Source organism: Defluviimonas salinarum, assembly GCF_026013545.1.
Taxonomy (GTDB): domain Bacteria; phylum Pseudomonadota; class Alphaproteobacteria; order Rhodobacterales; family Rhodobacteraceae; genus Albidovulum; species Albidovulum salinarum.
Window position 1 is genome coordinate 1 of sequence record NZ_JAPDOG010000017.1, and the last position, 57,341, is coordinate 57,341.

Sequence of the window (57,341 nt, forward strand, 5' to 3'; positions counted from 1 at the left end):
GGCGCTGGCTCGGCTTCAGGCGGCCGTCGGCCGCACGCCGGGCCAGCCGCCGCGCGCCGCGCAGCCGAGCCCGGCCGCCCCGCGCGCCGTTCCGGCCCAGCAGCCGCAGCGGCAGGCAGAAAAGCCCCGCTTCGGGATCAACACGCTCCTGAACCGCATGGCGGGTCATAACGCCGAGCAGGCCGAGCGGACGACGCCGCCCCTGCGCACACGGCCTCAGGTTTCGGCCGCCTATGACGAGGAGCCGGAGGTCGATCCGGACCAGGAGCGGATCGAGATCCCTGCGTTCCTTCGGCGGCAGGCGAACTGAACGACTCACAAATTCCTGAGAGGGGGTCGGCAACCGCCGGCCCTTTTCTTTTGTTTTTCAGCTCATTGAGGGCGGAATTTGAAGTGATTGGCGGGGCTTCGCCGATGATTCGAGCCAATGTTACATTCAGTTGCAAAGAGTGAGTTGAGCTTATACTCGCGCCGCATTACCTCAACGTTACCAAAAACGCCGGTCTTGATGCCGGGACGAGGTTGAACGTGCAGACGACGATCCGATCCACCGCCACCTTCACGGGCCACGGCCTGCATTCGGGCCTGCGCGCTCGCATGTCGGTCCATCCGGCTTCGGCCGAGTATGGAATCTGGTTCCGCCGTACCGATGTGATCGGCCGCGACGCGATGGTGCAGGCGCACTGGTCGGCGGTGTCGAACGCCAAGCTCTGCACCGTGATTTCCAATGCCGCCGGGACGAGCGTCTCGACCATTGAGCACATCATGGCCGCGCTCGCCGGATGTGGCATCCAGAACGCGCTGATCGAGATCGACGGGCCGGAAGTGCCGATTCTCGACGGGTCGTCGGCGCCGTTCGTCGCCGGGATCATGGCGCGCGGCGTGCGGGTGCTCGACGCGCCGCTGCGGCTCTTCGAGGTGCTGAAGCCGGTCGAGGTCCGCGAGGGCGTGGCGATGGCCCGGCTCGAGCCGGCCCCGACGCTTGAGATCGACTTCGCGATCGACTTCGCCGACGCTGCGATCGGCCGCCAGCAGAAGCGGCTGTCGATGACCAACGGCGCCTTTCTGCGCGAACTCAGCGACAGCCGGACGTTCTGCCGTCAGGCGGATGTCGAGGCGATGCGTGCCAACGGCCTCGCGCTTGGCGGCAGCTACGAGAATGCGGTGGTGGTCGAGGGCGAGCGGGTCCTGTCGCCGGGTGGCCTGCGCCATGCCGACGAGGCGGTGCGCCACAAGATGCTCGACGCGCTCGGCGACCTTGCGCTTGCGGGGGCTCCGATCCTTGGCCGCTACACCGGCAACCGCGCCGGTCACGCGATGACCAACCGTCTGCTCCGGGCGCTCTTCGCCGATCCAAGTGCCTACAGGGTCGTCGAATCCACCGCCGAGCAGCGCCGCCTCCTGCCCGGAGCGGGTATTGATCGCGCCGATATTTCGGCCGTCGCCTGAGCTGGTGCACGGGTGCGAAAGGCGTTTTGCGCCCCGGATTTTTCTGTGCTAGACGAGGCCGGTGCAGGGCCGGCAAACCGGTGGACCAGCCGGAATCGAGAAGCAGAAACGGGATAGGCAAAACATGGGGCGGGCGAGAATTACGGCAAATCTTGTCGGCAGCCTCGCGCTGGCCGCTTTTCTGTCGGCCTGTGGCGGCGGTACGCCGACGTCGGCCGAATTCGAGAAGCTCGATGCCGAGACGATCTACAAGCTGGGCGAGTACGAACTCGCCAACAGCCGCAAGGGCGCCGATGCAGTCACCTATTTCTCCGAGGTGGAGCGGCTCTATCCCTATTCCGAGTGGGCCAAGCGGGCGCTGATCATGCAGGCCTTCGCCTATCACAAGGACCGCGACTACGAGAACAGCCGCGCTTCCGCGCAGCGCTATATCGACACCTACCCGGCCGAGGAGGACGCGGCCTACGCGAAATACCTGCTCGCGCTGTCCTACTACGACCAGATCGACGAGGTCGGCCGCGACCAGGGCCTGACCTTCCAGGCGCTGCAAGCCCTGCGTGCGGTGATCGAGGAATATCCCGACAGTGACTATGCGCGCTCGGCGATCCTCAAGTTCGACCTCGCCTTCGACCATCTCGCGGCGAAGGAGATGGAGATCGGCCGCTACTACCTCAAGCGCAACCACTACACCGCCGCGATCAACCGGTTCCGCGTCGTGGTCGAGGACTACCAGACGACGTCGCACACGCCCGAGGCGCTGCACCGGCTGGTGGAGAGCTACCTCTCGCTCGGCCTGACCGACGAGGCGCAGACCGCGGGTGCTATCCTCGGCCACAACTTCCGCTCGACCGTCTGGTACGAGGACAGCTTCCGGCTGCTGACCGGAAAGGGCCTGCAGCCCGAGGTGAAGGGCGACGGCTGGCTCGCACAGATCTACCGGCAGATGATCCGGGGCGAATGGATGTGACCGTGCGCTGAGGCGCACGCTCCGGGGGCGGGCATGCTCAGATCACTGGAAATCCGTGACATGCTGATCATCGAGCGGCTGGAGCTCGGCTTCCGGCCGGGTCTCAACGTGCTCACCGGCGAGACGGGCGCGGGCAAGTCGATCCTGCTGGACTGCCTCGGTTTCGTGCTCGGCTGGCGCGGCAGGGCCGAACTGGTGCGCACGGGCGCTGCGCAAGGCGAAGTGACGGCCGTTTTCGATCTGCCTGAGGGCCACGCGGCCCGCACGATCCTGGCCGAGGCGGGGCTCGATGCCGGCGATGAGCTGATCCTGCGCCGGGTGAACGCCGCCGACGGGCGCAAGACCGCCTATGTCAACGACCGCCGGACCTCGGGCGAGGTGCTGCGGGCGCTGTCGGACACGCTGATCGAGCTTCACGGCCAGCATGACGACCGCGGGCTTTTGAACCCGCGCGGGCACCGGCAGCTTCTCGATGCATTCGCGGGTGCGGATCTCGCGCCGGCACGGCGCGCCTGGGCGGCGCGCGCGGCCGCGCGCCGGGCACTCGAGGCCGCCGAGGCCGATCTCGCCGAAATGCGCGCCGAGGAGGATTACCTGCGCCATGCTGTGGCGGAGCTGGACGCGCTCGACCCGATGCCGGGCGAGGAGGCGGAACTCGACGCAAGGCGAAGGACGATGCAAGCCGCGGCGCGGATCCGCGAGGATATCTCGCGCGCGGTCCAGGCGCTCGGGTCGGACGGCGCCGAGGGGCTGATGGCCGATGCGAGGCGCTGGCTCGATGGCGCGGCGGAGAAGGCCGAGGGTAGGCTCGACGGTGCGATCGCGGCGTTGGAGCGGGCCCTGACCGAACTCGGCGAGGCGGCGCAGGGGGCTGAGACCTGCCTTGAGGCGCTGAGCTTCGACCCGCGCGAGATCGAGGCGGTCGAGGAGCGGCTGTTCGCGATCCGCGGGCTCGCTCGCAAGCACGGGGTGCTCGCCGACGACCTTGGCGGGTTCGCCGGGGAGCTGCGCGGCCGGCTCGCGGCCGTCGATGGCGGGGCGGAGAATATCCGCAGCCTCACCGAAGCGGTGGCGGCGGCGGATGCCACCTATGATGTTGCTGCGGCGGCGCTGAGTGATACCCGGCGAGAAGCGGCTGTGCGGCTGGATGCGGGCGTGGCGGCGGAGCTTGCGCCCTTGAAGATGGAGCGCGCCCATTTCGCCACGGAGATCACTCCGGGCGAGGCCGGGCCGGAGGGCTGCGACCAGGTCGCCTTCACGGTCGCGACCAATCCCGGGGCGCCGGCGGGAGCGCTGAACCGGATCGCCTCAGGGGGCGAGCTCTCGCGGTTCCTTCTTGCCCTCAAGGTCGTCCTGGCGCGCGGCGGCGAGGCTCTGACGATGATCTTCGACGAGATCGACCGCGGCGTCGGCGGCGCGACCGCCGACGCGGTGGGTCGCCGGCTCGCGCGGCTCGCCGAGACGGCGCAGATCCTCGTCGTGACCCACAGCCCGCAGGTCGCGGCGCGCGGCGCCCATCACTGGCGGGTGGAAAAGCGCGTTGCGGCGGGGATGACGACATCGACGGTCGTGCCGCTTGCTCCGGCGGAACGGATCGGCGAACTGGCGCGGATGCTCTCGGGCGAGAATGTCACCGACGCGGCCCGCGACGCCGCGCGTGCGCTTCTGACCGGCTGAGGCTCACCGAAAGGCGGCGCCCGTTCCGGGCGCCACGAGATCTCTCGCCCCCTGCTTCGGCAGGGGGCTCGGATTTGCCTCCGGCGGGGATACTTGGGGCAAGATGAAGGCGCGGTCGCGGTTTCGCCTTGCCGGAAATATCCCCGCCGGAGGCACCTGAGCCGACGCACGGAACGCGCGGCAGGCGAGGTGGGAACATTGGCCCGGAACGGGCCTCCGCCGGATACCGGCGTGGCCGCCCGCTTGCCTGATGCCGGTCTTTGGCATAAGCGGGGACGAACGACTTCCAAGGATCGAGACCCAGATGCGTCTTTCCCGCTATTTCCTGCCCGTCCTCAAGGAAAACCCCGCCGACGCGCAGATCGTCAGCCACCGCTACATGCTGCGCGCGGGCATGATCAAGCAGCAGGCCGCCGGGATCTATTCCTGGCTGCCGATGGGCTTCCGGGTCCTCAAGCGCATCGAGGAGATCGTGCACCAGGAACAGATCCGCGCCGGCCATATCCCGATGCTGATGCCGACGCTCCAGCCCGCCGATCTCTGGCGCGAGTCCGGGCGCTACGACGATTACGGCGAGGAGATGCTGCGCATCACTGACCGCCACAAGCGCGACATGCTCTACGGGCCGACGAACGAGGAGATGATCACCGACATCTTCCGCGCCCATGTCGGCTCCTACAAGGACCTGCCGCTGACGCTCTACCACGTCCAGTGGAAGTTCCGCGACGAGATCCGCCCGCGCTTCGGCGTCATGCGCGGCCGCGAGTTCTACATGAAGGACGGCTACAATTTCGACCTGACGAAGGAAGACGCGCTGCACGCCTACAACCGCCATCTGGTCAGCTATCTGCGCACCTATGAGCGGATGGGTCTGCAGGCGATCCCGATGCGCGCCGACAGCGGGCCGATCGGCGGCGACGACACCCATGAATTCCTCGTCCTCGCCGCGACTGGCGAAAGCGAGGTCTTCTACGACAGCGCCATCACCGACCTGAAGTTCGGTGACCGCGAGATCGACTACGACGATCACGCCGCCTGCCGCGGGGTGCTGGAGGAGTTCACCTCGCGCTATGCCCGCACCGACGAGACCCATGACGAGGCGGTGTTCAGCCAGATCCCCGAGGAGCGCCGCCGGGTGGCGCGCGGCATCGAGGTCGGCCAGATCTTCTACTTCGGCACCAAGTATTCCGAGCCGATGGGCGCCATGGTCGTCAACGACAAGGGTGAGCGGGTGCCGGTCCACATGGGCTCGCACGGGATCGGCGTGTCGCGGCTTGTCGGCGCCATCATCGAGGCATCCCACGACGAGAAGGGCATCATCTGGCCCGAGGGTGTCACGCCCTTCCACTGCGGCATCGTCAACCTCAAGCAGGGCGACGCGGCGACCGACGCGGCCTGCGCCGAGATCTACGGCGCGCTCACCGCGAAGGGGCTCGAGCCGCTCTATGACGACCGCGACGAGCGGGCGGGCGCGAAGTTCGCGACGATGGACCTGATCGGCCTGCCGTGGCGGATCACCGTCGGCCCGCGCGGCCTCGCCGCCGGCAAGGTCGAGGTCACCTCGCGCCGCACCGGAGAGAGCGAGGAGATGAGCGTGCTCGCCGCGGTCGACCGGATCGCCGCGCTCTACAAGGGCGTCTGACCCGTGGCCGAGATCATGGCCTTCGGCGACAGCCTGACCTGGGGCTCGCGTCCCGATGGCCTTGGCCGTCACGCGGCGGAGGATCGCTGGCCGAACGTGCTCGCCGCCGGGCTCGAGGGTGTCAGGGTCGCCGCCGAGGGGCTGCGTGGTCGCTCCACGGCCTACGACCGTCAGTCCGCGTCCTGCGACATGAACGGCGCGCGGATCCTGCCGGTGCTCCTGCACAGCCACGCGCCGCTCGACGCGGTCGTGGTCATGCTCGGTAGCAACGATATCTGGGAAGACCATCCGGTGTGGCGGGTGCGGGACGGGTTGATGCGGGTCGTCGAGGTGATCCAGCACCATGCCTACCGGTTGCCCGCGCCGCACCGTCCGGACGTGCTGCTCGTCGCGCCGCCGGCGATGGTCGCCTGTGCCGACCCCGACGTCACGCCCTCCAAGATCGCGGCTTCCGAGGCCTATGCCGAGGTCGTACAGCGGGTGGCCGAGGCCCATGCGCTGCCCTGGTTCGACGCGGGGACCGTGGCGCGGGCCTCGGTGCTCGATGGCGTCCATCTCGACGCCGAGGCGACGCGGGCCGTGGGGCGCGCCCTCCGTGCTCCGGTCGCGACGCTTCTCTCGGCGCGCGAAACGCGCTAGAGAGGAACCGGGGGCAGGAGGCGGATCGGTGCTCAAGGTCTTGAGTTTCGCGGGCGCGCTCGCCGGCGCGGCGGCCCTGTCGCAGTTCCCCGAATTCTCGCAACAGTACCTCCAGAGGCTCGGCGGGCAGGTCGACGCCCTCGGCCAGATCACGGCGGAATTCGACGCCTCCGCCGAAAAGGCGGGGCTGAGCCGCGACGCGGCGCTGGCGTCCATGTCGGGAACCGAGTTCCTGGGTTACCGCCAGGAGGACATGCGCCGCGCCTTCGCGCGCCACGAGCGCCTGTCGTCGGACCTCGCGCTCCTGCGCGTCGCCGGGCCGTTCGAGCGGGTGCTCCTGCCGCACCGCTTCGCCGACCGCGCCCTGCTGGAGGCGACCTGGGCGGATTTCAAGCCGGCGATGCCGGTGACGACCGCCGGTCTGGCGACGGCCGGGGCGGGCTTTGCCGGAGGCTGGGCGGCGGTGGCGGGGCTCCTGTCGCTGCTCCTCTCGCCTTTCCGCCGCCGGCGCCTCGACTAGCGGTCAGTTCGCAAGCCCCGCCTCGGTGAGGTAGGTGGCCATCCCCTCGACATTCATCGGCCGCCAGTCGGCATACTGGCCCCAGCCGGAATAGGCGTCCATCGTCACCTCGGCCTGAAGTTCGGCGACCGACTTGCCGGCCTTGAGCCCGTCGAGCACCGCTGCGCGCAGTTCCTCGATATAGACGCGGGTCGGCGCGAGATCGGCATGGGTGCCGATCCGGCCGTGACCGGGCGCGAAGGTCTCGAAATCGAGGCTCTCGGCCTTGGCGATCTGTTGGGTCCAGTCGTCGATATTGGCGCCACCGAAGGTCTGGTAGGGCAGCCGTTCCGGCGAGGAGACATCGACAATGAAGCCCACGTTCTCGGGCCGCACCACGACCGCGATCATGTCCTCGCCGTGGCCCGGGCCGAGATAGGTGAGCTCGAAGGTCTTGCCGCCAAGCTCGAAAGAATGCGTATCGGCGAAGCGTTCGGTCGGGGTGACGCCGTCGATCTCGGCGGGCGCGTTCTCATGCGCTATGACATGGGCGCCCTCGTAGACCGCCCCGCCCGAGGCGTGGTCGGCGTGGGAATGCGAATAGATCAGGTGGGTGACCGGCTGGTCGGTGACCTGGGCCAGGTTCTCCTTCAGCCAGGTCGCGGCCTCGGCGTCGATCGGGTCGACGACGACTGTGCCCTCGCCGGTCGCCACGACCAGCGAGTAATGGAAGTTGTTCTGGAACCGGTAGACGTCGCCCGCGACGTTCTCGATCGCGCGGGTCGCTTCCTGGGCAAACGCGGATGTCGAGAGCGCGAGCGCCGCCGCGAGCGAAAGGGTGATCCGTGTCATGTCGTCCTCCCGTTGTTCGTGCGCGCGAATGATGCGGGGCATGGGGGCAGGGGGGCAACGCGCGCGCCCATCACGTTCCGGTGAGCGGGTGCCGGGCCGGCGGGCTCCCGCGCCTTGACCCGGCGCGCCATTCGGCGCATGTGTCCGCCCGACCAGAGAGGGAGCAGACCTTGGCGACCGCGCCGTTTTCCGCCTTCGAATTCATGATCGCCTGGCGCTACCTGCGCGCGCGCCGCGCCGAGGGGGGGGTCAGTGTAATGACCTGGATCAGCCTCATCGGCATCGCGCTCGGCGTGATGGCGCTGATCGTGACGTTGGCGGTCCGGGCCGGATTCCGGACCGAGTTCGTCGATACCATCCTCGGCTCGAACGCCCATGTCGCGGTGAGTCGCGCGACCTGGGTCGACGAGAATGGCGTATCCAGCCGGGCGATCCCCGAGGCCGGGCGGCTGGCAGAGACGGTCCGCGCCATTCCCGGCGTCACCCGCGCCGCGCCCATCATCCGCGGCCAGGCGATGGCAACGCTGAACGACCGTTCCAACGTCGCCGAGGTCTATGGCATTTCGCTCGACGACCTGAAGACGATCCCGCGGGTCGCGGGCTCGGACGAGGCGCTCGGCGATATCGAACGGTTCGGCGAGGGCATGGCGATCGGCGTCGGGATCGCCCGCGATCTCGGCGTCGGCATCGGCGACCGGGTGAAGCTCATTCAGCCGAGCGGGGCGAAGACCGCCTTCGGCACGAGCCCACGCGTCAATGCCTACGAGGTCGTCTATATCTTCTCGGCCGGGCGCTGGGATATCGACCGCACAAGGATCTACCTGCCCTACGAGGAGGCGCAGAGCTTCTTCAACCGCGAGGCCGGGGCCGACGAGATCGAGGTCTATGTCGCCGATCCCGAGGCGATCGACAGCTACGGCCCGGCGCTCTACGAGGCCGGCGGCGACGGCACCATCCTCTGGACCTGGCGCGATTCCTCGGGCGCATTCCTCAACGCGCTCGACATCGAGGATGACGTGATGTTCCTGATCCTCGCGCTCGTTGTGATGATCGCGGCGCTGAACATCACCTCGGGCCTCGTGATGCTGGTGAAGAACAAGGGCCGCGACATCGGCATCCTCAGGACCATGGGCCTGACCGAGGGCTCGGTGTTGCGGGTCTTCTTCCTCTGCGGCGCGTTCACCGGCGTGATCGGAACGCTGGCGGGCGTGGTCCTTGGCTGCGTCATCGCGCTCAACATCGACGCGATCATGTCGGCGATCAATTGGATGACCGGCGGCGGTGCCTGGGACCCCTCGATCCGCGGGATCTACCGGCTTCCGGCCGAGCTTCGCGCCTGGGACCTGGGGCGTGCGGTCGGGCTGTCGCTGCTGCTGTCGTTCCTTGTCACGATCTTCCCGGCGCGGCGGGCCGCGCGGATGAACCCGGTGGAGGCGCTGCGCTATGAGTGAGGCGGTGCTGGCCCTCCAGGGCATCGAGAAGACCTACCTCAAGGGCACGCCGGGCGAGGTGCGCGTTCTCAACCGGCTCGACCTGACGGTCGGGCGCGGCGAGGTCGTGGCGCTGGTGGCGCCGTCGGGGGCGGGCAAGTCGACGCTCCTGCACATCGCGGGGCTTCTCGACACCGCCGATGGCGGGACGGTGTCGATCGGCGGCAAGGTGATGACGGGGCTCTCCGACCGGGCCCGCACCGCGGCGCGGCGGCAGGACGTGGGCTTCGTCTACCAGTTCCATCACCTCCTGCCGGAATTCACCGCCGAGGAGAACATCGTCCTGCCGCAGCTCGCCAACGGCACCGCCAAGGTCGGCGCCGAGGCGCGGGCGCGCGATCTTCTGGGCCGGGTGGGGATCGCGGCGCGGGCGAAGCACCGGCCGGCCGAGCTGTCGGGCGGCGAGCAGCAGCGGGTGGCCTTCTGCCGGGCGCTCGCCAACCAGCCGAAGCTTCTTCTGGCCGACGAGCCCACCGGCAACCTCGACCCGGCGACCGCCGATCAGGTCTTCGACACGCTGATGGAGCTCGTCCGCGAAACCGGGCTTTCGGCGGTGATCGCCACGCACAATCTGGAACTCGCCGCGCGCATGGACCGCGTGCTGCGGCTCGAGGCGGGCCACCTCGCCTGAGCGGGGCCGCCGGACAAGGGAGAACGAAAGATGCCGACCATTACCATCGCCGAGATCGAGGCGCGCACGACGGATGCGCTGGTCCGCCACGGCGCCGCCGACTGGGTCGCCGCCGAGGTTGCCCGTGCGGTCGGCCGCGCCGAGGCCACCGGCAACGTGATCTGCGGGCTCTACTATCTCGAGAGCTATTGTCAGCAGCTCGCAAGCGGGCGCGTGAAGGGCGACGTGGAGCCGGTCGTGACGCGGCCCCGCCCCGGCGCAGTCCGGGTCGACGCGCGGTTCGGCTTTGCCCAGACCGCCTTCGCGCGGGCCTTGCCCGAGGCGCTGGAGGCGGCGCGGGACTGCGGCACCGCCTCGCTCGCGGTGGGGCATGCCCATACCTGCACCTCGCTTGGCTATTTCACCGAGCAGCTGGCGCAGTCCGGGCTGATCGCGATCGGCTTCACCAACGCCTCGCCGATCGTCGCCCCGCCGGGCGGCAAGGCTCGGGTCATCGGCACCAACCCGATCGCCTGCTCGGTTCCCGACGGGAAGGGCGGGATCGCGATGCAGTTCGACTTCTCGACCTCGGCCGTGGCGCTTGGCAAGATCACCATGGCCAAGGCGGCGGGCGAGAAGATCCCGCTCGGCTGGGCCGTCGATGCCGAGGGCAATCCCACGACGGATCCCGCCGCGGCACTTGGCGGCGCGCTGGTTTCGGCCGGCGGTCACAAGGGCTGGGGTTTCGGGCTGATGGCGGAGATTCTGGCCGCCGGCATGACCGGCGGCGTCAACTCGGTCGATGTGAAGCCGCTGAAGGCGCCCGAGGGGCCGCCGCATGACCTCGGCCAGTTCTACCTGATGATCGACCCGGCGCTGTCGCCGGATTTCGCGGCCCGCTTCTCTCGCCTCGCCGAGGCCGTCGCCGCCGACGAGGGCGCGAGGCTGCCCGGCGCGCGGGTCAGGGGCAAGGACAGCGCCGAGGTGCCGGAACCGCTCTGGAACCTCGTGCTCGGGCTTTGCGGTCAAAACTGATCCGGATCAAGGCGCGGGGCGCGCGTCCGCCGTCAGGATGGGCCTGAACCAGACGGAGATTGCCGATGCGCGCCCTTTCTCTCTTGATCCTTCTCGCCGCCGGTCCGGCCATGGCCGCGGACGACACCGCCCTCGGGCGCGACACCTTCCACGGCTCCTGCGCCTCGTGCCACGGTGCCGAGGCGAAAGGCGGCGGGCCGATGTCCGAGATCCTCACGGTCGAGGTGCCGGACCTCACGACGATCGCGGCGCGCAATGGCGGTGCGTTCCCCTGGCTGAAGGTGATCCATATCGTCGATGGCCGCACCGGGCTCCGGGGGCATGGCGACCCGATGCCCGTCTTCGGCGCGGTCTTCACCGGCGACACCTCTGTTGCCGATGCGCGAGACGGCACGCCGGTCATCACCTCGGCGCGGGTGCTCGCGGTGGTCGACTACCTCGCCGCGATCCAGGCAACACCCTGACCCGGTTGCGGCCCGCGCGCGGGCAGGGCAGAGTGGCGGGAGACGGGCAGGAGGGCAGAATGATCCGGACGGCAGTGGTATTTCTCGCGGCAGGGGCCGCGCTTTCGGCTTGCGCGCCCGAGCAGCAGGTCTCGGGCCGGGCGCTGTACGGGGATTACTGCGCCGCGTGCCACGGGGCGGACGGCAAGGGCGATGGCCCGGCGGGGGAGGGGCTCGGCAAGGCCCCTGCCGACCTGACGACGATCGCAGCCCGTAACGGCGGCACCTTCCCGAAGGTGAAGGTGATGTCGGTGATCGACGGCTATACGCGGCGCGGCGACCGCTCCTCGGTGATGCCGGAGCTTGGAGTGGCCTTGCAGGAAGGCCCGCTGGTCATGGTCGAGACCGGCGAGGGGGTGCTGACCCCGACGCCGGTGAACCTCGTCGCGCTGGCGGATTACCTCGAAAGGCTGCAAGAATAGCCTCGTAGGTCGGAGGCGGCGGGAGGACAGGATGCGGGCGGAACTGGCCTATTTCCCGGGATCGCCCTTCGCGCGCATGGGCCGCGTCCTGATCGCCGAATGGGCGCTCGCGGTGACTCCGGTTGAATGGCGCTTCCCTCCGCCCGTGGAGCTCTTCGCGCTCAATCCGCTCGGCCAGGTGCCGGCGTTGCTCATGGACGATGAGGCGGTGTTTCCGACCTTCCTGATCCTCGAGCGGCTCTGGGAATTGGCCGGCTGGCCCGATGAGGGCTACCGGCCGGGTGCCGAACGGCAGATGCTCCTGACGACGTTGCAGGCGGGCGACGCGCTTGCTGCCGCGTTCTATCAGGACTGGAGCGGCTTGCGTCCGGTGGCCAGGAACCATATCGGCTTCGATCCTGCGGCGCGCAACCTCGAACGCTTCGGCCGTACGCTCGACTGGCTCGATGCGCGCGCTTCCCAAGGCTTGCTGCGGCCCGGCGTCACGCTGCCCGGCGTGGCGGCGGCCTGTCTGCTGCTCTGGTCGAAGGCGCGTGGCGGGCCGTACTGGGCCGGCCGGCCATATCTCTGGTCGATCGTCCGGGCGCTCGCGGGCCGCGACAGTTTCCTCACGACCGTGCCGCAGCCCTGGACGCCGGGCTGAGGATCAGACCAGCGCCGCGACCGATCGGCCGAGCCGGAACGGCGCGGCGAAGGCGACGAGGCAGAGCGCGATCACCTGCAGGGTCAGGATCTGCGAGTTTTCCTGCAGGAACTCCCATTCCGCCTTGAGTCGCCTCAGCTGGTCGATGAGCTCCTCATAAGCGCTTGCGATCACCCGGTATTCCGCGCCGATCGTGATCAGGTCGGGATTGCCGTCGAGCGCCTTGAGCGCCGCCTGGGTGGTTTCGTCCTGGGCGGCGAAGGCGAGGAAGGTCGCGGGATCGAACTGCTCGGCCTCGGCCCGCATCGCATCCTGGCTCATGCCGACGGGGCTCTCCGCGTCGCCGGGATCGCCGAACAGGAAGCGCAGCGCCGAGAGCGGGACGGTGGTCTGGGTGACCTCGAGAAACAGCGGCAGGCCACGGTTCTCGGCGGTCGAGGCGGAGAGGAACTCGACCTTGTTGCAGAGCGCCCGGACATGGGGCTGGAACGGGCCGGGATGGCGGTCGCCCTCGCAATGCACCAGTCGGAACCGCGCCGCGTCGCGGTCGAAAGCGCGGGTCGTCGCATAGGCGATGTCGATCTGGCGGTCCAGTTTCGAACTGTCGGCGGTGTAGACCTCGGCCAGAACGGCGGCGAGCGCCCCGACGCCGCCGAGCAGGACCCAGATCAGGTCGGCGATCTTCCACGCCCGGGCCTCGGCGCCGTACCGGAAGAGCGGCAGCACCGCGGCGAGCCCGGCGCCGAAGCAGGCGAGGAGCAGGAGGAGCTGGTTGTCGATGATGAAGGACATGGTTCCCGACGTCGGTGCTGGCGATATGCGGATCGGACCGGGTCGGATCGGACGAGACCGGGCGCTTCCTTCCCCTCGTGGGGGAGGGAGAGGGTGAGGGGACGCCTGGTGGTTATCCCCCACCCCCATCCCCTCCCCACAAGGGGGAGGGGAGGCTCCCGAACCCGGCGTTTCGCAGTGGTTCGACCATCTTCCAAGGAAGCCTGACCGAGCCGGGGCTTGATGGCAAGCGGTGCGCCGTCAGCGCTTGCGCATCGCGTCGAGGAGCGCGGCGCCGAGCGCGCCGGTCGAGGCGCCTCCCGAGGGCGCGCCTTTCGGACCGGACGCCATCGGGCCTTTCGGGCCCCGCGCCGCCTGACCGCCCGGCCGCGCGTCGCGCGCGGCGCGGTCGTCGCGCGCCGAGCTGCCGCCGTCCTTGCGCATGGTCAGCCCGATGCGCTTGCGCGCCACGTCGACCTCGGTCACCCGCACCTTCACCACGTCGCCCGCCTTCACGACCTCGTGCGGGTCCTTCACGAAGCGGTCGGCGAGCTGGCTGACATGGACGAGCCCGTCCTGATGCACGCCGATATCGACGAAGGCGCCGAAGGCGGCGACGTTCGTGACCGTGCCCTCCAGCACCATGCCGGGCTTCAGGTCCTTGATGTCCTCGACCCCCTCGGCGAAGCTCGCGGTGACGAAGCTCGGGCGCGGATCGCGGCCGGGCTTTTCCAGTTCGGCGAGGATGTCGCGCACCGTCGGCAGGCCGAACTTCCCGTCGACGAACTCCTCGGCCCGGAGCCGGCGCAGCGCCGCGGTGTCGCCCATCAGCGCCCGCAGGTCGCGGCCGCAGGCTTTCACGATGCGGCGGGCGACGTCGTAGGCCTCGGGGTGGACGGCGGAAGCGTCCAGCGGCTCGGCGCCGTCGCGGATCCTGAGAAAGCCCGCGCATTGCTCGAAGGCGCGGGGGCCGAGGCGGGTGACGTCGAGAAGGTCCTTGCGCGAGCGGAAGGCGCCCTTTGCGTCGCGATGGGCGACGATCGCCTCGGCAAGGCCGGGGCCGAGGCCGGAGACATGCGCGAGAAGCGGCGCCGAGGCGGTGTTGAGATCGACGCCGACCGCGTTCACCGCGTCCTCGACCACGGCTTCGAGCGCGCGCGAGAGCCGGTGCTGGTCGACATCGTGCTGGTACTGGCCGACGCCGATCGACTTCGGCTCGATCTTCACCAGTTCCGCGAGCGGGTCCTGCAGCCGCCGCGCGATCGAGACTGCGCCGCGCAAGGAGACGTCGAGATCGGGGAACTCCCGCGCCGCCAGTTCGGAGGCCGAATAGACCGAGGCGCCGGCCTCGGAGACGACGACCTTGGTGGGCGTCTTCACGCCTTTCGGCAGGAGCTTCAGCGTCTCGGTCACCAGCCGCTCGGTCTCGCGGCTGGCGGTGCCGTTGCCGATGGCGATGAGCTCGACGCCGTGCTTCGCGACGAGCTGGAGGATTGCCGCTTGCGCGCCGCGCAGGTCGTTCTTTGGCTGGAACGGATAGAGCGTCTCGGTCGCGACGAGTTTGCCGGTGGCATCAACGACGGCGGCCTTGACCCCGGTGCGGATGCCGGGATCGAGGCCGAGCGTCGCGCGCGGCCCGGCCGGGGCGGCCAGGAGCAGGTCCTTGAGATTGCGGGCGAAGACCTGGATCGCCTCCTCATGGGCGCGGCCGCGCAAGGTGCCGAGAAGGTCGAGCATCATCGTCATCGAGAGCTTCACCCGCCAGGTCCAGCCCGCGACGCCGCGCAGCCATTCATCGCCCTTGCCGCTGCCGCGCGGGTCGAGTGCGGCCGCCACGATCGCCTCGGCGCGGGCCGCGCCGACCTCGGGTTCGGGGCCGATGTCGAGCGTGACGACGCCCTCGTTCGAGGCGCGCAGAAGCGCCAGCGCCCGGTGCGAGGGGATGCTAGCCCACAGCTCGCGGTGGTCGAAATAGTCGGAGAACTTGGCGCCCTTCTCCTCCTGCCCGGCGATCACCCTGGCGCTGACCACGGCCTCCTTCTGCATGAAGTCCCGGAGCCCGCCGAGAAGGCCCGCGTTTTCCGCGAGCCCCTCGGCGATGATGTCGCGGGCGCCCGCGAGCGCGTCCTTCACCGTCGGCACCGCCTCGGTCACGAAGCCGGCGGCCAGCGCCTCGGGGTCGGCCATGCGGTCGGCGAGGATCGCCTCGACCAGCGGCTCCAGCCCGTTTTCCCGCGCGATCATCGCCTTGGTGCGGCGCTTGGGCTTGTAGGGCAGGTAGATGTCCTCGAGCTCGGCCTTCGTTACCGCCTTGGCGATCGACAGCGCGAGGTCGTCGGTCAGCTTGTCCTGCGACCTGATCGAGTCGACGATCGCCGCGCGCCGCGCTTCCAGCTCGCGCAGGTAGGTGAGCCGGTCGGCCAGCGTCCGGAGCTGGCTGTCGTCGAGCCCGTCCGTCACCTCCTTGCGGTAGCGCGCGACGAAGGGCACGGTCGCGCCCTCGTCGAGAAGCGTCACGGCAGCGGTGACCTGTTCGGGACGGGCGCCGATCTCGGTCGCGATGGTCCCGGCGATGCGTCTTGCAGTATCCAAGGGGCTCCTCCGGTCGGTTGGAAGAACCTTCTTAGCCACGCCGCGCGGCCGCGCCAAGGGGCGGCCCGGCCTTTGCCGCCGTAGCGCCGGAACCATGCCGGTTTCCGCCGTCCGATCCCGGTGGCGCGCACCGTCCGAAATGATTGCTTGACAGAATGCCGCAACGGCTGTTTCCTCTTAGACAAAAAAGTTGCCACAGAGAAAAGATATCTGCGCGGCGACCTGACGCGCAGTCGTCACCGATAACCAACAGGAGAATGGAATGTCTGACCTCAGTCGGAGAATTGCTGCCATGCACAGGCGCGACGTCCTCGTGGCCTGGGCCTTCGTGATCGGACTGTGGCTTGCCATCGTCTTCGTCGCCCTCGCGACGTGGTCTCTGGCGCCGAGCGGCAGCGCCCGCACGGTTCTGCTGATCGGCGGCGCGACCGTGCTCGTGTTCAACACCGCCGCGATCCTGGCGATGCTCCGGCATTACCGCGAGGACCGCGATTTCATGTATGGGCTCGACATCAAGTTCCTCGATGCCGCCCGCGCGCTGAGGAGGTGAGCACCATGGCCCGCTACATCCCCCCGGTTCAAAGCAAGGTCGGTCAGATCGTCGACGTGATCGTGCTGCTCGTTCTCGCGGTCGGCGCGCTCTATATCCCGCTCTGGATGGGGCTCGCCGGCAGCAGCAAGGTGCCCGTGCCGGTCGACAACCCAACCTGGGAAAGCCTCGGCCAGAATCCGGCGATGGTCGAGAAATGGAACCAGCTCGGCTATGCCGACGCGGCCTCGGCGGCCGAGGTGATCTCGGCGCGGTTCGACTACAGCTTCAGCCTCGGCAGCCTCGTGCTGATGATCGTGGTGATCGTCGGCTACTACGCGATCATGCTCCGCTTCTCCGAAAAGGAGTTCCGCGACGTGATCTCCGAGAAATTCGGCGAACGCTGAGAGGGGGCCATCATGGATATCTGGAACTTCATGGAATACGCGGCCTGGGCGCTTTCGGCGCTCTTCGGCCTCTTCATCATCATCGACTGGCTCCGGACCGACAGCACCTATTCCGAGGAGGTCCTGACCTCTTCGCGGGAAGGCGAGCTCGAGGCCCTGACCGAAGAGCATCACATTTAGGGGGACGTCATGGTTGAGACTGCAACGCAAATCCCCGCAAGCATCGACGCGAGCACACCCGAGAAGGTCGGCCTTCTGAGGGTGCTCGGCCCCGCCCATGTCTGGGCGCTTGGCGTCGGCATCGTGCTCGTCGGCGAATATATGGGCTGGAACTTCGCGGTCGGGAAGGGCGGCGCCTATGCCGCGCTGATCGCCTGCTGGTTCGCGGGCGTGCTCTACACCTGCGTCGCCATGATCGACAGCGAGGTCACCTCGACTGTCGCCGCGGCGGGCGGGCAATATACGCAAGCCAAGCATATCGTCGGGCCGCTCATGGCCTTCAACGTCGGGCTCTACCTCGTCTTCGCCTACACGATGCTCGAGGCGGCGAACGCGATCACGGTGGGCTTCCTCATCGACACCGTGGCGGTGATGACGGGACATGACGGGCTCGACCAGCGCCCCTTCATCATCCTCGCGATCATGTTCCTTGCCTGGCTCAACTACCGCGGCGTGCTGGCGACCTTGAGCTTCAGCCTAGTGATCACCGCCATCGCCTTCTCGGCGATCATCATCCTCTTCCTCGCCACCGCGCCCTTCATGGGCGACAGCCCGCTCCGCCATGCCGAGCTGATGACCGATCTGCCCTATGGCTGGCTCGGCGTGCTCGCCTCGATGCATTTCGGACTCTGGTACTACCTCGGCATCGAGGGCACGACCCAGGCGGCCGAGGAGGTGCGCTCGCCCGCCCGCGCGCTGCCGTTCGGCACGCTCGCGGGGATCATCACGCTCCTCATCGCGGCGACGCTGACCTGGTATGTCTGCGTCGGCCTGATGCCGTGGGAATATCTCGGCCAGGCGGGCGTTCCGCTCTTCGACGCGGCGCGGCTGTCGGGCTCGACCTTCCTGATGGTGCTCCTGGGCATCGGTACGCTCTTCGCGACGCTCGCCTCGGCCAACGGCTGCATCTGCGACGCCTCGCGCGCCTGGTTCGCGATGGGCCGCGACCACTACCTGCCGTCGTGGTTCGGCGCGGTGCATCCGACCTACCGGACGCCCTACCGCTCGATCATCTTCCTCGTCCCGATCGCGCTGATCTTCGCGCTCGGCGCGCCGCTCGACCAGGTGATCACCTTCTCGATCCTCTCGGGGCTCCTGGAATACACGTTCATGCCGCTGAACGTGATCCTGTTCCGGCGGAAATGGCCGCTCGAGACGATCAAGCGCGGCTACGAACATCCGTTCCACCCGATCCCGGCCATCGTGCTCCTCTGCCTCTGCGGCGTGGCCTTCTTCGCGGTGTTCCTCGGCTATGGCACCCAGCTCGTGGCGATGGTGAGCTTCTACGTCATCGTCTCGCTTTGGTTCCACTTCTGGCGCTACCGCTTCGTGAGCCGGGCGGCGCAGTTCTCCATGCCGTGGCCGCGCCCGGCGGGATACTGACGACAAGGACCGGCCCGTCTCTGACGGCGGGCCGGTTGCAACGGGAGGGATGCCGATGGAACAACTGCTGTTCGGGCTGCTCGCCGCCGCTCTCGGCGCCGCGCTCGCGGTCCAGTTGTGGCGGGGCCGTGGCGCCGGACGCCGCCGTGCCGCGACCCGCGCGCGGTTCTTCGACGCCTGCGCCGGACATCTCGGTGGCAGCCGGATCACCATCGCGCCGACCGGTTTCCCGCGTCTCGGCGGACGCTACCGGGGCCTGCCCGTCGATCTCCAGGCGGTGCCCGACACGCTCACCTTCCGCAAGCTGCCGGCGCTCTGGGTTCTGGTGACGCTGCCCGGGCCGCTGCCGGTGCGGTCGACCTTCGACCTGATGATCCGCCCGACCGGGGTCGAGCCCTTCTCGAACTTTAACCGCCTGCCCGACCAGATCGACGCGCCCGAGGGCTTCCCGCCCGACTGCGCGGTTCGCACCGACGCGCCCTTGGCCCTGCCGGACGAGGCGTTGCTGCGCCGCCACCTCGGGCTCTTCGCCGCCGCGCGCGTCAAGGAGCTGGTGATCTCGCCCAAGGGCCTGCGCCTCGTCTGGCTCGCCGAGGAGGCGCATCGCGGCCGCTACCTCCTCTATCGCGACGCCGAGATGGGCCAGACTCCCTTCCCGCCCGAACAGGTGATGCCGCTGCTGGATGCGCTCATCGCGCTCAGGGCGGATATCCTGAACGCCGAACTCTCCGAAGAGCGACTGAGCGCATGACCATGGCACCGCGCAGGCCCGTCAACCCCTACCTGGTGCTCGTCGCGGCGATTCTCCTGCCCGGAACCGGGCAGGTCCTGAACCGCCAGCCGGTTCGCGGGCTGATCTTCCTGTTCTTCATGCTCCTGCTCGGCGGTTTCACGCTGAAGACCGCCGCGGCGGACGTCTCGCTCGTCGGCAAGTTCGCCGGCGGGATCTTCGTCTACGCGATGGCGGTCTTCGACGCCTACAGGCACGCGCGAATCCGCGCCGAACTCTGGCACTTTGCCACGAAAACCGGTTCCCAGAGCGCCTGACCAGCATCGCAAACCGGCATCATCCCGCGCCGAGCCGCCCGGATTTCTGTCGAACAAACTTTCCTCTCCATAATATTTGTTTCTTCGTAGTTGATGTGTGTATGGAATGGTGCTAGCGTTTTGGGGAGACGATCCAAGGGAGTCGAAGATGTGCGGGATTGTGGGACTGTTTTTGAAGGACCGGTCGCTGGAGCCTCGGCTCGGGGCGCTTCTGACCGAGATGCTGGTGACGATGACGGACCGGGGTCCGGACAGCGCCGGGATCGCGATCTTCGGGTCGGATGCCGATGACGAGGGCAAGTTGACGGTGCAGTCGGCCGATCCGGCGCGCGATTTCGCCGGGCTTGCCGAGGCGCTCGGCGAGGCGGTCGGGGCGGCGGTGACGCTGGAACAGAAGGACAGCCACGCGGTCCTGCGGATGCCGCTCGGCGCGCTCGGCGCGGCGCGGGCGGCGCTTGGCGAGCTGCGCCCCGGGGTGCGGGTGATGAGTGCCGGCGACATCATCGAGATCTACAAGGAGGTCGGGCTGCCGAAGGACGTGGCGGCGCGCTTCGAGGTGTCGAAGATGAGCGGCCGCCACGGCATCGGCCACACCCGCATGGCCACCGAATCCGCGGTCACGACGATGGGGGCGCATCCCTTCTCCACGGGGCCCGACCAGTGCCTGGTGCACAATGGGTCCCTCTCGAACCACAACGGGCTCCGGCGCGAGCTGAAGCGCGAGGGGATGCGCTTCGAGACCGAGAACGACACCGAGGTCGCGGCCGCCTATCTCAGCCACAAGCTCGACCAGGGGCTGAGCCTCGGTGCGGCGCTCGAGGCCGGGCTCGAGGATCTCGACGGGTTCTACACCTTCGTCGTCGGCACCAAGGACGGCTTCGGCGTGGTGCGCGACCCGATCGCCTGCAAGCCCGCGGTGATGGCCGAGACCGACCAGTACGTCGCCTTCGGCTCGGAATACCGGGCGCTCGTCAACCTGCCCGGCATCGAGACCGCCCGCGTCTGGGAGCCCGAGCCCGCAACCGTCTATTTCTGGAACCACTGACCATGCAGACATTCGACCTCTCCAAGAGCAGCCTGCGCGAGCTCAACGCCACGCTTCACGCCCAGAAGGCCTCGACCAACCAGACCGCCTGGGAGATCGCCAACCCGCGCGGCCACCACGCGATCGCGGTCGGGCTCGACGCGCCGATCGAGGTCACGGTGAAGGGCTCCACGGGCTATTACTGCGCCGGCATGAACAAGCAGGCCACCGTGGTGGTGAAGGGCTCGGCCGGGCCCGGCGTGGCCGAGAACATGATGTCGGGCACCGTCATCGTCGAGGGCGACGCGAGCCAGTATGCCGGGGCGACCGGCAATGGCGGGCTTCTCGTGATCAAGGGCAACGCCTCGTCGCGCTGCGGCATCTCGATGAAGGGCATCGACATCGTCGTCTACGGCAATATCGGCCACATGTCGGCCTTCATGGCGCAGTCGGGCAACCTCGTCGTCCTCGGCGATGCCGGCGACGCGCTCGGGGATTCGCTCTACGAGGCGCGGCTCTTCGTGCGCGGCTCGGTCAAGAGCCTCGGCGCGGACTGCATCGAGAAGGAGATGCGGCCCGAGCATCTCGAGATCCTGCGCGAGCTCATCGAGCGCTCCGGCGCGCCGGCCAGGCCGGAAGAGTTCAAGCGCTACGGCTCGGCCCGCAGGCTCTACAACTTCCACATCGACAACGCCTCGGCGTATTGAGGAGATGGCCATGAAAGACGAAAAGAAGGCGGCGCAGATCCCGCAGACCACGCCGCGCCAGTCCTGGACCTTCTCCAACGAGATGAACTCCGAGATCCGCCGCGCGGCGGCGACCGGGATCTACGACATCCGCGGCGGCGGCTCGAAGCGCAAGGTGCCGCATTTTGACGACCTTCTGTTCCTCGGCGCCTCGATCAGCCGCTACCCGCTCGAGGGCTACCGCGAGCGCTGCGACACCAAGGTCGTGCTCGGCACCCGCTTCGCCAAGAAGCCGATCGAGCTCGACATCCCGATCACCATCGCCGGCATGTCCTTCGGCTCGCTCTCGGGCCCGGCCAAGGAGGCGCTCGGCCGCGGCGCGACGCTCGCCGGCACCTCGACCACGACCGGCGACGGCGGCATGACCGAGGAGGAGCGCGGCCATTCCAACAAGCTCGTCTACCAGTACCTGCCCTCGCGCTACGGCATGAACCCCGACGACCTGCGCCGCGCCGACGCGATCGAGGTCGTGGTCGGCCAGGGCGCCAAGCCCGGCGGCGGCGGCATGCTGCTTGGCCAGAAGATCTCCGACCGGGTCGCCAAGATGCGCAACCTGCCGAAGGGGATCGACCAGCGCTCGGCCTGCCGGCACCCGGACTGGACCGGGCCCGACGATCTCGAGATCAAGATCCTGGAGCTGCGCGAGATCACCAACTGGGAGAAGCCGATCTACGTCAAGATCGGCGGCGCGCGGCCCTATTACGACACCACGCTCGCGGTCAAGGCCGGCGCCGATGTCGTCGTCCTCGACGGCATGCAGGGCGGCACCGCGGCGACCCAGGACGTGTTCATCGAGCATGTCGGCCAGCCGACGCTGGCCTGCCTGCCGCAGGCGGTGAAGGCGCTGCAGGACCTCGGCATGCACCGCAAGGTGCAGCTGATCATCTCCGGCGGCATCCGCTCGGGCGCCGATGTCGCCAAGGCGCTGGCGCTCGGCGCCGACGTCGCCTCGGTCGGCACCGCGGCGCTGATCGCGCTCGGCGACAACGATCCCCATCTCGAGGACGAATACCGCGCCCTCGGCACCACCGCCGGCGCCTATGACGACTGGCACGAGGGCAAGTGCCCGGCCGGCATCACCACCCAGGATCCCGAGCTGATGGCCCGGCTCGACCCGATGGCGGCGGGCCGCCGGCTGGCGAATTACCTCAAGGTGATGACGCTCGAGGCGCAGACGATCGCCCGGGCCTGCGGCAAGAATCACGTCCACAACCTCGAGCCCGAGGATCTCTGCGCGCTGACGATCGAGGCCGCGGCGATGGCCGGCGTGCCCTTGACCGGCACCTCCTGGATCCCCGGCCGCGGCGGGTTCTGACCCGCCCCGGCCCCGGGGACCGGGACCGGGCTCACGGACCGGGACCAGGACGATGAACGAGACAAGAACCGATACACCGACAACAGGGAGAAGTGGCACCATGGCACGGGATATGGCCACAGCGACAGGGACCGGGACGCGCGACCTCGCCGAATGGGCGGCCGAGCGCGGCGTGAAGTACTTCATGGTCTCCTACACCGACCTCTTCGGCGGCCAGCGCGCCAAGCTCGCGCCTGCCGCCGCGATCAACGACATGGCCGCCGACGGCGCCGGCTTCGCCGGCTTCGCGACCTGGCTCGACCTCACCCCGGCCCATCCCGACATGCTCGCGGTGCCCGACCCGGCCTCGGCGATCCAGCTGCCCTGGAAGCCCGAGGTCGCCTGGCTCGCCTCGAACTGCGTGATGGACGGCGCCGACCTCGCCCAGGCGCCGCGCAACGTGCTGCGCCGCCAGATCGAGAAGGCGGCCGAGCTCGGGCTCCACGTCAAGACCGGGGTCGAGCCGGAGTTCTTCCTGCTCAGCCCCGACGGCGCCGAGCTCTCCGACGCCTATGATACCGCCGCCAAGCCCTGCTACGACCAGCAGGCGGTGATGCGGCGCTGCGACGTGATCGCCGAGATCAGCGACTGCATGCTCGGCCTCGGCTGGGAGCCCTACCAGAGCGACCACGAGGACGCCAACGGCCAGTTCGAGATGAACTGGAAGTACGACAACGTGCTCGCCACCGCCGACAAGCACTCGTTCTTCAAGTTCATGACCCGCTCGATTGCCGAGAAGCACGGCATGCGCGCGACCTTCATGCCCAAGCCCATTGCCGGCAAGACCGGCAACGGCTGCCACGCCCATATCTCGGTCTGGGACGGATCGGGCCGCGTCAACGCCTTCGCCGACAACTCCAAGGAACTGGGGCTTTCCGACCAGGGCCGCGCCTTCCTCGGCGGGATCATGAAGCACGCGAGCGCGCTCGCCGCGATCTGCAACCCCACCGTCAACAGCTACAAGCGCATCAACGCCCCGCGCACCATCTCGGGCGCGACCTGGGCGCCCAACTCGGTGACCTGGACCGGCAACAACCGCACCCACATGGTGCGCGTCCCCGGCCCCGGCCGCTTCGAGCTGCGCCTGCCCGACGGCGCGGTCAACCCCTACCTGCTGCAGGCCGTGATCATCGCCGCCGGGCTCTCGGGCATCCGCACCAACGCCGACCCCGGCCCGCGCCACGACATCGACATGTACAAGGACGGCCACACCGTCACCGGCGCGCCGAAACTGCCGCTGAACCTGCTCGACGCGATCCGCGCCTACGACGCGGACGAGGAACTGAAAGAGGCCATGGGACCCGAGTTCTCCGCCGCCTTCATCAAGCTCAAGACCCAGGAATGGAACGCCTACGCCTCCCACTTCACCCAGTGGGAACGCGACAACACCCTCGACATCTGAACCACCCCCTTCCCTCCCCCCAAACTGCCGCCGCAATCAAATGCGGCGGCCCTTTCTTGCGGGGGAAGGAAACCGCGGCGCTGCGCTGCGTCAATGTGGCCGCCCGCGGCGGGCCATAGGCTGCTATGATGACGAGACGCGCCGCGGCCTGCGGCCAGGTGCAGCGGCGGCGCGGGGAAGGGGAGCCATGTCCACCCGGGCCGCGAGTTTCCGGATCGATTGCAGCGCGTGTCTCGACGCGACAGGCAAGCCGATCGGCAAGCTGCCGGATTTCGCCGAGGATGCAAACACGCTCGCCGCGCTCTACGGCGCGATGGTGCGGACCCGCGCCTTCGACGCCAAGGCCATCGCGCTGCAGCGGACCGGGCGGCTCGGCACCTACGGGTCGAGCCTCGGCCAGGAGGCGATCGGCGTCGGCGTGGCGAGCGCGATGCGCGTTGAGGACGTGCTCCTGCCGTCCTTCCGCGAGCATGGCGCGCAGCTCTGGCGCGGCGTGACGCTGGAGGAGCTGTTCCTCTACTGGGGCGGCGACGAGCGCGGCAACGACTTCGCGGGCCCGCGCCGCGATTTCCCGGTCTGCATTCCGGTCGGGACGCAGTTTCCCCATGCCGCCGGGGTCGCACTGGCGATGGTCCAGCGCAAGGAGTCGGGCGTCGTGGTGGCGATGGGCGGCGACGGTGCCACCTCGAAGGGCGACTTCTACGAGGCGCTGAACCTTGTCGGCGCCTGGGACCTGCCGGTCGTCTTCGTGATCAGCAACAACCAGTGGGCGATCTCGGTGCGCCGAAGGGAGCAGACCGGGGCGCAGACGCTGGCGCAGAAGGCGATCGCGGGCGGTCTGCCCGGCGCGCAGGTCGACGGCAACGACGTGATCGCGGTCCGTGCTGCGACCGAGCGCGCGCTCGCGCACGCCCGCGCCGGCGAGGGCGGAAGCCTGATCGAGTGCCTGACCTACCGGCTCGGCGACCACACCACCGCCGACGATGCCAGCCGTTACCGCGAGGATGAGGAGGTCAGCGCGCACTGGAAGGAGGAGCCGCTGGTGCGGCTCCGCAATCTTCTCGTCGCGCGCCACGGCTGGGACAAGGCGAAGGAGGAGGCGCTTCTGCGCGAGGTGCGGGCCGAGGTCGAGGCGGCGGCCGATCGCTATCTCGCCATCGAACCGGCGCCGCGCCGGGCGATGTTCGACCATCTCCACGCAACCCTGCCGCCCGACCTCGCCGCGCTGGCCGAGGAGGCGGCGGGCGATGGCTGAGTTGACCATGATCGAGGCGATCCGGGCGGCGCTCTCCCATGCGCTTGAGACCGATCCCGACGTGATCCTCTTCGGCGAGGATATCGGCATCGATGGCGGCGTCTTCCGCGCCACCGACGGGCTCATGCAGCGGTTCGGCTCGGCGCGGGTGCGCGACACGCCGCTGTCGGAGACGGTGATAGCCGGCATGGCGGTGGGCGCGGCCGCGATGGGGCTGAGGCCGGTGGCCGAGATCCAGTTCTCGGGCTTCCTCTATCCGGCGCTCGACCAGCTCGTGAACCATGCGTCGCGGCTCAGGAACCGCACCCGCGGGCGGCTCACCTGCCCGATGGTGCTGCGCGCGCCCTATGGCGGCGGCATCCGCGCGCCCGAGCACCATTCGGAGAGCCCCGAGGCGATGCTCGCCCATATCCCCGGCTTGCGCGTCGTGATCCCGGGCTCGCCGGCACGGGCCTACGGGCTTCTCCTCGCGGCGATCCGCGATCCCGATCCGGTCGTGTTCCTCGAACCGAAGCGGATCTACCGCGCGGTGAGCGAGGCGGTGGAGACCGATGGCGCGGCGCTGCCGCTCGACCGGGCGTTCCTCGTTGCCGAGGGCGAGGACCTCACGCTCGTCGCCTGGGGGGCGATGCTGGCCGTGGCGGACGAGGCGGTGGCGCGACTCGCCGAGGAGGGCATCTCGGCCGAGCTCATCGACCTCGCCACGATCAAGCCCTACGACCGGGTGGCGGTGCGGGCCTCGGTCGCCAAGACCGGGCGCTGCGTGATCGTGCACGAGGCGGCGCTGACGACGGGGTTCGGCGCCGAGATCGCGGCTGACCTGGCCGAGCATTGCCTGACGCATCTGATCGCGCCAATTCGCCGGGTCGCGGGCTACGACACGGTCATGCCCTATCTCAGGCTCGAGGCGCAGTACCTGCCGGATACCGGACGCATCCTTCGAGCCGCCCGCGAGGTGATGGAGTTCACATGACGACATTCAGGCTTCCCGACCTCGGAGAAGGGCTGATGGAGGCGGAGATCGTCGCCTGGCAGGTCTCGGTCGGCGATCATGTCACGACCGACCAGCCACTCCTGACGGTGGAGACCGACAAGGCGGTGGTCGAGATCCCGGCCCCCTATGCGGGCACCGTCAGGGCGCTTCTGGCCGACCCGGGCGAGGTGGTGGCCACAGGCGCGCCGCTTGTGGAGATCGACACCGGCAAGGGCGCGGACACCGGTGCCATCGTCGGCGACTTCGCGGCGCCCGAGCCGGCACGGCCTACCGCGCCGGTTCGGGTCGCGCACAAGGCGCCAGCCAGGGTTGCCGCCGCGCCGGCGGTGCGGCGGCTCGCCGAGGAGCAGGGCGTCGACCTTGCGGCGCTCAAGGGAAGCGGGCCGGGCGGGGCGATCACCTCGGCCGATGTCCGGGCGGCGACCTCGGGCCTCTCGGGCGGCGCGGAGCTTCGTGGCGTGCGCCGGGCGATGGCGCGCGCGATGGCAGCGGCGCACCGCTGCGTCGTGCCGGCGACGGTGACCGACCGCGCCGATATCCACGGCTGGCCGCCGGGCGAGCCGCCGACGCCGCGGCTCGTCCATGCCATCGTCGCCGCCTGCCGGGCCGAGCCCGCGCTCAATGCCTGGTTCGACGGGACGCGGCGGCAGCTTCACGACCATGTCGACCTCGCGGTCGCGGTGGACACGCCCGACGGGCTTTTCGCGCCGGTGCTGCGCGGCGCCGAGGCAGCGGAGAACGTCGCCGCGGAGGTCGCATCCCTTCGCCGGGCGGTGGAGGCCCGCACGCTCGCGCCCGAGGATCTCAGGGGCGGCACGATCACGCTGTCGAATTTCGGGATGATCGCGGGCGAGCATGCGGCGCTCGTGGTGACCCCGCCGCAGGTGGCGATCGTCGGCGCGGGGCGGATCGCCGAGGCGGTCGTCGCAGTCGGCGGTGCCCCGGCGGTGCGACGGCTTCTGCCGCTGTCGCTGACCTTCGATCATCGCGCCGTCACCGGCGGCGAGGCCGCGCGGTTCCTCGCCGCGCTCCGCGCCGATCTGGAGCGGCCGGCGATCAGCGGAAAGGAGGCGGGCGATGGATGAGGTGTTCGGCTTATGTGACGAGTTCGGTCCGCAGAAGGTCGTGCATGTCGACAACCCCTCGACCGGTCTCCGGGCGATCGTGGTTATCGACAGCATCGCCTGCGGCCCGGCGATCGGCGGCACGAGGATGGCGCCGGACGCGACACTCGAGGAATGCGCGCGGCTCGCCCGCGCGATGACGCTGAAGAACGCCGCAGCCGGCCTGCCGCACGGCGGCGCGAAATCGGTGATCCTCGCCGACCCCGCGATGCCCATTGCGCGCAAGCAGGCGCTGATGCGCAGCTTCGCGGTGGCCATTGCCCAGCTCTCCGACTACACGCCCGGACCCGACATGGGCACCGACGAGACCTGCATGGCCTGGGTCAAGGACGAAATCGGCCGCGCCGTCGGCCTGCCGCGGGTGCTGGGCGGCATTCCCCTCGACGAGATCGGCGCGACCGGCTTCGGGGTCGCGGTGGCCGCCGGAGTCGCGGAAGGCTTCTCAGACATCCGGCTCGACGGCGCGGCGGTGGCGATCCAGGGCTTCGGCGCGGTCGGCCGCCATGCGGCGCAGTTTCTCGCCGGGAAAGGCGCGCGCCTGGTCGCGGTGGCGGATTCGAAGGGCGCAGTCTTCGATCCCAAGGGGCTCGACCTCGCGCCGTTGAACCAACTGAAGGCAGAGGGCCGGAGTGTCGCCGAGCTGGACTCGAAACGCGCCGGCCCGGCCGAGGCGGTGATCGGCGCCGACTGTGATATCCTGATCCCGGCGGCGCGGCCCGACGTGATCACCGAGGCCAATGCGGCGTCGGTCCGGGCTGCGGTGGTGATCGAGGGCGCCAACATACCGGCGACGGACGCGGCAGAGGCGATCCTGCACCGGCGCGGCATCCTCGTCCTGCCGGATTTCATCGCCAATGCCGGCGGGGTGATCTCGGCCGCTGTGGAACTTGCCGGCGGCTCCGAGGCACAGGCGATGGACAGCATCGCCGAGAAGATCGCGCGCAACACCCACGAGGTTCTGGAGCGCGCAGAGGCCGGCGGCCTGACCCCGCGCGCCGCCGCCCTCGCGCTGGCCGAGGCGCGCGTGATCGAGGCGATGGCGCTCCGCCGCGTCTTCTAGGCGGGCTTGACCGGGATCATGGCGGGGGTGGGGGCGGACCGGCAGGCTTCGCTGGAGAGCGCAAATGGGGGGCTTGAGCGATGGCATTCAACCCAGCGGAAATACCGGGTCTCCCCGCCGAGGAGCTGGCCCGGCGCTGCGATCCGGCAGAGCTGCCGTTCGGCGCCACCGACGAGATCGAGGGGCTTGACCAGCTCATCGGTCAGGACCGGGCGATGGACGCGATCCGGCTTGCTGCCGAGATGCGGCATCGCGGCTTCAACCTGTTCGTGCTGGGACCGACCGGAACCGGGCGCCGTTCCGCGGTCGACCGGCTTCTTGCCGAGCAGGCGCAGAAGCTGCCGGTGCCGGACGACTGGGCTTATGTGAACAACTTCGACGCCCCGGACAAGCCGCGCGCCCTTCGGTTGCCGCCAGGCACTGCGCAACGGCTCAGGGGCGCGATGCAGGGGCTCGTCGACGACCTCGCGATCGACATCCCGGCGCTCTTCGAGTCCGACGAATACCAGACCCAGCGCCGTGCGCTCGACGAGGAATACGGCGAGCGCCAGGAAACCGCGATGGCCGATTTCGTCGAGAAGGCGAAGGCCGAGAATGTGGCACTCCTGCGCACGCCGATGGGGTTCATGCTGGCAGCGATCCGCGACGGAAAGGTCGTCAAGACCGAGGATTACGACAAGCTGGACGAGGCCGAGCAGCAGGCGATCGACGAGAAGATCGCCCGGCTTCAGGAGGAACTTGCCAAGGTCCTGCGCGAGGCGCCGAAGCTCGACAAGGAGTTGCGCGGCAAGATCGAGATCCTGCACGCGAGCATGGCCGAACGCGCGGTCTCGGCCCGTGTCGGCGAGCTCAAGGCGGAGTTCTGCGATATCGCCGCGGCCTGCGCCTATCTCGACGACGTCCACAAGGACATGATCGCCAATGCCGAACTGTTCCTCGCCGCGCAGGCCAATGCCAAGTCCGGCCCGTTCCCCGAGGCGATCCGCAAGTACCACCGCGAGCCGCCCTTCGAACGCTATGTCGTCAACGTGATGGTGTCGCGCGACGGGCCGGAGGCAGGCGGCGCGCCGGTCGTGGCCGAGGATCTGCCGACGCTCGATCACCTCACCGGGCGGATCGAGCATGTTTCGCAGATGGGCGCGCTGATCACCAATTTCACCCTGATCAAGCCCGGCGCGCTGCACCGCGCCAATGGCGGCTACCTTGTGCTCGACGCGCGCCGCGTGCTCACCGAGCCCTTCGCCTGGGAAGCGCTGAAACAGTGCCTCAAGAACCGCTCGATCGCGATCACCTCGATGGCCGAGCGGCTGAGCATGGTCTCCACGACCTCGCTGCAACCCGATCCGATCCCCCTCAGGGTGCGGGTCGTGCTGATCGGCGACCGGGTGCTGCATGCGCTCCTGGTGATGCTCGATCCCGATTTCGCGGACCTCTTCAAGCTGCAGGCCGATTTCGAGGAGTCGATCGACCGGACGGGCGACACGGTCGTGCCCTTCGCCCGGCTGATCGCGGCCCATGCCGTGCGGGACGGGCTGAAGCCCTTCGCGGCGGCGGGCGTGGCGCGGATCATCGACGAGGCGACCCGGATCGCCGACGACAGCAAGAAGCTGACCCTGCATCTCGGCGCGCTCTCCGATCTGATGCGCGAGGCCGACCACTATGCCGGCGAGGCCGGGCGCGCCCGGGTCGAGGCCGAGGACGTCGCCCGCGCCGTCCGCGAGAAGGACCGGCGCGCCTCGCGCGTGAAGGACCGGATGCAGGAGGCGGTCACGCGGGGCACGATCCTGATCGACACCGACGGCGCGAAGGCCGGGCAGGTCAACGGGCTGTCGGTCATCGGGCTCGGCGATTTCCGCTTCGGGCGGCCGTCGCGGATCACCGCGCGGTGCCGGATGGGGGCGGGCAAGCTCATCGACATCGAGCGCGAGGTGGAACTTGGCGGGCCGCTCCACTCAAAGGGCGTGCTGATCCTCGCGGGCTACCTCGCCGCCACCTACGCGCTCGACGCGCCTTTCTCGCTCCACGCGAGCCTCGTCTTCGAGCAGAGCTATGGCGGGGTGGATGGCGACAGCGCCTCCTCGGCCGAACTCTATGCGCTCCTGTCGGCACTCTCGGAGCTTCCGGTGGCACAGGGTTTCGCGGTGACGGGATCGGTGAACCAGACCGGGGACGTGCAGGCGATCGGCGGCGTCAACGAGAAGATCGAGGGCTTCTTCGAAACCTGCCTGACGCGCGGGCTGACCGTGCGGCAGGGCGTGCTGATTCCGAAATCGAACGTCGAGCACCTGATGCTGCGCGACGATGTGGTCGAGGCCGCCCGCGCGGGCAGGTTCCGGGTGATCCCGGTCGCGTCGATCGACGAGGGCATCGCGATCCTCACCGGGCGGGCGGCGGGCGCCCGGGATGCGACCGGCGCTTTCCCCGAGGACAGTGTAAACGGCCGGGTCGAGGCGCGGCTGCGCGAATATGCCGAGGCGCGGCGGCGGTTCGGCCGCACCGGCCGCGGCGAGGAGGGCGGGGGCGGCGAGGGGGATGCGCCATGAGCGCGGCGACCGTGACGCGGCGGCGCATCCTCATCGGCGCGGGCTCCTTCGCTGATGCCGAGACCGCCATCGCCATCGCCGAACGCATCGCCGAGGCGGTCGCCGCCGATCTCGGCGGTGTGATGGTCGAGGAACCGGACGCGGCCGGGGTCGCCGGCCTCCACTGCCAGCGCGTCGTCACCTCCTCGGGCATGCTGATGGTCGCACCCTCCAGCGCCCAGATGCGGATTCTCGTGGCCAGCGACGCGCGGGCGTTCCGCGCCCGCCTGGCGCGGGTGGCCGAGGCCCGCGCGCTCCACTGGAGCTTCGAGCGGCGCAGGGGCGAGCTTGTCAGTGGTCTCTGGGAGGCGGCGCGGAGCTGGGACCTGCTGCTCCTCGGCCACCGTCCGGTCCATCGCCGGCGCGGCAGCGTCGTCGCGATCCTGCCGACTGGCGCGAGCGAGAGCGACGCGCGTGCGCTGGGCGAGACGCTGGCCTCCGCGCTCGGGACCGGGATCGTGACGATGGGGCCGATGGCCGGCGCGGAGGCGGAGGCCGAGGAGGCGCTCCTGCGCCGGGTCGGCCGGACCAATGCCGCCGTGGTGATCGTGGATCTCGCGGCGGGCCCGTTTCGCGGCCCCGACGCGCTGCGCCGGTTGCTGGACGCCGCGCGCTGCCCGGTGCTGGTGATCGGCGCCGGGAGGGCGCCGGCAACGATTGCCCATACGACTCAGATCCCGCCCGCCCCGCATGAGGACGGTTCGACCTGAGCGCGCAAGTTCGGGCAGCCTATGTCGTTCCGGGGCGGGAAGCGGTCGGAACCGGCTTGACAGCCCAGCCGGGCAAAGGGCATGACGGCTGCCGATGGTCCCGGCCAAGCCAAGCGCGGCCGGGTGAAAAGGGAACACGGTAAGGAAGAGCCGCAAGGGCGCCGAAGCCGTGACTGCACCCGCAACTGTAGGCGGCGAGCGACCCCCGGATACCACTGGCCCCAAGACGGGCCGGGAAGGTGGGGCGAGCATGGACCCGCAAGTCAGGAGACCTGCCATCGACGAACGTAGCCAGACCGGGCGGGCTGCCCGGGGAGGGTGTCGATGACTTGTGCCGGACGCGGTCCCATGCCGGGCGCTGCCTTGGCAGGCCATCATCCTTGCGTCGCGATGCGCGGCGCGGGGTCCTTCCCCTGTTGCCCTCCGGTCGCCACCTGACCCCGAGGGAGACCCCATGTTCCTGCGCACCGGCCTGACGGCCATGCTCCTGTCCTCCACCGCCGCCGTCGCGGCGGAAGGCCCCACCCAGTACCCGCTCACCATCGAGAACTGCGGCGAGACGATCAGCTTCGACGCCGCCCCCGGCGCGGCGGTGAGCGTCGGCCAGGCCGCGACCGAGATCCTCTATTCGCTCGGCCTCGGCGCCAAGGTCGCCGGCACCTCGGTCTGGTTCTCCGAGGTCCTGCCGGAATTCGCCGACCTCAACGCCGGGATCGAGCGGCTCGCCGACAACGACCCGAGCTTCGAGAGCGTCGTCGCAAAGAAGCCGGGCCTGGTCGCGGTACAATACGAATGGCACGTCGGCCCCGAGGGCATCGTCGCCACGCGCCAGCAGTTCCACGACCTCGCGATTCCGACCTACATCCTGCCCACCGACTGCGTCGCGAAGGACAACTCGACCGGCGCCGACGGCACCCGGCTTGCGATGTTCTCGACCGCGAGCGTGCATCAGGGCATTCGCGAACTCGCCGCGATCTTCGACGTGACCGCGAATGGCGAGGCGCTCGTCGCCGACCTGATGGCGCGCGAGGCCGCTGCCGTCGAAAAGGCACAGGCGCTCGGCCTCAAGGACGCCTCGGCGCTCTTCTGGTTCTCCTCGACCGAACTCGCCGCCGATCCCTTCGTCGCGGGCCAGAAGGGCGCGCCGGGCTACATGATGGAGAAGCTCGGACTCAGGAACGTCGTGGAAAGCGACGAGGAGTGGCCGACCGTCGGCTGGGAGACGCTGGCCAAGGCCGACCCGACCGTGATCGTCATCGCCAGTATGGACCGCCGCCGCTTCGAGGCCGACGACGCCGAGAAGAAGCTCGAATTCCTCAAGACCGATCCGGTGGCGAGCCAGATGACGGCCGTCAAGGAAGGCCGCATCGTGGTGATGGACGCCCAGACGATGGACGCGACCATCCGCAGCGTGAGCGGCGTTGAAGAACTCGCCGACGCGCTCGAGTCCTACGGGCTCGCGCAATGAGCCTCGCCGTCGCGGGTTCGGGCGGCGCGGGCCGCCGCATCGGTGCGTGCGGTCTGGCGCTGGCCGGGCTCGCGGCGGCGCTTCTAGCTGGCGTGGTGATCGGCGAGACGGCGCTGCCGCCTCTGACCGTCCTCCAGGTGCTGGCCAACAAGGTTCTCGGCGCCGGGTACGCGCTCTATCCGGTGGACGAGGGCATCATCTGGAACTACCGGCTGACGCGGGCGATCGTCGCGGCGGCCTGCGGTGCCGGTCTCGCAGTGTCGGGCGTGGTTCTGCAGGCGCTTTTGCGCAACGCGCTCGCCGATCCTTACGTGCTCGGCATCTCGGCCGGGGCCTCGACTGGGGCGGTGGCGGTGACGATCGCCGGGCTCGGCGCGGGCCTCCTGTCCCTGTCCTTCGGCGCCTTCATCGGCGCGGTCCTCGCCTTCGGCATCGTCGCGCTGCTCGCCCGCGCGGCGGGGGGCGGCGCGGGGGCGGCGGGCGCGGCGCAGATCGTGCTGGCCGGGATCGCGGGCGCGCAGCTTTTCAACGCGCTGACCGCGCTCATCATCGCCAAGTCGGCCAATTCCGACCAGGCGCGCGGCATCATGTTCTGGCTCATGGGCAGCCTCGGCGGCGTGCGCTGGCCCGATGTCTGGCTCGCGGTGCCGGTTGCGGTGGCGGGCGTCCTGATCGTGGCGCTCCATACCCGCGCGCTCGATGCCTTCGCCTTCGGCTCGGAAGCCGCCGCCTCGCTCGGCGTGCCGGTGCGGCGGGTGCAGGCGGCGCTGATCGGCTCCTCGGCCCTGATCACGGCGGTGATGGTGTCGATGGTCGGCGCGATCGGCTTCGTCGGCCTCGTCATCCCCCATGCCGCGCGCTTCCTCGTCGGGCCGCGCCACGGGCGGCTCATCCCCGCCTCGGCCTTCATGGGGGCGGTGTTCCTGATCCTCGCCGACATCCTGTCGCGCGTGGTCATTCCGGGCCAGGTTCTGCCGATCGGCGTCGTCACCGCGCTCGTCGGCGCTCCGGCCTTCGCGGCGATCCTTGTCAGGGGAGGGCGGCGGCTGTGATCGACGCACATGAACTGAGCTTCTCCGTCCGTAACCGTCGGCTCCTCTCCGGCGTCACGCTGGGCCTCAAACCGGGCGAGACGCTCGGTCTTGTCGGGCCGAACGGCTCGGGCAAGTCGACGCTGCTGCGTCTTCTGGCCGGGCTGACGCGGCCCGAGGCCGGCGCCGTGAGGCTCGACGGCGCGCCGCTGGCGAGCCTGCCGCGCCGCACCGTGGCGCAGCGCGTAGCCTTCGTGGCGCAGGCCGCCGAGACCGCCGAGCGGCTGACCGGCCGCCAGGTGGTGGAGCTGGGCCGCACGCCCTGGCTCGACGCGCTGGCACCCTGGTCGGAGGCCGACGAGAGCATCGTCGACGGCGCGCTTGCCACGGTCGAGATGCTGGATCTGGCCGAGCGGCAGTGGGGCACGCTCTCGGGCGGCGAGCGGCAGCGGCTCCACATCGCCCGCGCGCTGGCGCAGCGGCCCGATATCCTCCTCCTCGACGAGCCGACCAACCATCTCGACATCCGCCACCAGCTCGCGATCCTGCGCCTCGTGGCCGAGCTGCCGGTCACCAGCGTCATCGCGCTCCATGACCTCAACCAGGCGCGGATCTGCGACCGGATCGCGGTTCTTCACCAAGGCCGGCTCGTGGCGCTCGGCCCCGCCGAAGAGGTGCTGACTCCTGACCGCCTGCGCGCAGTCTTCGGTGTCGCCGCGCGGGAACTAACCGATCCCGCCGATGGAAGCCGCCTTCTCCATTTCCACGCCATCGCCTGACCGGATCCCATGACCCAGCATCCCCGGCCCATGCCCGGCCTTGCCAACCACACGCTCCGCGAGGAGATCCGCGACTACTGGTCGCGCCGGTCGGAGACCTTCGACCGCGCCTTCGGCCACCGAATCGCGCCGGGGCCCGAGGCTGCGGCCTGGGCGCAGCCAATGCGCGACCATCTCGGGCCCGAGCCGCTCAGGGTGCTGGAACTGGCCTGCGGCACCGGAGAGGTGACACGGCTCGTCCATGATCTCGGCCATGACGTTACTGCGCTCGATTTCTCCGAGGCGATGCTGGCGGTGGCCAAGGCAAAACACGTGGGCAAGGCGCGGCTGCGCTTCCTTCTCGCCGATGCCGGCCAGACGATGGAGCCGACGGCGCGCTACGACGCGGTGCTCTGCCGCCATCTGGTCTGGACCCTGACCGAGCCCGAGGCGGCCTTCACCGACTGGCACCGGGTGCTTCGGCCCGGCGGGCGGCTTCTCATCTACGACGGCGACTGGGCGCGGCCGAAGCTCTCGGGCCGCTGGGCCGCGAAGGCACTCGCGCTCTGGGAGCGGCTCTCGCCCGATCCCGATTACGACGGCGCGCTGGGCGAGCGCCACGCTGCGATCATGGAGCGCCTGCCGTTCGGCGACGGGCTCACCGCGGCGCGGCTCGCGCCGATGCTGGGGGCGGCGGGCTTCACCGACATCCGCACCCAGTCGCACGAGCCGATCGCCCGCGCGCAACGCCGGACGAACGGGCTGCGCAACCGGCTGCGCACCCGTGTCTACCAACGCTTCATCCTGACCGCGCGGAAGGGATGACAATGACCCCACCGCCGCACTTGACCCTTGTCAATGTCGGGCCTGCGCCTTTGGGCAAGATTACCCTCGGACAGCGCGACCCATGCAGGAGGATGAAAATGGCCAAGCCCAAGCTCGACACCAACCCCGCCATGGATTTCGGTCGGCAGGCCATGGCGGCTTTCAGCCTCAATCCGCTGGCCGGACCGCCGGTGCACCAGTTCTGGGAGGTGCAGGAGAAGCTCCTCGACGAGGCCGAGGAGTTCACGCGGCTCTGGTTCGTGCGGCGGCACGCGGCGGCGCGGACGGCGATCAAGGCGAGCAAGGAAGCGATGGAGCGCGGTGGCTCGGACCCGACCGCGGTGTTGCGTATGGTGAGCGAGTGGCAGGCCCATTCCGCCGAACGGCTCACGGAGGACATCCGGCAATGGACCGAGCTCTGCTCGCGCTGCGCCGGACATCTCGCGCTTGGCGAGGTGGCGGCGGGCGAGGAGGCGCTGGAGAAGGCGTCCAAGGAGATCGCCAAGGCCGAGGCGAAGCACGCGACGCCGGTCTGACGGGCTTGGCAGTCGGCGGGTCGGCTGGACGAGTTACCGCGCATAGGCGGGGCTGACCGGCCAAGTCGGACGACTTGCGCTGCCCGGTCGGGGGCTCCGGGGTGGTTCTTCACGGGATGACGGGAGCCGAGGATGCCGGAACTGGCGCTGGACAAGCCATTTGCGCTCGCAGCGGACGCGGTTGCGACCGCGCTCTCCACGGATCCCGCGCAGGGCCTTTCGACCGTGGAAGCCAAGCGGCGGCAGCAGCTTTGCGGGCCGAACCGGCTGCGCAGGCGCGCCGCCAGAAGTGCGCTCTCCATTCTCCTGCACCAGTTCAGCGGGATCATCGTCTGGCTGCTTGGCGCGGCGGTGGTACTGTCGCTGATCTTGGGCGATCTCGCCGAGGCCGTCGCGATCCTCGTCGTTCTCGTGATCAATGGCGCAGTCGGCTTCTTCACCGAGCTGCGCGCGTCGCGGTCGATGGAAGCGTTGCTGCGGATCGCGGAGGTCCGGTCGCTGGTCCGTCGCGACGGGCGTGTCCGCAAGGTCGATGCCCAAGACCTCGTGCCGGGCGACATCGTGCTTCTGGAGGCGGGCGACATCGTGACCGCCGACCTGCGGCTGGTCGAGGCGTCGAACCTGCAGGTCGACGAATCCGTCCTGACCGGGGAATCGGCTCCGGTCGAGAAGGACACGCCCCGCGTCGCCGCCGATGCGGGGATCGGCGACCGCGCCAACACGGCCTTCAGGGGCACCGCGATCACCCGGGGTGCGGGCGAGGGGATCGTGGTCGCGACCGGCATGGGCACCGAGATCGGCAGGATCAGCGATCTCGCGCAAAGCGCCGAGGGCGAGGCCTCGCCGCTGGAGCGTCGGCTCGACCGGCTCGGGCACCGGCTGGTCTGGCTGACGCTCGCGCTCGCGGTGCTGACGATCTTGGCAGGCGTGCTGCAGGGGCATGCCTTCGGCACCATGCTGCAGACCGGCGTCGCGCTGGCGGTGGCGGCGGTGCCCGAGGGTCTGCCGGTCGTGGCGACCCTGTGCCTTGCGCGAGGGATGTGGCGGATGGCGGCGCGCAACGCCCTGATCACCCGGCTCTCGTCGGTCGAGACGCTGGGGGCGACGACGGTCGTTCTCACCGACAAGACCGGCACGCTGACGGAAAACCGGATGGCGGTGGTGCGCTACCTGCTGGCGGGCGGCGATGTGGCGTTCGAGGCGAAGGGCGAGGCCCGCGCGGGGGATGACCGTCTCGCGGCGGCGCTGCGGGTCGGGGCGCTCTGCATCAACGCCGAGCCCGGCGACGGCGCGGCGGAGGATCACGGCGGCGACCCGATGGAGATCGCGCTCCTTACCGCCGCTGAAGCGGCCGGGATCGGGCGCGGATGGTTGAAGGAGCACTATCCCCGCGTGCGGAAACACGCCTTCGATCCCGACCGCCGGATGATGGCCTCGGTCCATGCCGACGGTGCCCGCTTCCTCTACGCGGTCAAGGGAGCGCCCGAGGCGGTCCTCGAGGTCTGCGACCGCCAGCTCGGCGCGGAGGGTCCGGTCCCGCTCGACGCAAGCGGGTGCGCGGACTGGGCGCGACGGCAGTCGGAAGCCGCGCGGGAGGGGCTGCGGCTTCTGGCGCTGGCGATGAAGGAGGCGGCATCGGACGGCGATCCGCCCTACGAGGGGCTGACGCTCGTCGGCCTCGTCTGTTTCCTCGATCCGCTCCGCGCCGATGTGCCCGAGGCGTTGCGCGCCAGTCTCGATGCCGGGGTGCGGGTGGTGATGCTGACCGGCGATCACGCCGACACGGCGGCCACGATCGCGCGGCACGCCGGGCTCGGGGAGGACGGGCTCGTCGTGATCGAGGGCCGGGACCTGCGCGGCTTCGACGCCGAGACGGCCGGGGAGGACATGCGTGAGCGGGTGCTCGCGGCCGACGTCTTCGCCCGCGTCGAGCCCGAGACCAAGCTGCGCCTCGTGTCGCTGTTCCAGAAGCACGGCCATGTCGTCGCGATGACCGGCGACGGCGTGAACGACGCTCCGGCGCTCAGGAAGGCCGATATCGGCATCGCGATGGGGCTGCGCGGCACCGAGGTTGCGCGCGAGGCGGCCGACATGGTGCTGATGGACGACGCCTTCGCGACGATCATCGCCGCGATGCGGCAGGGACGGGTGATCTTCGCGAACATCCGCCGGTTCGTCGTTTACCTGATGTCGTGCAACGTGAGCGAGGTCCTGGTCGTCGGCCTCGCCGTCGCCGCCGGCCTGCCGCCGCCGCTCCTGCCGCTGCAGATCCTGTTCCTGAACCTCGTCACGGATGTCTTTCCCGCCTTCGCGCTCGGCTTCGGGCGGGGCGGGGACCGCGTCATGCGGCGCCCGCCACGCGATCCGGGCGAGCCGATCGTCGGGCGGCCGGAGTGGATCTGGATCGGTGTTCTGGGGGGCATCATCACCGCCGCGACGCTCGCCGCCTTTGGACTCGCGCTGTTCTGGCTCGGTCTTGACCCGCAGCGGGCGGTGACCGTCGCCTTCGTGACGCTCGCGCTCGCCCAGCTCTGGAACGTGTTCAATGTCCGGTCGGTGGGCGGGCGGCTCCTGCGGAACGACGTGACGCGGAACCCGTTTGTCTGGGCTGCGCTCGGCTTCTGCACGGTGCTGATCGCGCTGGCCCTGTGGTGGCCCGGCCTGTCCGGCATCCTCGACCTGCCGCACCCCGGCGCAGCGGGCCTGCGTCTTGCCGTCGGCCTGAGCTTCGGGCCCCTCATGGTCGGACAGCTGTTGCTGGCCCTGCGGCGGGTGGCCTGACCCGAGACGCGGGAGGGTGCAACGGACTCCGAAACGGCAGCGCCGCATCCTCCGCACGACTGACGCGCGTCAATGCAGCGCCGGCCGATCGGCGCCATCCTGACCCGTGATCCGAACGCGCCTGTCGCCGGAGCGACGGCGCGAGATCGGCTGTCGGGAGGACAACATGACAGACCATCAAGGGAATCTGGTGACCTGCCCTGAAGACGAAGGGCAAGCACCGCAATCTGAAGGCCGCCGCGGCTTTCTCAAGCTCGCGGCACTGACCGGCGCGGCGGCATCGCTGTCGACGCGGCGGGCGCTCGCAAACGGCGACATCGGCTATCACGCGATGGATCTGCCGGACGACAAGCTCGTCGACATGTACCGGACGATCCTGAGGATCCGCTGGCACGAGCGGACCCAGGCCGACCAGATGCTCGCGAACCCCGACTACCGGGGCTACAACCACTTCTATGCCGGGCAGGAGGCGGTCGCGACCGGCGTCTGCGCGGCCCTGCGCAATGACGGGCCGTTCGAGCAGATCGACCTCGTCTATTCCTCGCACCGGCCCTCTGGCCATGCCATCGCCAAGGGCGTCGACATCCCGACGATGGTGGCCGAGATGGACTTCCGCGCCACCGGCATGAACGGCGGCTACGCGGCCGAGATGCATATCTCGGACCCCTCGGTGGGCTTCATCGGCGCCGACGGGATGATCGGCCCGGCGCCGGTCATCGCCTCGGGCTCGGCCTTCGCCTTCCGGGCGCGCGGCTCGGACCAGGTGGCGGTGGTCTTTGCGGGCGACGGCAACTACGCCGCGCCGCATTTCCATTCCACGCTCAACAACGCGAAGCTTCTCGACCTGCCGCTGATCTACGTGTGCGAGAACAACCTCTATCACCAGTACGCGCATTACTCGTACTCCTGCCCGCACAAGGACATCGCCGATGCGGCGGCGGCCTACGGCATCCCGTCGCGCACCGTCGACGGGCAGGACGTGACCCAGGTCTACAACGTTGCGAAGGAGGCGGTGGACCGCGCCCGCGCCGGCGGCGGCCCGAGCTTCATCGAGGCCAAGACCTACCGCTACTACAACCACTGGGGCGCCCCCGGCGCCAAGGAGGGCGAGCTCGGTGCCTTCGGCTACGACCCGCTCGCCATCACCTCTTTCCGCCCCGAGCGCGAGGTCCGCGCCTGGATGCAGCGCGATCCGGTGGACATCGCGCGCAACATCCTCGTCGACTGGGGAATCCTCGAGGAACAGAAGGCGCTCGACATCGAGGCGGAGGTCAAGGCCGAGATCGCCGCGGCTTTCGAATGGGCGCTCTCGCAACCGCTCTGTACGCCCGAGGATGGTCTCAAGCACGTCTTTGCCGAAGGCACGGTGCCGGCCCGCCAATTCGGCTGACCCCATTGCCTTCGCGCGTGAAAGGATACGCAAATGACTGAGAAAAGCTGGATGTATTCGGTCCTTGAGGCCGTGCAACACGAAATGCGCGAGGATCCGGCGCTGACCTGGATCTTCGAGCTGACCCCGCCAGTGGCGTCGAACCCGAACATGCCGGTGATCAACCTCGAGACCGAGTTCGGCCGCAAGCGCGTGGTCAACACAGGGATCGACGAGAACTGGATGGCATCGGCGGTGCTCGGCGCCGGGCTCGCGGGCTCGCGGGCGGCGACCTACATCCCCTATCAGGGCGCGCTGATGCCGCTCGAGGTGATCCAGAACGTCGCCGGGAAGCTTCGCCACATGACCGGCGGCAAGGCCGCGATGCCGGTGGTCTGGGTGATCGAGATGACCGGCCAGACGCCCGGCTTCGCGGGGCAGCATTCCTGCTACGAGGAGGACAGCTTCTACATGCACATCCCCGGTGTGCGGACGGTCATCCCGTCGACGCCCTATGACGCCAAGGGGATGATGCACGCCGCGCTGCGCTCCCCCGATCCGGTGGTCTATCTCTATCCCGCCGGCCTCAGGACGCTGACCGAGGAAGTGCCCGACGAGCCCTACGAGGTGCCGCTCGACAAGGCGGCGGTGCGGATTGAAGGCAGTGACCTCACCATCGTCAGCTCCGGCGGCGGCATGCCGGGGGTGCTGGAGGCTGCGGAAGTGCTGAAGGGTGAGGGCATGGGGGTCGAGGTCATTGATCTGCGGGTCTTGAAGGAGATGGACACCGAGACGCTCGTCACCTCGGTCGCTAAGACCAAGCGGCTTTTGACGGTGGACCAATCCTACTACACGCTCGCTCCGGGGGCCGAGGTCGTCGCCCGCTGCGCCGAGAACGTCGAGGGCGCTCGGTTCAAGCGGGTCGCCTTCCCCGACGCGCCGCCGCCGGCCTCGCCGGAGATGTTCCTGTGGATGCGGCCGAACGCCGAAGGCATCGCGGGGGCGGCGCGTGCGCTCGTCGGCTGACACGGCGCGCGACGGCGGCGCGGCGGTGGACCCGGTGGACGCCGCCCCGCGCTGCCAGTCCTGCGGCAATGGCCGGCTCGCGCGCGACCGGATCAAGACCGCGCTCTGGTCCGGCAGTCGGCTTGTGGTGGTCGAGGACGTGCCGGCGCTCGTCTGCGGGTACTGCGGCGAGCAGTTCTACGAGGACGAGACGGCGATGCGGCTCGACATGCTGAAGGGGGGCGGCTTTCCCTCCGCCGAGGCGACGCGCGAGATGGTCGTGGCGGTCTTCGCCTTCGAGGCGCCCCGGCCGGACGATGGGGGCGGGGGCGATGAGCGTTAGGAGGCTCTTGGCGGCGGTCGTGGCCGGGCTCTCCGCCGCGCCCGCGCTGGCGGACGATTTCGCCTTCATGCCGCCCGGCGGTGGTTCGATCCTTGCCGGGTCGCTCTTGCCCGGCGACGCGACGGGCCTTGCCGAGGCGGCCGCCCGAAAGGCGAGCGCCGAGGACTGGGCCGCCTGGGCCCGCGAGCGCAATCCCGACTTGCCCGACGCCGCCATCGAGACCTTCGCGGGCTATGCCGCGCTGAACTTCCCCATGGCCGCCGAAGCGGCGCAGTCGCTCGCCGAAAGCGGAGATCCGGCACTCCTGCCGCCTGACGGCAAGGAACTGGCGATCGCCCAGTGCCAGTTCTGCCATTCGCTCTTCACCGGCTACCTGATGCAGGACCGGGACGAGACCAACTGGCGCGGCACCTTCAAGGCGCCGTTCCATGCCGAGATCCCGATGAGCGAGGTCGAACGCGACACCTTCGCCCATTACTCCGCGATCAACATGCCGCTGAAGTTCGGGGACGTGCCGCCGGAACTCCGGTTCTGACATCTGTGAGGGAGACGAGCCGATGAGATGTTCCCACCGCCGCGCGGCCTTCCTGACTGCCCTGATCGCTGCCGTGGCGGTCGCGGCCGCCGCTCAGGACGAGGTCTTCGCCTTCATCCCCGACGGCGGCCGGACGCTTCTGGAGACCGCGCGCGCGGAGCGGCTGCCCGAGGGGCTCGAAGGCGCCATCGCTTCGCAGGAGGGCGATGCCGAGACCTGGCGCGGGCGGCTGGAAGCGGCGCAGGCCGACGCGCCCGCGCTCGCCGCGCTCGACGCCTGGCAGACCGATACGCTGGCACATTACCTTGCCGCCAACGCGCCCCTCGCCGCGGGCGAGTTGCCACGCGACGGGCGCGACATGGCGCTGCAGCTCTGCCAGTCCTGCCACATCATCACCGTTGTCGTCACGCAGGAACGCACCCGCGAAGCCTGGCTCCGCACGATGAACTCGCCAAGCCATATCGAGATTGCAACGACGCCCGCCGAACGCGAGGCACTGGCGGATTACCTCGTGATCAACGCGGGCATACCGATCGACCAGATCCCGCCGGAACTGCGCGCTGGCGGGGCCTCCTACTGAGGCGCAGACGGGTCAGGGGGCGAGGGAGGGCGCCTTGCGATGCTGTTCACCACGCTCGACTTCCTGCTCTTCCTTCCCGCCGCCGTCCTCGTCTTCTGGCTCCTGCCGGCGCGCCTGCGGCTGGCATGGCTCGTGCTGGCGAGCCTCGTCTTCTACGGCAGCTTCGGGCTCGGGAACCTGATCTATCTCTCCGCCGTCGTGATCATCGTCCTTGTTGTCGGGCGTGTGCTGCGGGCGAAGGCGCCGGGCGCGCGGCGCGCGGCGTTGTGGGTGGGCACGCTCGCCATCCTCGCGATGATGGGGCTCCTGAAGTACTACGATCCGGTCGCGGCGGGCATCGACGGGCTGCCGGCCCTCGGCCTCACCTCGCCGGCGGGGTTCTCGTTCTACGCCTTCACCGCAATCGCGCTGATCGTCGACCGCTACCGCGATCCGGAGGCGGCGCGGGCGGACGACGCGCAGGAGGTGCTCTACCTTGCGTGGTTCCCGAAGATCCTCGCCGGCCCGATCGAGCGGATCGAGCCGTTCGTCGAGGAGCTGAACGACAAGACGCCGCTCGGCTGGCCGCAATTCGCGGCGGGCTTGCAACTCATCCTCTGGGGCCTCGTCAAGAAGGTCGTGATCGCCGACAATCTCGCGCCCTTCGTCGACCGCACCTATGCGATCCCGGCCTACGCGGTGCCCATCGAACTCATCCTCGCAAGCTACTTCTTCGCCTTCCAGATCTACTGCGACTTCTCCGGCTATACCGACATCGCGCGCGGCACCTCGCAGCTGTTCGGCATCCGGCTCTCGGAGAACTTCCGGCGCTCCTACTTCGCGCATTCGGTGGGCGAGTTCTGGTCGCGGCGCTGGCATGTCTCGCTCGCCGACTGGTTCCGGGACTATGTCTACTTCCCGCTCGTCGGCCCCGAGCGAAAAGCCTGGCGGATGTATGCCGGGCTGATGGTCGTCTTCGTCCTGAGCGGCATCTGGCACGCCGGTCTCGGTTACGGCATCGGCTGGGGCTTCGTCGCCTGGGGGCTCCTGAACGGCGTCTATCTCTGGGGTGAGCGGGCGCTCAACCCGCTCAGGCGGCGGCTTCGCAAACGGCTTGGCGGAGGCTGGCTCGGGCGGGTGCACGAGATCGCGGCGATCCTCACCGTCTTCCACCTCGTGCTGGTCAGCTGGGTCTTCTTCCGGGCCGGTGACCTCGGTGACGCCATGACGATCCTCACCCGGATCTGGCAGAGCCTGCCGGGGCTGCCTGCGCTCCTGACCCGCTACCCGTTCACCGGCGAACAGGCCTTCCTCGCGCTTCTCATCGCCGCGCTCCTCGTGATCGAGGCGGCGATGGAGCGGCCCGCCACCGCCGACCGCTTCGCCGCCGCGCCGGCGCTTTTGCGCTGGCCGGTCTGGCTCGCCTGCCTGTTCGCGCTGATCCTCCTCGGCCGGTGGGACAGCGAGGTCTTCGTCTACATGCAGTTCTGAAAGGCATTGGAATGCACAGCCTCAGCCGCCCGCCGCCGACCTTGCCGTGGACCCGTATCGCGGCTTTCCTCGGCCTCTTCGCCGCGATCTACGTCGCCGCCGCCGCCATCGCCGAGGTCCGCGTCGGCCGGGCCGGGCAGGGGGCGATGCAGGACCTCCTCGCCGCGAAGGGCAGCCAGGTCGACTGGATCGTCTTGGGCGCCTCGCATGCCCTGCCGCTCGCCTACGGCGGCGTTCCCGAACGGCTGGAAGCGGAGACCGGGCAGCGCATGATGGTGCTCGCCGAGGTGGGCGCGGGGCCGCTTTACGCCGACTTCGTGCTGCGTCAGGCGCGTGTCGACATTGAGCCGAAGCATATTCTCTATGTCGCGGACTCGTTCGCGTTCCGTTCGCCCCGCTGGAACGAGGAGCGCATCGCCGACCGCAAGCTCCTGCGCAAGACGCCTTGGCGGGCCTCCACGCTCGGCATTCTGGCCGGGTTGGCCGGGTCGGAGGGCATCGCTCCGGGCGCGCTTCTCGACTATGCTCTGGGCTTTTCGAAGCTCAACCCACCCGACCGGTTCCCGCAAGACGACTGGCGCGGGGCGGAAAACTTCGACCGCAGCTTCCGGCCGTCGCGTCACGCCACCGGGGCGCGGATCGGCTATCTCTATCCCGAAGGCGCCGCGAAGGCGGACCCCGGCCGCTATCTCGACGCGCTGGAGGCCATGTTCGCGAGGGCCCGGGCCGAGGGTCTGAGCGTCACCGTCGTCAAGCTGCCGGTGCCGGACGCCTTCCGCGAGGCCCTGCCCGGCGAGACGGAGTTCGACGCCGCACTTGCCGCCCGCCTCGCGCCGCTCGGCATCCCGCTCCACGATCTGAGCGCGGCGCTGGCCGATCCGCGCCTCTACTTCGACACCGATCACCTCAACCGTGACGGCATTGATCTACTCTACGAACGCCATCTGGGACCGATCCTCGCGGCCGGCGGCTGACCGGAAGGGCGACTTGATCGGTGTCATGTTTCGGAACGGCGCAGCGTGTAGCCTCGGATCCCATCAGGCGATGAAGGGCAGGGCGATGGTTGCGCGGACGGGGAGGACGGACGAAGGACCGGGCTTCCGGGTCGGGGTCTGCCCGGACCGGGCGCAGCGCATCGCGCCGGCCTTGCGGCCACGCGTGCCGGGCGTGAGCCGATGACGGGCGCGGCCACGCTGATCGCGATCGGTGTCCTGTTTCTTGCCGGGATCGCCGTGGACGCCTTCGGGCGGCGGCTGCATGTGCCGCGGGTGACGCTCCTCGTGCTTCTCGGCGTTGTCGCCGGGCCGCCGGTTCTCGACCTCTTGCCGCCGGCGCTGGCGCGGACCGACGACATGGTCGCGCCGGTCGCGCTGACGATGGTAGCTTTCCTGCTCGGCGGCCAGCTCAAGCCCTCGACCCTGAGCGAACACGGGCGCGAGATCCTGTCTTTGTCGCTGTCGGTAGTCGCGGTCTCCGCACTGGTCGTTGGTTGCGGCGTGTTCCTTGTCACCGGCGATCCGGTCCTGTCGCTCCTGCTCGCCGGTCTTTCGGCGGCGACCGATCCCGCCGCCACGCGCGACGTGATCCGCTCGGCCGGGGCTGAGGGGCGCTTCGCCACGAACATCCTCGGCATCGTGGCGGTGGACGACGCCTGGGGCATCATCCTCTTCAGCCTGATGCTCGCGGCCGCAGGGGTCGTCGCCGGCGGCGTGGAGATCGAGCCAGTGCTCCACGGTCTGACCGAACTCGCCGGCGCCATCGCCCTCGGCCTCGCGGTCGGTCTGCCCGCCGCCTACCTCACCGGGCGCATCAAGCCCGGCGAGCCGACGCTGATGGAGGCGCTCGGCATCGTCTTTCTCTGCACCGGCCTCGCCAGGCACTTCGGGCTGCCCTACCTGCTGACCGGTGTGGTTTGCGGTCTCGTCATCGTCCATTTCGCGCGCCACCACGACCGCCCGTTTCACGAGATCGAGCGCATCGAATGGCCCTTCATGCTGCTTCTCTTCGTGATGGCGGGGGCGGCGCTCGATCCCGGCGTGCTGGCGCGGTTCGGGTTCGCCGCCCTCGCCTATGTCGGGTTTCGCGCCCTCGCGCGGGTCCTCGGCGGTTGGGCGGGCGGAACCCTCGCACGGCTTCCGGCGCGTGAGGGGCGGCTGACGGGGCTGGCCCTCATGCCGCAGGCCGGGGTGGCGATCGGCATGGCACTCGTGGCAGGCGAGCGGTTTCCGGCGCTCGCCGAACCAATCCTCGGCATCACCATCGCAAGCACCGTGGCCTTCGAGGTCTTCGGTCCGGTCCTGACTCAATACGCGCTCTCCGAGGCGGGCCGGGCACCTGAGTGATCGCCGGCCGCGCGGGGGCGTCGGAGTCGCAGTCCGCCACCGGCTCCGGCTGATCCGGATCAACCGGCAGGCAAGGTGGCGCGCTACCCTGACGCGGCTTCCGACCCCGGGGCATCTTTGCCCGTCGCGGGCGGGACTTCGCGAAAGGAGCGAGCCCATGAGCGACAAGATCCTGCGCAAGGACGAGGCCGCGGCGCGCACCGCGAACATGCCCGATTACGAGGTGGTGCGGAAGGCGTTCTCCTGGAAGGAGGCGCGCGCCGCGCTCGCGGGCCTGCCCGGAGGCGGGCTCAACATCGCGCACGAGGCGCTGGATGCCCATGTCGCGGCGGGGCGGGGCGAGAAGATCGCGATCCGCTGGCTCGGCCGCGACGGCGGTCGGCGCGACGTCACCTATGACGATCTGACGCGCGAGACCAACCGCTTCGCCAATGTGCTCGGGTCGCTCGGCATCGGGCCGGGCGAGGCGGTCTACTCGCTCATCGGCCGCGCGCCGGAGCTTTACGCCGCCGCGCTCGGCACCCTCAAGTCCGGCGCCGTCTTCTGCCCGATGTTCGCGGCCTTCGGGCCCGAGCCGGTGCAGGCGCGGATGGAGATCGGCTCGGCGAAGGTCCTCGTCACCACCGCCAGCCTCTACCGGCGCAAGGTGGCGCCGGTCCGCGACCGGCTGCCCGAACTCGCGCATGTGCTCCTCACCGACGGTGAGGCCGAGGGATGCACCGCGCTCGCCCCCCTGATGGAGGCGGTGAGCGACGTGTTCGAGACCGCGCCGACGAAGCCCGAGGACCCCTCGCTACTCCATTTCACCTCCGGCACGACCGGGCGGCCCAAGGGCGCCCAGCATGTCCACGAGGCCGTGGTCGCCCATCGCGCGACGGCGCGCTTCGCGCTCGACCTCAGGCCCGAGGACACCTACTGGTGCACCGCCGACCCCGGCTGGGTCACCGGGACCTCCTACGGGATCATCGCGCCCCTCGTCATCGGCGTGACGATGATCGTGGACGAGGCCGAGTTCGACCCCGACCGCTGGTACGACATCCTCGGTCGGGAGGGCGTGACCGTCTGGTACACCGCGCCCACCGCGATCCGCATGCTGATGCGCGCCGGCGCCGGGCTGATCGGCAAGCGCAGGTTCCCGCGGCTGCGTTTCATGGCGAGCGTCGGCGAGCCCCTGAACCCCGAGGCGGTTCTCTGGGGGCAGGAGGTCTTCGGGATCCCGTTCCACGACAACTGGTGGCAGACCGAGACCGGCGGGATCATGATCGCCAACTACGCCTCGATGGATGTGAAACCCGGCTCGATGGGCAAGCCGATACCGGGGATCGAGGCCGGGATCGTCGAGGTGACGGATGCGGGCGTGAAGGAGCTGACGAAGCCGCAGGCGATCGGCGAACTCGCGCTCCGGCCCGGCTGGCCCTCGATGATGCGCGCCTACCTGCACGAGGAGGCGCGCTACAAGAAGTGCTTCCGCGATGGCTGGTATCTCTCCGGCGACCTCGCGATGCGCGACAAGGACGGCTACTACTGGTTCGTCGGCCGCGCCGACGACGTGATCAAGAGCGCTGGCCACCTGATCGGCCCCTTCGAGGTCGAAAGCGCGCTGATCGAGCATGATGCCGTGGCCGAGGTCGGCGTGATCGGCATTCCCGACGAGACGGCGGGCGAGATCGTCAAGGCCTATGTCACGCTGCACAAGGGCTTCGAGCCGGGCCCGGAGCTGGAGCGCGAGCTTCTCGGCCATGCGAGGAAGCGGCTCGGTCCTGCCGTCGCGCCGAAGGCGATCGTGTTCCGCGAGAACCTGCCCAAGACCCGCTCCGGGAAGATCATGCGCCGCCTCCTGAAGGCGCGGGAACTCGGCCTGCCGGAAGGGGATATCTCCACCCTTGAAAGTGACGAGAAATGACCGACGCCGCACTGAAGCCCCGCCTCGACCACGGCCATGTCCGTGACCTCCTCAAGGCGATGATCCGCATCCGCCGGTTCGAGGACAAATGCGCCGAGCTTTACACGCAGGAAAAGATCCGCGGCTTTCTCCACCTCTACGACGGCGAGGAGGCGGTGGCGGCGGGCGTGATCCCGGTTCTGGCCGAAGCCGACCGGATCGTCGCCACCTACCGCGAGCACGGCCACGCGCTGGTGCGCGGCCTGCCGATGGGTGAGGTTCTGGCCGAGATGTACGGCAAGGCCGAGGGCTCGGCCGGCGGGCGCGGCGGGTCGATGCATCTCTTCTCGGCAAGCGCGAACTTCTACGGCGGCAACGCCATCGTCGGCGGCGGGCTGCCGCTCGCGGTGGGCCTCGCGCTGGCCGACAGGATGCAGGGCGCAGACGCCGTCACCGCCTGCTTCTTCGGCGAGGGCGCGGTGGCCGAGGGCGAGTTCCACGAGGCGATGAACCTCGCCTCGCTCTGGAACCTGCCGGTGCTCTTTGTCTGCGAGAACAACGGCTACGCGATGGGCACCGCACTCGACCTTTCCGAGGCCGAGACCGACATCGCAGCCAAGGCACGCAGTTATGACGTCGTCGCCGACGTGGTCGACGGAATGGACGTCGTCGCGGTCGAGGCCGCGACCCGCCGCGCGCTCGCGCAGATGCGCGAGACCGGCGAGCCCCATTTCCTCGAATGCCGCACCTACCGCTTCCGCGCGCATTCGATGTTCGACGCCCAGCTCTACCGCCCGAAGGAAGAGGTGGAGGACTGGCGCCGGAAAGGCCCCATCGTCCGCTTCCAGGGCTGGCTCGAGGAGAACGGCCTGATCCATGCCGAGGAGGTCGCCGCGATCACCGCCGAGCTCGATGCTGAGATCGCCGAGGCCGTCGCCTTCGCCGAGGCGGGCACGGACGAGCCGGTGGAGACGCTGACGCGCCACGTCATGGCCGAGGAGCGGCCCGCGCCGCCCGAGCCTGCCAAGCCAGAAAAGACGGTGGAGACCACCTACCGCGAGGCGGTCAAGGCCGCCATCGCCGAGGCGATGGAGAAGGACGAGCGCGTCTTTCTCATGGGCGAGGATGTCGGCCGCTACGGCGGCTGCTACGCGGTCTCGAAGGGGCTTCTCGACCGCTTCGGCCCCGACCGCATCCGCGACACGCCGCTTTCCGAATCGGGGTTCACCGGCGCCGGGATCGGCGCGGCGATGGCGGGGATGCGGCCCATCGTCGAGGTGATGACGGTCAACTTCTCGCTGCTGGCGCTCGACCAGATCCTGAACACCGCCGCCACCTACCGGCACATGTCGAACAACGCCTTCGGCGTGCCGGTTGTGATCCGCATGGCGACCGGCGCGGGCCGCCAGCTCGCGGCCCAGCATTCGCATTCGCTCGAAGGCTGGTACGCGCATATCCCCGGCGTCCGCGTCCTCGCCCCGGCGACGCTCGAAGACGCGCGCGGCATGCTCTGGACCGCGCTGCAGGACCCCGACCCGGTGCTGATCTTCGAGAACGTGATGCTCTACAACATGGCCGGGGACTTGGCCCAGAACGCCGGTCCCGTCGATATCGACAAAGCGGCCGTGCGCCGCGCCGGGCGGGACATCACGCTCGTCACCTATGGCGGCTCGCTCTGGAAGACGCTGGAGGCCGCGGCGGAGCTGGTGAAGGACGGGATCGAGGCCGAGGTGATCGACCTGCGCAGCCTCAGGCCCCTCGACTTGGAGACGGTCTTCGCCTCGGTCGCGAAGACCCACCGTGCGCTCATGGTGGACGAGGGCTGGAAGACCGGCAGCCTTGCCGCCGAGATCGGGATGCGCCTCGCCGAGGAGGCGTTCTTCGACCTCGACGCGCCCCTGGCCCGCGTCTGCAGCGCCGAGGTTCCGATCCCCTACGCCCGCCATCTCGAACAGGCGGCGATCCCGCAGGTTCCCTCCATCGTCGCGGCGGCGCGGCGGCTTTGCGGGAAGGGCTGAGGCATGGGCGAGTTCCGCATGCCCTCGCTCGGCGCCGACATGGAGGCGGGAACCCTCGTCGAATGGCTGAAGGCGCCGGGAGACCGCGTCGCGCGCGGCGACATCGTCGCGGTCGTGGAGACCCAGAAGGGCGCCATCGAGATCGAGGTGTTCGAGGACGGTTTGCTGGAGCGGACTCTGGTCGGAACCGGCACGACAGTGCCCGTGGGCACGCCGCTCGCCGTGATCCGCGCCCCCGGCGAGGCCGCCGCTCCGACCCCCACGCCGGAGCCCGAAGCACCCGCGCCGGAACCCGTGCCGCGACCGGAACCCGCCGCACCGCCGCCTGCCTCCGGAGAGCGGCTCCGCATCACGCCGCTGGCGCGGCGGCTGGCCGAGAAGAAGGGTCTCGACGAGGCCCGGCTGCGCGCCATCGCGGGCACGGGACCCGAGGGGGCGATCACGCTCCGCGATCTCGAGGCACCGGGCGAAGCGCCCGCGGAACCCGCCGCGCCGATGACCGAGATGCGCGCCGCCATCGCCGCCGCGATGGCGCGCTCGAAGCGCGAGATCCCGCATTACTACCTGGCGCAGCAGGTGGATCTGACTCCTGCCTCGGCGTTCCTCGCGGCGGCAAATGCCGACCGCGCGCCGGAAGACCGGATCCTGATGGGCGCGCTCTTTCTCCACGCGGTCACCCGCGCCGCGAGGGAGTACCCCGAGTTCAACGGCCACTTCACCGACGGCGCCTTCCACCCCTCGGCAGAGATCCATGCCGCGATGGCCGTGGCCCTGCGCGGCGGCGGGCTCGTCGCCCCCGCGATCCTCGACGCCGGCGCCTGCGATCTCGCGTCACTCATGGCGCGGATGCGCGACACGCTCGGCCGGGTCCGCACCGGCCGCTTCCGCGCCCGCGAGCTTTCGGAGGCGACGATCACCGTCACCAGCCTCGGAGAGCGGGGCGTCGACACGCTTTATGGCGTCATTCAGCCGCCGCAGGTCGCCATCGTCGGCTTCGGCACCCCCGCCGAACGCCCCGTCGTGCGTGACGGCACCATCGCCGCCGCCATGACGACGACCGTCACGCTCGCTGCCGACCACCGCGTCAGCGACGGCCATCGCGGCGCGCTCTTCCTGCGCGCCATCGACCGCAACCTGCAGGAACCGGAGGCGCCATGACATCGGACCCGATCGAAGACCTCGTGCGCAAGGAGCTCGGCCGCATCGCCCCCGATGTCGACCCGGGCGAGATCGACCGCAAGGGCGACCTGCGCGAGGAATGCGACATCGACTCGCTCGATTTCCTCAACCTCGTCACCGCGCTCGGCAAGGCGCTGTTGCTGCCGATGCCCGAGGCGGACTACCCGAAGATGCGCAGCTACGACGCGCTGGTCGCGTATCTGCGCACGTCCAGGCACGCTCCCGACAGCGACGCCAGCCCGTCATCCTGAGCGAATCCTGATAGCCCCGCATCCGGGCGGTTGGGTTCCTTGAGTTAAGGCATGGGGCCCATGTGCGCGGCTCGCCCGGTGTCGGCCGGTACGCCTATCTTGCCACGACGACCCGCACGCCCCAGTCGCGGCACCGGGCCTCCAGGGTCTTCGGTAGCGGCTGATCCGTGAACACCGCATCGACCTCCGATATCGACGCGATCCGCGCCGGTGCCGTGCGCCGGAACTTGGAATGGTCCGCCACCAGGAAAACCTTGCGCGACTGGCGCAGCAGGGTCTGGCTGACGCTGACCTCCTGGATGTCGAAATCCAGCATGTCGCCGTCCTCATCCAGCGCGGAGCAGCCGATCACGGCAAGGTCAAACTTGAACTGGCTGACGGCCTCGGTGGTCAGCTTGCCGACGAGACCGCCATCGGCGCGGCGAAGCTGGCCACCGGTGACGATGATCTGGCAGTCGGGATTGCCGACAAGAATGGCCGGCACGTTCATGTTGTTGGTCACCACCAGTAGGTTGCGGTGGCGGAGCAATTCATGCGCGACCGCTTCGGTGCTGGTCCCGATATTGAGAAACACGGATGCGTCCTCCGGAACCTCCACCGCGCAGGCCTTGGCGATGCGCAGCTTGGCTTCCTTGAAAAGGCCGCGCCGTTCTTCGTAGCCGATGTTCGTGACCCCGGACGGCAAGACCGCGCCGCCGTGGACACGTTCGAGCTTTCCCGCTTCCGCGAGATCGGTCAGGTCGCGCCTTATGGTCTGCAGCGTCACGTTGAAATGCTCGGCAAGCCCCTCGACGGTTACCTTCCCGTCGCGTCGTGCGATGTCGAGGATCTCGGAATGGCGAAAAGTCAGTGACACACCGTTCCCCCTTTGCTCGGCTGGCGCGCCGGTCGCGAGCCCGCTTCGGGCCGAAGATACGGGAATCGGATTCGCCTGTCAAAAATGTTCGAATATGCGCGTCAACGCCTTGGTGTGCGCCTTCACCGCGCTTTTCCCCACGAGCATCTTGCCGATTACTGAGCCGATTCTTCGGATAAGATGCACGTAACGCACTGATATAGAAAAGAAAATAAACTTAAAACGCAAAACGAAAATATTATGTTTCGTTTTCATTCGCTTTTGGGATAGAAGATGATCCATCCGAGTGCGGACTGCGGAGAGAATGGTGGACGGCACCGAACAACAGGACATCCACGATCTGTTCGTCGTCGGCGGCGGCATCAACGGCTGTGGCATCGCCCGCGATGCGGCGGGGCGCGGATTGAAGGTGGTCCTCGCCGAGATGAATGACCTGGCGTCTGCCACCTCCAGCGCCTCGACCAAGCTCTTTCACGGCGGCCTGCGCTATCTCGAGTACTTCGAGATCCGCCTCGTGCGAGAGGCGCTGGTCGAACGCGAGGCGCTGCTCAGGGCGATGCCGCATATCAGCTGGCCAATGCGTTTCGTGCTGCCCTATTACGACGACATGCGCTTCGAGGGCGCGACACCCACATCGCGCATTCTCGGCATCGTCATGCCTTGGATGCGGGGACGCCGCCCCGCCTGGCTGATCCGTCTCGGCCTGTTCCTCTATGACAATCTCGGCGGGCGGAAGATCCTGCCGGGAACGCGCTCTCTTGATCTGGCCTCCGACCCCGCGGGCCGCCCGCTCAAGGACAAGTTCCGCAAGGCCTTCGAGTATTCCGACTGCTGGATCGAGGATTCCCGCCTTGTCGTGCTGAACGCGCGCGATGCAGCGGCGCGTGGCGCGACGATCCTGACGCGCACCAAGGTCACGGCTGCTCGGCAGGTGCAGGGTGTCTGGGAAGTCACCGTCGCGGATGAGCAGGGCACCCGCAAGGTCCGGGCGCGGATGCTCGTCAATGCCGGCGGGCCGTGGGTCGGCGACATCATTCACGACACGGTGGGGTTGCGCTCTGGCGAAGGCGTGCGACTGGTGCGCGGCAGCCATATCGTGACGAAACGGCTCTATGATCACGACAAGTGCTACTTCTTCCAGGGCGAGGACGGCCGGATCATCTTCGCGATCCCCTACGAGACCGATTTCACCCTGATCGGCACGACCGACGCGGAGCACCCCGATGCCTCGATCAAGCCGGTCTGCACGCCGGAGGAACAGGACTACCTCTGCGCCTTTGCGTCGAAATACTTCGAGAAGCCGGTGACGCGCTCCGACATCGTCTGGACCTACTCCGGCGTCCGGCCGCTTTACGACGACGGCGCCCAGTCAGCGACGGCGGCGACCAGGGACTATACGCTGAAGATCGACACCTCCGCCGGTGCGCCGGTGCTCAACGTCTTCGGCGGCAAGATCACCACCTACCGACGGCTCGCCGAGAGCGCGATGGACAAGATTGGCGCGGCTCTGGGCGTCGCGACGGCGGGCTGGACGGGGGGCGTGCCGTTGCCCGGGGGCGACTTCCCGGTCGGCGACGTGGCGCGGCTGATCGCGGAACTGAAGACCGCTTATCCGTTCCTGAGCGAGTTCTGGGCTCGCCGCCTCGTCCGCGCCTACGGGAGCGAGGCGCGGTCCGTGCTTGGTGACGCACAGTCGGCGGCCGACCTCGGCGAGGATTTCGGCGCGACGCTGAGCGAGCGCGAGGTCGTCTGGCTCATGGACAAGGAGTTCGCGCGCACCGCCGAGGACGTGGTCTGGCGGCGCTCGAAGCTTGGTCTTCGGCTGAGCGCCGAGCAGATCGCCGCGCTCGACACATGGATGGAGAAGGCTCGCCGCAACGCAACCTTTCACGCGGCCGAGTAGGGGTTAGGGAGACAGCAATGACACTGACGCTTGATGGGGTCACCAAGGTCGTGAACGGCCAGACCCACATACACCCGACCACCCTGACCCTCCAGAACGGGACGATGAACGTTCTTCTCGGGCCGACCCTGTCGGGCAAGACCTCGCTCATGCGGCTCATGGCCGGGCTCGACGTGCCGCAAAGCGGCCGCGTGCTGTGGAACGGGGAGGACGTGACCCGCCAGCGGGTGCAGGACCGCAAGGTGGCGATGGTCTACCAGCAATTCATCAACTACCCGTCGATGACAGTCTACGAGAACATCGCGAGCCCGATGCGGCTTTTGGGCAAGTCGAGGGACGAGATCGACAGGGCGGTGCGCAAGTCGGCGGAGCTGATGAAGCTGACGCCGCTGCTCGACCGCAAGCCGCTGGAGCTTTCGGGCGGCCAGCAACAGCGCTGCGCGCTGGCGCGGGCGCTGGTGAAGAACGCGGGCCTCGTGCTCCTCGACGAACCGCTGGCCAACCTCGACTACAAGCTGCGCGAGGAACTGCGGGTGGAGATCCCGAAGATCTTCGAGGAATCGGGCTCGATCTTCCTCTATGCGACAACCGAACCCGAGGAGGCGCTTCTGCTCGGCGGCAACACCGCGACGCTCTGGGAGGGCCGCGTGACGCAGTTCGGGCCTACGCCCGAGGTCTACCGCCAACCGGTCGACGCGACCACCGCGCGGGTCTTCTCGGATCCGCCGATGAACTTCATGCAAGTCTCGAAGACCGGCGGAAAGCTGATGTTCGGCGACGGCCAGTCCTCACCGCTGACGGGCAAGCTGCGCGATCTGGCCGACGGCCGCTATGTCGCGGGCTTCCGCCCGAACCATGTCGAGCTCGAAAAGCATACCGCCGACGCGATGGTCTTCACGGCAACGCTCGATGTCACCGAGATCACCGGGTCGGAGACCTACGTCCATCTCGACCATAACGGCGTCCGCTGGGTTGGGCTCGTGCATGGGGTGCGCAACCTGCCGCTCGGCAAGGAGATCAAGGCCTATCTCGACCCGGCCCATGTCTACATCTTCGGCGAGGACGGCGCGCTCGTCGTGCCCGCCGCCTACGCACTCGCGGCCTGAGGGGAGGCGACCATGGCCAAGATCACGCTCGACAACCTCGCGCATTCCTATCTTGCGAACCCGACATCGGAAGACGACTACGCGCTGAAGGAACTGAACCACGTCTGGAACGACGGCGAAGCCTATGCGCTCCTTGGCGCGTCCGGTTGCGGCAAGTCCACGCTGCTCAACATCATCTCGGGGCTCCTGAAACCCTCGCGCGGGCGCATCCTCTTCAACGATCAGGACGTGACGGATGCGGCGACGGCGGAACGCAACATCGCGCAGGTGTTCCAGTTCCCGGTCGTCTACGACACGATGACCGTGCGCGACAACCTCGCCTTCCCGCTGCGCAACCGCGGCCGCGACGAGGCCTATGTCGCCGAGCGTGTGCAGGAAATCGCCCGCATGATCGGCATGGAGGCCGAGCTCGATCGCAAGGCGCGCGGGCTCACGGCGGATGCCAAGCAGAAAATCTCGCTCGGCCGCGGCATGGTCCGCAAGGAGGTCAATGCGCTTCTCTTCGACGAGCCGCTGACGGTGATCGACCCGCACATGAAGTGGGAGCTGCGCACCCAGCTCAAGTCGCTGCACCACGAGTTCGGCCACACGATGATCTATGTCACCCACGACCAGACCGAGGCGCTGACCTTCGCCGACAAGGTGGTGGTGATGTATGACGGCCGCGTCGTGCAGATCGGCACGCCGCAGGAGCTGTTCGAGACCCCGGCGCATACCTTCGTCGGCTATTTCATCGGCTCGCCCGGCATGAACGTGATCCCCGCGACAATCGAAGGCAACGTCGCCAACGTCAACGGCTCACGGGTGCCGCTGTCGCAGGCCTTCGGCAAGCTCGATGGCAAGGTCGAGATCGGAGTCCGCCCGGAATACGCGACGCTCTCGGCCAGCGAGGGCCTGCCCGTCAAGGTGCGCCGCGTCGAGGACGTGGGCCGCCACAAGATCATCCGGGCCGAGTTCTTCGGCAACGATATCAACATCATCGCCGATGAGGGCGCCGCGATCGGCGCGGACATGAACCGGGTCGTCTTCGACCCCGCCCATATCAACGTCTACGCCAATGACTGGCGCGTGGAAGGGGAGGCCGCGTGATGGAAAAGACGGTCAACCAGAAGGCCTGGTTCCTCGTTCTGCCGGTGCTGCTGCTGGTCGCGTTCTCGGCGGTGATCCCGCTGATGACGGTGGTCAACTACTCGGTCCAGGACACGTTCGGCAACAACGTCTTCTTCTGGGCAGGGCTCGAATGGTTCACCGAGGTGCTGGAAAGCGACCGGATGTGGGCCGCGCTCGGCCGGCAGCTGGTGTTCTCGGGCATCATCCTCGCGATCGAGTTGCCGCTCGGCATCTTCGTCGCGCTGAACATGCCGAAGAAAGGCTTCTGGGCCTCGGTCTGCCTCGTCCTGATGGCGCTGCCGCTGCTGATCCCGTGGAACGTGGTCGGCACGATCTGGCAGATCTTCGGCCGCGTCGATATCGGGC

At 69.1% G+C, this 57,341-nt stretch carries 53 protein-coding genes, 2 pseudogenes and 1 riboswitch (1 of these 56 running past the window's edge); of the genes and pseudogenes, 51 read left to right on the forward strand and 4 right to left on the reverse strand.

Annotated features, from left to right (window positions below; all coding sequences use genetic code 11):
• The 7 genes and pseudogenes from OM960_RS16945 to OM960_RS16975 all read left to right on the forward strand — a co-directional run.
• Positions 1–310: pseudogene (locus OM960_RS16945) on the forward strand (cell division protein FtsZ); the annotation flags it as partial.
• Between the two features lie 218 nt (positions 311–528).
• Positions 529–1,449, forward strand: a complete 921-nt coding sequence (gene lpxC / locus OM960_RS16950; protein WP_264772787.1) for a UDP-3-O-acyl-N-acetylglucosamine deacetylase — start codon at positions 529–531, stop codon at positions 1,447–1,449.
• Positions 1,450–1,573: 124 nt separating this feature from the next.
• A complete protein-coding gene (locus OM960_RS16955) occupies positions 1,574–2,416 on the forward strand; it encodes an outer membrane protein assembly factor BamD (RefSeq protein ID WP_263338593.1) in 843 nt (280 codons plus the stop codon).
• 33 nt (positions 2,417–2,449) lie between these two features.
• Positions 2,450–4,093 carry a DNA repair protein RecN gene (gene recN, locus OM960_RS16960; RefSeq protein ID WP_263338596.1) on the forward strand — a complete coding sequence of 548 codons (1,644 nt, stop codon included), beginning with the start codon at positions 2,450–2,452 and terminating at the stop codon, positions 4,091–4,093.
• Positions 4,094–4,397: 304 nt separating this feature from the next.
• Complete coding sequence (gene proS, locus OM960_RS16965) at positions 4,398–5,735, forward strand: proline--tRNA ligase (RefSeq protein WP_263338598.1); 1,338 nt, start codon at positions 4,398–4,400, stop codon at positions 5,733–5,735.
• A gap of 3 nt (positions 5,736–5,738) precedes the next feature.
• The gene (locus OM960_RS16970) at positions 5,739–6,374 is read left to right on the forward strand and encodes a GDSL-type esterase/lipase family protein (RefSeq protein ID WP_263338601.1); all 636 of its coding nucleotides are present in this window, start codon (positions 5,739–5,741) and stop codon (positions 6,372–6,374) included.
• A gap of 28 nt (positions 6,375–6,402) precedes the next feature.
• A complete protein-coding gene (locus OM960_RS16975) occupies positions 6,403–6,894 on the forward strand; it encodes a DUF2937 family protein (protein WP_264772788.1) in 492 nt (163 codons plus the stop codon).
• A gap of 3 nt (positions 6,895–6,897) precedes the next feature.
• On the opposite strand, the gene OM960_RS16980 is transcribed toward OM960_RS16975, so the two are convergent.
• On the reverse strand, positions 6,898–7,725 hold the full coding sequence (locus OM960_RS16980; RefSeq protein ID WP_264772789.1) for an MBL fold metallo-hydrolase: 828 nt from the start codon (positions 7,723–7,725) through the stop codon (positions 6,898–6,900).
• Between the two features lie 203 nt (positions 7,726–7,928).
• Between OM960_RS16980 and OM960_RS16985 the strand changes: the two genes are divergently transcribed.
• From OM960_RS16985 to OM960_RS17010, 6 genes are all read left to right on the forward strand, one after another.
• Complete coding sequence (locus OM960_RS16985) at positions 7,929–9,176, forward strand: lipoprotein-releasing ABC transporter permease subunit (protein ID WP_263338663.1); 1,248 nt, start codon at positions 7,929–7,931, stop codon at positions 9,174–9,176.
• Complete coding sequence (locus OM960_RS16990; protein WP_264772790.1) at positions 9,169–9,846, forward strand: ABC transporter ATP-binding protein; 678 nt, start codon at positions 9,169–9,171, stop codon at positions 9,844–9,846. The genes OM960_RS16985 and OM960_RS16990 overlap by 8 nt, the downstream gene beginning before the upstream one ends.
• 30 nt (positions 9,847–9,876) lie before the next feature.
• Positions 9,877–10,860, forward strand: coding sequence for an Ldh family oxidoreductase (locus OM960_RS16995; RefSeq protein ID WP_264772791.1), 984 nt, complete (start codon positions 9,877–9,879; stop codon positions 10,858–10,860).
• A gap of 65 nt (positions 10,861–10,925) precedes the next feature.
• Entirely contained in the window at positions 10,926–11,324 is a 399-nt protein-coding gene (locus OM960_RS17000; protein ID WP_264772792.1) for a c-type cytochrome, read from the forward strand.
• Between the two features lie 59 nt (positions 11,325–11,383).
• On the forward strand, positions 11,384–11,785 hold the full coding sequence (locus tag OM960_RS17005) for a c-type cytochrome (protein WP_264772793.1): 402 nt from the start codon (positions 11,384–11,386) through the stop codon (positions 11,783–11,785).
• Positions 11,786–11,816: 31 nt separating this feature from the next.
• A complete protein-coding gene (locus OM960_RS17010) occupies positions 11,817–12,428 on the forward strand; it encodes a glutathione S-transferase family protein (RefSeq protein ID WP_263338622.1) in 612 nt (203 codons plus the stop codon).
• A 3-nt stretch (positions 12,429–12,431) separates the two neighbouring features.
• On the opposite strand, the gene OM960_RS17015 is transcribed toward OM960_RS17010, so the two are convergent.
• A complete protein-coding gene (locus OM960_RS17015) occupies positions 12,432–13,220 on the reverse strand; it encodes a hypothetical protein (protein ID WP_263338625.1) in 789 nt (262 codons plus the stop codon).
• A gap of 240 nt (positions 13,221–13,460) precedes the next feature.
• The gene (locus OM960_RS17020; protein WP_264772794.1) at positions 13,461–15,791 is read right to left on the reverse strand and encodes a Tex family protein; all 2,331 of its coding nucleotides are present in this window, start codon (positions 15,789–15,791) and stop codon (positions 13,461–13,463) included.
• Positions 15,792–16,053: 262 nt separating this feature from the next.
• Between OM960_RS17020 and OM960_RS17025 the strand changes: the two genes are divergently transcribed.
• From OM960_RS17025 to OM960_RS17190, 34 genes are all read left to right on the forward strand, one after another.
• A complete protein-coding gene (locus OM960_RS17025; protein ID WP_263338632.1) occupies positions 16,054–16,341 on the forward strand; it encodes a hypothetical protein in 288 nt (95 codons plus the stop codon).
• Between the two features lie 5 nt (positions 16,342–16,346).
• A complete protein-coding gene (locus OM960_RS17030) occupies positions 16,347–16,727 on the forward strand; it encodes a hypothetical protein (RefSeq protein WP_263338635.1) in 381 nt (126 codons plus the stop codon).
• Between the two features lie 12 nt (positions 16,728–16,739).
• Entirely contained in the window at positions 16,740–16,907 is a 168-nt protein-coding gene (locus OM960_RS17035; RefSeq protein WP_263338637.1) for a hypothetical protein, read from the forward strand.
• Between the two features lie 9 nt (positions 16,908–16,916).
• Positions 16,917–18,329, forward strand: a complete 1,413-nt coding sequence (locus OM960_RS17040) for an APC family permease (protein ID WP_263338640.1) — start codon at positions 16,917–16,919, stop codon at positions 18,327–18,329.
• A 55-nt stretch (positions 18,330–18,384) separates the two neighbouring features.
• Positions 18,385–19,080, forward strand: coding sequence for a hypothetical protein (locus OM960_RS17045; protein WP_264772795.1), 696 nt, complete (start codon positions 18,385–18,387; stop codon positions 19,078–19,080).
• On the forward strand, positions 19,077–19,376 hold the full coding sequence (locus OM960_RS17050; RefSeq protein ID WP_263338646.1) for a hypothetical protein: 300 nt from the start codon (positions 19,077–19,079) through the stop codon (positions 19,374–19,376). The genes OM960_RS17045 and OM960_RS17050 overlap by 4 nt, the downstream gene beginning before the upstream one ends.
• 148 nt (positions 19,377–19,524) lie before the next feature.
• Positions 19,525–20,421: a class II glutamine amidotransferase gene (locus tag OM960_RS17055; RefSeq protein WP_263340961.1), complete on the forward strand. Its 897-nt coding sequence runs from the start codon at positions 19,525–19,527 to the stop codon at positions 20,419–20,421.
• 2 nt (positions 20,422–20,423) lie between these two features.
• Positions 20,424–21,107, forward strand: coding sequence for a GXGXG domain-containing protein (locus OM960_RS17060; RefSeq protein ID WP_264772796.1), 684 nt, complete (start codon positions 20,424–20,426; stop codon positions 21,105–21,107).
• A 10-nt stretch (positions 21,108–21,117) separates the two neighbouring features.
• A complete protein-coding gene (locus OM960_RS17065; protein ID WP_263340966.1) occupies positions 21,118–22,461 on the forward strand; it encodes an FMN-binding glutamate synthase family protein in 1,344 nt (447 codons plus the stop codon).
• A 100-nt stretch (positions 22,462–22,561) separates the two neighbouring features.
• The gene (gene glnT, locus OM960_RS17070) at positions 22,562–23,902 is read left to right on the forward strand and encodes a type III glutamate--ammonia ligase (RefSeq protein ID WP_264772797.1); all 1,341 of its coding nucleotides are present in this window, start codon (positions 22,562–22,564) and stop codon (positions 23,900–23,902) included.
• A gap of 187 nt (positions 23,903–24,089) precedes the next feature.
• The gene (gene pdhA, locus OM960_RS17075) at positions 24,090–25,157 is read left to right on the forward strand and encodes a pyruvate dehydrogenase (acetyl-transferring) E1 component subunit alpha (RefSeq protein ID WP_263339409.1); all 1,068 of its coding nucleotides are present in this window, start codon (positions 24,090–24,092) and stop codon (positions 25,155–25,157) included.
• On the forward strand, positions 25,150–26,130 hold the full coding sequence (locus tag OM960_RS17080; protein WP_263339412.1) for an alpha-ketoacid dehydrogenase subunit beta: 981 nt from the start codon (positions 25,150–25,152) through the stop codon (positions 26,128–26,130). The genes pdhA (OM960_RS17075) and OM960_RS17080 overlap by 8 nt, the downstream gene beginning before the upstream one ends.
• Positions 26,127–27,236 (forward strand): dihydrolipoamide acetyltransferase family protein, encoded by a 1,110-nt coding sequence (locus OM960_RS17085; RefSeq protein ID WP_264772798.1) that lies wholly within the window; start codon positions 26,127–26,129, stop codon positions 27,234–27,236. The genes OM960_RS17080 and OM960_RS17085 overlap by 4 nt, the downstream gene beginning before the upstream one ends.
• Entirely contained in the window at positions 27,229–28,335 is a 1,107-nt protein-coding gene (locus tag OM960_RS17090) for a Glu/Leu/Phe/Val family dehydrogenase (protein WP_263339418.1), read from the forward strand. The genes OM960_RS17085 and OM960_RS17090 overlap by 8 nt, the downstream gene beginning before the upstream one ends.
• Before the next feature lie 80 nt (positions 28,336–28,415).
• The gene (locus OM960_RS17095; RefSeq protein WP_264772799.1) at positions 28,416–30,878 is read left to right on the forward strand and encodes a Lon protease family protein; all 2,463 of its coding nucleotides are present in this window, start codon (positions 28,416–28,418) and stop codon (positions 30,876–30,878) included.
• Complete coding sequence (locus OM960_RS17100) at positions 30,875–31,627, forward strand: hypothetical protein (protein ID WP_263339424.1); 753 nt, start codon at positions 30,875–30,877, stop codon at positions 31,625–31,627. The genes OM960_RS17095 and OM960_RS17100 overlap by 4 nt, the downstream gene beginning before the upstream one ends.
• A gap of 78 nt (positions 31,628–31,705) precedes the next feature.
• Positions 31,706–31,921, forward strand: a riboswitch (cobalamin riboswitch).
• 160 nt (positions 31,922–32,081) lie between these two features.
• Positions 32,082–33,095, forward strand: a complete 1,014-nt coding sequence (locus OM960_RS17105) for an ABC transporter substrate-binding protein (protein ID WP_264772800.1) — start codon at positions 32,082–32,084, stop codon at positions 33,093–33,095.
• Positions 33,092–34,147: a FecCD family ABC transporter permease gene (locus OM960_RS17110; RefSeq protein WP_264772801.1), complete on the forward strand. Its 1,056-nt coding sequence runs from the start codon at positions 33,092–33,094 to the stop codon at positions 34,145–34,147. The genes OM960_RS17105 and OM960_RS17110 overlap by 4 nt, the downstream gene beginning before the upstream one ends.
• Entirely contained in the window at positions 34,144–34,905 is a 762-nt protein-coding gene (locus OM960_RS17115) for an ABC transporter ATP-binding protein (RefSeq protein WP_263339430.1), read from the forward strand. Before OM960_RS17110 ends, OM960_RS17115 begins: the two co-directional genes overlap by 4 nt.
• A gap of 9 nt (positions 34,906–34,914) precedes the next feature.
• Positions 34,915–35,709, forward strand: a complete 795-nt coding sequence (locus tag OM960_RS17120) for a class I SAM-dependent methyltransferase (RefSeq protein ID WP_264772802.1) — start codon at positions 34,915–34,917, stop codon at positions 35,707–35,709.
• Positions 35,710–35,807: 98 nt separating this feature from the next.
• Positions 35,808–36,245 carry a hypothetical protein gene (locus tag OM960_RS17125; RefSeq protein WP_264772803.1) on the forward strand — a complete coding sequence of 146 codons (438 nt, stop codon included), beginning with the start codon at positions 35,808–35,810 and terminating at the stop codon, positions 36,243–36,245.
• A 132-nt stretch (positions 36,246–36,377) separates the two neighbouring features.
• Positions 36,378–39,026, forward strand: a complete 2,649-nt coding sequence (locus tag OM960_RS17130; RefSeq protein ID WP_264772804.1) for a cation-translocating P-type ATPase — start codon at positions 36,378–36,380, stop codon at positions 39,024–39,026.
• A 166-nt stretch (positions 39,027–39,192) separates the two neighbouring features.
• Complete coding sequence (locus tag OM960_RS17135) at positions 39,193–40,416, forward strand: thiamine pyrophosphate-dependent dehydrogenase E1 component subunit alpha (RefSeq protein ID WP_264772805.1); 1,224 nt, start codon at positions 39,193–39,195, stop codon at positions 40,414–40,416.
• Between the two features lie 33 nt (positions 40,417–40,449).
• Positions 40,450–41,421, forward strand: coding sequence for an alpha-ketoacid dehydrogenase subunit beta (locus OM960_RS17140; RefSeq protein ID WP_264772806.1), 972 nt, complete (start codon positions 40,450–40,452; stop codon positions 41,419–41,421).
• Entirely contained in the window at positions 41,405–41,743 is a 339-nt protein-coding gene (locus tag OM960_RS17145) for a type II toxin-antitoxin system MqsA family antitoxin (RefSeq protein WP_264772807.1), read from the forward strand. Before OM960_RS17140 ends, OM960_RS17145 begins: the two co-directional genes overlap by 17 nt.
• Positions 41,733–42,278 carry a hypothetical protein gene (locus OM960_RS17150; RefSeq protein ID WP_264772808.1) on the forward strand — a complete coding sequence of 182 codons (546 nt, stop codon included), beginning with the start codon at positions 41,733–41,735 and terminating at the stop codon, positions 42,276–42,278. Before OM960_RS17145 ends, OM960_RS17150 begins: the two co-directional genes overlap by 11 nt.
• Positions 42,279–42,300: 22 nt before the next feature.
• Positions 42,301–42,858 (forward strand): hypothetical protein, encoded by a 558-nt coding sequence (locus OM960_RS17155; protein ID WP_264772809.1) that lies wholly within the window; start codon positions 42,301–42,303, stop codon positions 42,856–42,858.
• A gap of 39 nt (positions 42,859–42,897) precedes the next feature.
• Positions 42,898–44,328: an MBOAT family O-acyltransferase gene (locus OM960_RS17160; protein ID WP_264772810.1), complete on the forward strand. Its 1,431-nt coding sequence runs from the start codon at positions 42,898–42,900 to the stop codon at positions 44,326–44,328.
• An 11-nt stretch (positions 44,329–44,339) separates the two neighbouring features.
• A complete protein-coding gene (locus OM960_RS17165; RefSeq protein ID WP_264772811.1) occupies positions 44,340–45,302 on the forward strand; it encodes a hypothetical protein in 963 nt (320 codons plus the stop codon).
• Between the two features lie 201 nt (positions 45,303–45,503).
• On the forward strand, positions 45,504–46,670 hold the full coding sequence (locus tag OM960_RS17170; RefSeq protein ID WP_264772812.1) for a cation:proton antiporter: 1,167 nt from the start codon (positions 45,504–45,506) through the stop codon (positions 46,668–46,670).
• Positions 46,671–46,827: 157 nt separating this feature from the next.
• Entirely contained in the window at positions 46,828–48,573 is a 1,746-nt protein-coding gene (gene acsA / locus OM960_RS17175) for an acetate--CoA ligase (protein ID WP_264772813.1), read from the forward strand.
• The gene (pdhA, locus tag OM960_RS17180; protein ID WP_264772814.1) at positions 48,570–50,570 is read left to right on the forward strand and encodes a pyruvate dehydrogenase (acetyl-transferring) E1 component subunit alpha; all 2,001 of its coding nucleotides are present in this window, start codon (positions 48,570–48,572) and stop codon (positions 50,568–50,570) included. The genes acsA and pdhA (OM960_RS17180) overlap by 4 nt, the downstream gene beginning before the upstream one ends.
• Positions 50,571–50,573: 3 nt before the next feature.
• Entirely contained in the window at positions 50,574–51,728 is a 1,155-nt protein-coding gene (locus OM960_RS17185; RefSeq protein WP_264772815.1) for a dihydrolipoamide acetyltransferase family protein, read from the forward strand.
• The gene (locus OM960_RS17190) at positions 51,725–52,000 is read left to right on the forward strand and encodes an acyl carrier protein (protein WP_264772816.1); all 276 of its coding nucleotides are present in this window, start codon (positions 51,725–51,727) and stop codon (positions 51,998–52,000) included. Before OM960_RS17185 ends, OM960_RS17190 begins: the two co-directional genes overlap by 4 nt.
• Positions 52,001–52,094: 94 nt before the next feature.
• Here the strand turns inward: OM960_RS17190 and OM960_RS17195 are convergent, their stop codons facing one another.
• The gene (locus OM960_RS17195; RefSeq protein WP_263339468.1) at positions 52,095–52,856 is read right to left on the reverse strand and encodes a DeoR/GlpR family DNA-binding transcription regulator; all 762 of its coding nucleotides are present in this window, start codon (positions 52,854–52,856) and stop codon (positions 52,095–52,097) included.
• Between the two features lie 304 nt (positions 52,857–53,160).
• On the opposite strand from OM960_RS17195, the gene glpD reads away from it, so the two are divergent.
• From glpD to OM960_RS17215, 4 genes and pseudogenes are all read left to right on the forward strand, one after another.
• Positions 53,161–54,759 (forward strand): glycerol-3-phosphate dehydrogenase, encoded by a 1,599-nt coding sequence (gene glpD / locus OM960_RS17200; RefSeq protein WP_432759525.1) that lies wholly within the window; start codon positions 53,161–53,163, stop codon positions 54,757–54,759.
• 17 nt (positions 54,760–54,776) lie between these two features.
• Positions 54,777–55,865 (forward strand): ABC transporter ATP-binding protein, encoded by a 1,089-nt coding sequence (locus tag OM960_RS17205; protein WP_264772818.1) that lies wholly within the window; start codon positions 54,777–54,779, stop codon positions 55,863–55,865.
• Between the two features lie 12 nt (positions 55,866–55,877).
• Positions 55,878–56,954, forward strand: coding sequence for an ABC transporter ATP-binding protein (locus OM960_RS17210; protein ID WP_263339473.1), 1,077 nt, complete (start codon positions 55,878–55,880; stop codon positions 56,952–56,954).
• Positions 56,954–57,341, forward strand: a pseudogene (locus OM960_RS17215) (carbohydrate ABC transporter permease) (it continues 484 nt past the right edge of the window). The gene OM960_RS17210 and the pseudogene OM960_RS17215 overlap by 1 nt, the downstream one beginning before the upstream one ends.

Coding starts and splice junctions, on each gene's coding strand:
- OM960_RS16955 (WP_263338593.1), top strand. CDS start 1,574: ATGGGGCGGGCGAGAATTACGGCAAATCTTGTCGGCAGCCTCGCGCTG.
- recN (WP_263338596.1), top strand. CDS start 2,450: ATGCTCAGATCACTGGAAATCCGTGACATGCTGATCATCGAGCGGCTG.
- proS (WP_263338598.1), top strand. CDS start 4,398: ATGCGTCTTTCCCGCTATTTCCTGCCCGTCCTCAAGGAAAACCCCGCC.
- OM960_RS16980 (WP_264772789.1), bottom strand. CDS start 7,725: ATGACACGGATCACCCTTTCGCTCGCGGCGGCGCTCGCGCTCTCGACA.
- OM960_RS16985 (WP_263338663.1), top strand. CDS start 7,929: ATGATCGCCTGGCGCTACCTGCGCGCGCGCCGCGCCGAGGGGGGGGTC.
- OM960_RS16990 (WP_264772790.1), top strand. CDS start 9,169: ATGAGTGAGGCGGTGCTGGCCCTCCAGGGCATCGAGAAGACCTACCTC.
- OM960_RS16995 (WP_264772791.1), top strand. CDS start 9,877: ATGCCGACCATTACCATCGCCGAGATCGAGGCGCGCACGACGGATGCG.
- OM960_RS17000 (WP_264772792.1), top strand. CDS start 10,926: ATGCGCGCCCTTTCTCTCTTGATCCTTCTCGCCGCCGGTCCGGCCATG.
- OM960_RS17005 (WP_264772793.1), top strand. CDS start 11,384: ATGATCCGGACGGCAGTGGTATTTCTCGCGGCAGGGGCCGCGCTTTCG.
- OM960_RS17010 (WP_263338622.1), top strand. CDS start 11,817: ATGCGGGCGGAACTGGCCTATTTCCCGGGATCGCCCTTCGCGCGCATG.
- OM960_RS17015 (WP_263338625.1), bottom strand. CDS start 13,220: ATGTCCTTCATCATCGACAACCAGCTCCTCCTGCTCCTCGCCTGCTTC.
- OM960_RS17025 (WP_263338632.1), top strand. CDS start 16,054: ATGTCTGACCTCAGTCGGAGAATTGCTGCCATGCACAGGCGCGACGTC.
- OM960_RS17030 (WP_263338635.1), top strand. CDS start 16,347: ATGGCCCGCTACATCCCCCCGGTTCAAAGCAAGGTCGGTCAGATCGTC.
- OM960_RS17035 (WP_263338637.1), top strand. CDS start 16,740: ATGGATATCTGGAACTTCATGGAATACGCGGCCTGGGCGCTTTCGGCG.
- OM960_RS17040 (WP_263338640.1), top strand. CDS start 16,917: ATGGTTGAGACTGCAACGCAAATCCCCGCAAGCATCGACGCGAGCACA.
- OM960_RS17045 (WP_264772795.1), top strand. CDS start 18,385: ATGGAACAACTGCTGTTCGGGCTGCTCGCCGCCGCTCTCGGCGCCGCG.
- OM960_RS17050 (WP_263338646.1), top strand. CDS start 19,077: ATGACCATGGCACCGCGCAGGCCCGTCAACCCCTACCTGGTGCTCGTC.
- OM960_RS17055 (WP_263340961.1), top strand. CDS start 19,525: ATGTGCGGGATTGTGGGACTGTTTTTGAAGGACCGGTCGCTGGAGCCT.
- OM960_RS17060 (WP_264772796.1), top strand. CDS start 20,424: ATGCAGACATTCGACCTCTCCAAGAGCAGCCTGCGCGAGCTCAACGCC.
- OM960_RS17065 (WP_263340966.1), top strand. CDS start 21,118: ATGAAAGACGAAAAGAAGGCGGCGCAGATCCCGCAGACCACGCCGCGC.
- glnT (WP_264772797.1), top strand. CDS start 22,562: ATGGCACGGGATATGGCCACAGCGACAGGGACCGGGACGCGCGACCTC.
- pdhA (WP_263339409.1), top strand. CDS start 24,090: ATGTCCACCCGGGCCGCGAGTTTCCGGATCGATTGCAGCGCGTGTCTC.
- OM960_RS17080 (WP_263339412.1), top strand. CDS start 25,150: ATGGCTGAGTTGACCATGATCGAGGCGATCCGGGCGGCGCTCTCCCAT.
- OM960_RS17085 (WP_264772798.1), top strand. CDS start 26,127: ATGACGACATTCAGGCTTCCCGACCTCGGAGAAGGGCTGATGGAGGCG.
- OM960_RS17090 (WP_263339418.1), top strand. CDS start 27,229: ATGGATGAGGTGTTCGGCTTATGTGACGAGTTCGGTCCGCAGAAGGTC.
- OM960_RS17095 (WP_264772799.1), top strand. CDS start 28,416: ATGGCATTCAACCCAGCGGAAATACCGGGTCTCCCCGCCGAGGAGCTG.
- OM960_RS17100 (WP_263339424.1), top strand. CDS start 30,875: ATGAGCGCGGCGACCGTGACGCGGCGGCGCATCCTCATCGGCGCGGGC.
- OM960_RS17105 (WP_264772800.1), top strand. CDS start 32,082: ATGTTCCTGCGCACCGGCCTGACGGCCATGCTCCTGTCCTCCACCGCC.
- OM960_RS17110 (WP_264772801.1), top strand. CDS start 33,092: ATGAGCCTCGCCGTCGCGGGTTCGGGCGGCGCGGGCCGCCGCATCGGT.
- OM960_RS17120 (WP_264772802.1), top strand. CDS start 34,915: ATGACCCAGCATCCCCGGCCCATGCCCGGCCTTGCCAACCACACGCTC.
- OM960_RS17125 (WP_264772803.1), top strand. CDS start 35,808: ATGGCCAAGCCCAAGCTCGACACCAACCCCGCCATGGATTTCGGTCGG.
- OM960_RS17130 (WP_264772804.1), top strand. CDS start 36,378: ATGCCGGAACTGGCGCTGGACAAGCCATTTGCGCTCGCAGCGGACGCG.
- OM960_RS17135 (WP_264772805.1), top strand. CDS start 39,193: ATGACAGACCATCAAGGGAATCTGGTGACCTGCCCTGAAGACGAAGGG.
- OM960_RS17140 (WP_264772806.1), top strand. CDS start 40,450: ATGACTGAGAAAAGCTGGATGTATTCGGTCCTTGAGGCCGTGCAACAC.
- OM960_RS17150 (WP_264772808.1), top strand. CDS start 41,733: ATGAGCGTTAGGAGGCTCTTGGCGGCGGTCGTGGCCGGGCTCTCCGCC.
- OM960_RS17155 (WP_264772809.1), top strand. CDS start 42,301: ATGAGATGTTCCCACCGCCGCGCGGCCTTCCTGACTGCCCTGATCGCT.
- OM960_RS17160 (WP_264772810.1), top strand. CDS start 42,898: ATGCTGTTCACCACGCTCGACTTCCTGCTCTTCCTTCCCGCCGCCGTC.
- OM960_RS17165 (WP_264772811.1), top strand. CDS start 44,340: ATGCACAGCCTCAGCCGCCCGCCGCCGACCTTGCCGTGGACCCGTATC.
- OM960_RS17170 (WP_264772812.1), top strand. CDS start 45,504: ATGACGGGCGCGGCCACGCTGATCGCGATCGGTGTCCTGTTTCTTGCC.
- acsA (WP_264772813.1), top strand. CDS start 46,828: ATGAGCGACAAGATCCTGCGCAAGGACGAGGCCGCGGCGCGCACCGCG.
- pdhA (WP_264772814.1), top strand. CDS start 48,570: ATGACCGACGCCGCACTGAAGCCCCGCCTCGACCACGGCCATGTCCGT.
- OM960_RS17185 (WP_264772815.1), top strand. CDS start 50,574: ATGGGCGAGTTCCGCATGCCCTCGCTCGGCGCCGACATGGAGGCGGGA.
- OM960_RS17190 (WP_264772816.1), top strand. CDS start 51,725: ATGACATCGGACCCGATCGAAGACCTCGTGCGCAAGGAGCTCGGCCGC.
- glpD (WP_432759525.1), top strand. CDS start 53,161: ATGGTGGACGGCACCGAACAACAGGACATCCACGATCTGTTCGTCGTC.
- OM960_RS17205 (WP_264772818.1), top strand. CDS start 54,777: ATGACACTGACGCTTGATGGGGTCACCAAGGTCGTGAACGGCCAGACC.
- OM960_RS17210 (WP_263339473.1), top strand. CDS start 55,878: ATGGCCAAGATCACGCTCGACAACCTCGCGCATTCCTATCTTGCGAAC.